The sequence below is a fragment of the Paraburkholderia oxyphila NBRC 105797 genome, assembly GCF_000685075.1.
Classification (GTDB): Bacteria; Pseudomonadota; Gammaproteobacteria; order Burkholderiales; family Burkholderiaceae; genus Paraburkholderia; species Paraburkholderia oxyphila.
The window spans coordinates 1-57,671 of sequence record NZ_BAYD01000040.1 but is presented as its reverse complement, the minus strand read 5'-3'; the positions used below and the strand labels follow the sequence as shown (position 1 = coordinate 57,671).

General features: G+C 61.1%; 45 protein-coding genes and 5 pseudogenes (1 of these 50 running past the window's edge). 30 read left to right on the top strand and 20 right to left on the bottom strand.

Features of this window, described 5'->3' with window-relative positions; translation table 11 throughout:
• Both BO1_RS23815 and BO1_RS23810 read left to right on the top strand, forming a co-directional pair.
• On the top strand, positions 1-669 hold the end of the coding sequence (locus BO1_RS23815; protein ID WP_028219700.1) for a sarcosine oxidase subunit alpha family protein. It extends 2,331 nt beyond the left edge of the window; 669 of the gene's 3,000 nt are visible here — the last part of the coding sequence; the start codon falls outside the window, past its left edge; the stop codon is at positions 667-669.
• Entirely contained in the window at positions 662-1,255 is a 594-nt protein-coding gene (locus BO1_RS23810; protein WP_028219699.1) for a sarcosine oxidase subunit gamma, read from the top strand. Before BO1_RS23815 ends, BO1_RS23810 begins: the two co-directional genes overlap by 8 nt.
• Before the next feature lie 165 nt (positions 1,256-1,420).
• Here BO1_RS23810 and BO1_RS23805 read toward each other — a convergent pair whose 3' ends face one another.
• Together BO1_RS23805 and BO1_RS23800 are read right to left on the bottom strand one after the other, a co-directional pair.
• On the bottom strand, positions 1,421-2,467 hold the full coding sequence (locus tag BO1_RS23805) for a porin (RefSeq protein ID WP_028219698.1): 1,047 nt from the start codon (positions 2,465-2,467) through the stop codon (positions 1,421-1,423).
• A 75-nt stretch (positions 2,468-2,542) separates the two neighbouring features.
• Entirely contained in the window at positions 2,543-3,670 is a 1,128-nt protein-coding gene (locus tag BO1_RS23800; RefSeq protein ID WP_028219697.1) for a branched-chain amino acid ABC transporter substrate-binding protein, read from the bottom strand.
• Positions 3,671-4,208: 538 nt separating this feature from the next.
• On the opposite strand from BO1_RS23800, the gene BO1_RS23795 reads away from it, so the two are divergent.
• Positions 4,209-4,844 (top strand): TetR/AcrR family transcriptional regulator, encoded by a 636-nt coding sequence (locus tag BO1_RS23795; protein ID WP_028219696.1) that lies wholly within the window; start codon positions 4,209-4,211, stop codon positions 4,842-4,844.
• A gap of 224 nt (positions 4,845-5,068) precedes the next feature.
• Here the strand turns inward: BO1_RS23795 and BO1_RS59385 are convergent, their stop codons facing one another.
• Together BO1_RS59385 and folD are read right to left on the bottom strand one after the other, a co-directional pair.
• Positions 5,069-5,305, bottom strand: a complete 237-nt coding sequence (locus tag BO1_RS59385; protein ID WP_156992371.1) for a hypothetical protein — start codon at positions 5,303-5,305, stop codon at positions 5,069-5,071.
• A gap of 342 nt (positions 5,306-5,647) precedes the next feature.
• Entirely contained in the window at positions 5,648-6,511 is an 864-nt protein-coding gene (gene folD / locus BO1_RS23785; protein WP_028219694.1) for a bifunctional methylenetetrahydrofolate dehydrogenase/methenyltetrahydrofolate cyclohydrolase FolD, read from the bottom strand.
• Between the two features lie 764 nt (positions 6,512-7,275).
• On the opposite strand from folD, the gene BO1_RS62070 reads away from it, so the two are divergent.
• Positions 7,276-7,698 (top strand): hypothetical protein, encoded by a 423-nt coding sequence (locus BO1_RS62070; protein WP_028219693.1) that lies wholly within the window; start codon positions 7,276-7,278, stop codon positions 7,696-7,698.
• Positions 7,699-8,116: 418 nt separating this feature from the next.
• On the opposite strand, the gene BO1_RS52435 is transcribed toward BO1_RS62070, so the two are convergent.
• Complete coding sequence (locus tag BO1_RS52435; protein ID WP_043286155.1) at positions 8,117-8,500, bottom strand: MarR family transcriptional regulator; 384 nt, start codon at positions 8,498-8,500, stop codon at positions 8,117-8,119.
• Between the two features lie 758 nt (positions 8,501-9,258).
• Here BO1_RS52435 and BO1_RS23770 point away from each other — a divergent pair.
• From BO1_RS23770 to BO1_RS23715, 12 genes are all read left to right on the top strand, one after another.
• Positions 9,259-9,972 (top strand): RraA family protein, encoded by a 714-nt coding sequence (locus tag BO1_RS23770; RefSeq protein ID WP_167338381.1) that lies wholly within the window; start codon positions 9,259-9,261, stop codon positions 9,970-9,972.
• Positions 9,973-9,991: 19 nt separating this feature from the next.
• Positions 9,992-10,840: a fumarylacetoacetate hydrolase family protein gene (locus tag BO1_RS23765; protein WP_028219691.1), complete on the top strand. Its 849-nt coding sequence runs from the start codon at positions 9,992-9,994 to the stop codon at positions 10,838-10,840.
• Between the two features lie 31 nt (positions 10,841-10,871).
• On the top strand, positions 10,872-11,846 hold the full coding sequence (locus tag BO1_RS23760; protein WP_084688147.1) for an aldo/keto reductase: 975 nt from the start codon (positions 10,872-10,874) through the stop codon (positions 11,844-11,846).
• Positions 11,843-13,534: a bifunctional 3-(3-hydroxy-phenyl)propionate/3-hydroxycinnamic acid hydroxylase gene (locus tag BO1_RS52430; protein WP_052409574.1), complete on the top strand. Its 1,692-nt coding sequence runs from the start codon at positions 11,843-11,845 to the stop codon at positions 13,532-13,534. The genes BO1_RS23760 and BO1_RS52430 overlap by 4 nt, the downstream gene beginning before the upstream one ends.
• Positions 13,535-13,536: 2 nt before the next feature.
• On the top strand, positions 13,537-14,433 hold the full coding sequence (locus tag BO1_RS23750) for a VOC family protein (protein WP_028219689.1): 897 nt from the start codon (positions 13,537-13,539) through the stop codon (positions 14,431-14,433).
• A 96-nt stretch (positions 14,434-14,529) separates the two neighbouring features.
• Entirely contained in the window at positions 14,530-15,801 is a 1,272-nt protein-coding gene (locus tag BO1_RS23745; protein WP_028219688.1) for an MFS transporter, read from the top strand.
• 145 nt (positions 15,802-15,946) lie between these two features.
• Positions 15,947-16,855, top strand: coding sequence for a TauD/TfdA dioxygenase family protein (locus BO1_RS23740; RefSeq protein ID WP_028219687.1), 909 nt, complete (start codon positions 15,947-15,949; stop codon positions 16,853-16,855).
• 81 nt (positions 16,856-16,936) lie between these two features.
• Positions 16,937-17,323 (top strand): VOC family protein, encoded by a 387-nt coding sequence (locus BO1_RS23735; RefSeq protein WP_028219686.1) that lies wholly within the window; start codon positions 16,937-16,939, stop codon positions 17,321-17,323.
• A 155-nt stretch (positions 17,324-17,478) separates the two neighbouring features.
• On the top strand, positions 17,479-18,408 hold the full coding sequence (locus BO1_RS23730; RefSeq protein WP_084688146.1) for a LysR family transcriptional regulator: 930 nt from the start codon (positions 17,479-17,481) through the stop codon (positions 18,406-18,408).
• Between the two features lie 249 nt (positions 18,409-18,657).
• Positions 18,658-19,878, top strand: a complete 1,221-nt coding sequence (locus BO1_RS52425; protein WP_084688145.1) for an alpha-hydroxy acid oxidase — start codon at positions 18,658-18,660, stop codon at positions 19,876-19,878.
• Between the two features lie 46 nt (positions 19,879-19,924).
• Entirely contained in the window at positions 19,925-20,743 is an 819-nt protein-coding gene (locus tag BO1_RS23720; protein WP_028219684.1) for an HpcH/HpaI aldolase family protein, read from the top strand.
• Positions 20,736-22,250, top strand: a complete 1,515-nt coding sequence (locus tag BO1_RS23715; protein ID WP_043286152.1) for an aldehyde dehydrogenase family protein — start codon at positions 20,736-20,738, stop codon at positions 22,248-22,250. The genes BO1_RS23720 and BO1_RS23715 overlap by 8 nt, the downstream gene beginning before the upstream one ends.
• Before the next feature lie 47 nt (positions 22,251-22,297).
• On the opposite strand, the pseudogene BO1_RS52420 reads toward BO1_RS23715, so the two are convergent.
• Positions 22,298-22,977 (bottom strand): annotated as a pseudogene (locus BO1_RS52420) (hypothetical protein).
• Between the two features lie 466 nt (positions 22,978-23,443).
• Here BO1_RS52420 and BO1_RS23705 point away from each other — a divergent pair.
• Positions 23,444-25,042, top strand: a complete 1,599-nt coding sequence (locus tag BO1_RS23705; RefSeq protein WP_084688144.1) for a carbohydrate porin — start codon at positions 23,444-23,446, stop codon at positions 25,040-25,042.
• Between the two features lie 161 nt (positions 25,043-25,203).
• Here the strand turns inward: BO1_RS23705 and BO1_RS52415 are convergent, their stop codons facing one another.
• The 6 genes and pseudogenes from BO1_RS52415 to BO1_RS23675 all read right to left on the bottom strand — a co-directional run bounded on the left by BO1_RS52415 (position 25,204) and on the right by BO1_RS23675 (position 34,386).
• Entirely contained in the window at positions 25,204-25,539 is a 336-nt protein-coding gene (locus BO1_RS52415) for a hypothetical protein (RefSeq protein ID WP_052409571.1), read from the bottom strand.
• Between the two features lie 682 nt (positions 25,540-26,221).
• The gene (locus BO1_RS23695) at positions 26,222-27,148 is read right to left on the bottom strand and encodes a 2-hydroxyacid dehydrogenase (protein WP_028219681.1); all 927 of its coding nucleotides are present in this window, start codon (positions 27,146-27,148) and stop codon (positions 26,222-26,224) included.
• A 33-nt stretch (positions 27,149-27,181) separates the two neighbouring features.
• Positions 27,182-27,808: pseudogene (locus tag BO1_RS52410) on the bottom strand (GNAT family N-acetyltransferase); the annotation flags it as partial.
• Positions 27,809-27,991: 183 nt separating this feature from the next.
• Positions 27,992-29,464: an NAD-dependent succinate-semialdehyde dehydrogenase gene (locus BO1_RS23685; protein ID WP_028219680.1), complete on the bottom strand. Its 1,473-nt coding sequence runs from the start codon at positions 29,462-29,464 to the stop codon at positions 27,992-27,994.
• 213 nt (positions 29,465-29,677) lie between these two features.
• The gene (locus BO1_RS52405) at positions 29,678-32,716 is read right to left on the bottom strand and encodes an FAD-binding and (Fe-S)-binding domain-containing protein (RefSeq protein WP_322788539.1); all 3,039 of its coding nucleotides are present in this window, start codon (positions 32,714-32,716) and stop codon (positions 29,678-29,680) included.
• A 104-nt stretch (positions 32,717-32,820) separates the two neighbouring features.
• Positions 32,821-34,386 carry a PucR family transcriptional regulator gene (locus BO1_RS23675; RefSeq protein WP_028219679.1) on the bottom strand — a complete coding sequence of 522 codons (1,566 nt, stop codon included), beginning with the start codon at positions 34,384-34,386 and terminating at the stop codon, positions 32,821-32,823.
• Positions 34,387-34,628: 242 nt separating this feature from the next.
• Here BO1_RS23675 and gabT point away from each other — a divergent pair, with 242 nt between their 5' ends.
• The 8 genes from gabT (at position 34,629) to BO1_RS23635 (ending at position 44,098) form a co-directional block, all read left to right on the top strand.
• A complete protein-coding gene (gene gabT, locus BO1_RS23670) occupies positions 34,629-35,927 on the top strand; it encodes a 4-aminobutyrate--2-oxoglutarate transaminase (RefSeq protein WP_028219678.1) in 1,299 nt (432 codons plus the stop codon).
• A 68-nt stretch (positions 35,928-35,995) separates the two neighbouring features.
• Positions 35,996-37,270 (top strand): NAD(P)/FAD-dependent oxidoreductase, encoded by a 1,275-nt coding sequence (locus tag BO1_RS23665; protein ID WP_028219677.1) that lies wholly within the window; start codon positions 35,996-35,998, stop codon positions 37,268-37,270.
• A gap of 54 nt (positions 37,271-37,324) precedes the next feature.
• Complete coding sequence (locus tag BO1_RS23660) at positions 37,325-38,941, top strand: ABC transporter substrate-binding protein (RefSeq protein WP_028219676.1); 1,617 nt, start codon at positions 37,325-37,327, stop codon at positions 38,939-38,941.
• A gap of 121 nt (positions 38,942-39,062) precedes the next feature.
• A complete protein-coding gene (locus BO1_RS23655; protein ID WP_028219675.1) occupies positions 39,063-40,019 on the top strand; it encodes an ABC transporter permease in 957 nt (318 codons plus the stop codon).
• Positions 40,016-40,966 (top strand): ABC transporter permease, encoded by a 951-nt coding sequence (locus tag BO1_RS23650; protein WP_028219674.1) that lies wholly within the window; start codon positions 40,016-40,018, stop codon positions 40,964-40,966. The genes BO1_RS23655 and BO1_RS23650 overlap by 4 nt, the downstream gene beginning before the upstream one ends.
• Positions 40,963-42,807, top strand: coding sequence for an ABC transporter ATP-binding protein (locus tag BO1_RS23645; RefSeq protein WP_028219673.1), 1,845 nt, complete (start codon positions 40,963-40,965; stop codon positions 42,805-42,807). The genes BO1_RS23650 and BO1_RS23645 overlap by 4 nt, the downstream gene beginning before the upstream one ends.
• Before the next feature lie 152 nt (positions 42,808-42,959).
• The gene (locus BO1_RS23640; RefSeq protein ID WP_028219672.1) at positions 42,960-43,658 is read left to right on the top strand and encodes an HAD-IA family hydrolase; all 699 of its coding nucleotides are present in this window, start codon (positions 42,960-42,962) and stop codon (positions 43,656-43,658) included.
• Positions 43,659-43,747: 89 nt separating this feature from the next.
• Positions 43,748-44,098 carry a cupin domain-containing protein gene (locus tag BO1_RS23635; protein WP_028219671.1) on the top strand — a complete coding sequence of 117 codons (351 nt, stop codon included), beginning with the start codon at positions 43,748-43,750 and terminating at the stop codon, positions 44,096-44,098.
• Between the two features lie 382 nt (positions 44,099-44,480).
• Here BO1_RS23635 and BO1_RS23630 read toward each other — a convergent pair whose 3' ends face one another.
• The 6 genes from BO1_RS23630 to BO1_RS57855 all read right to left on the bottom strand — a co-directional run bounded on the left by BO1_RS23630 (position 44,481) and on the right by BO1_RS57855 (position 51,421).
• Positions 44,481-45,566, bottom strand: coding sequence for a Gfo/Idh/MocA family protein (locus BO1_RS23630; protein WP_028219670.1), 1,086 nt, complete (start codon positions 45,564-45,566; stop codon positions 44,481-44,483).
• 22 nt (positions 45,567-45,588) lie between these two features.
• Positions 45,589-46,365, bottom strand: coding sequence for an SDR family NAD(P)-dependent oxidoreductase (locus BO1_RS23625; RefSeq protein ID WP_028219669.1), 777 nt, complete (start codon positions 46,363-46,365; stop codon positions 45,589-45,591).
• 391 nt (positions 46,366-46,756) lie between these two features.
• A complete protein-coding gene (locus BO1_RS52400; RefSeq protein ID WP_043286145.1) occupies positions 46,757-48,130 on the bottom strand; it encodes an MFS transporter in 1,374 nt (457 codons plus the stop codon).
• 134 nt (positions 48,131-48,264) lie between these two features.
• Positions 48,265-49,419 (bottom strand): porin, encoded by a 1,155-nt coding sequence (locus BO1_RS23615; protein ID WP_028219668.1) that lies wholly within the window; start codon positions 49,417-49,419, stop codon positions 48,265-48,267.
• A 334-nt stretch (positions 49,420-49,753) separates the two neighbouring features.
• On the bottom strand, positions 49,754-50,719 hold the full coding sequence (locus BO1_RS52395) for a LysR family transcriptional regulator (protein ID WP_043286142.1): 966 nt from the start codon (positions 50,717-50,719) through the stop codon (positions 49,754-49,756).
• Between the two features lie 372 nt (positions 50,720-51,091).
• A complete protein-coding gene (locus tag BO1_RS57855; protein WP_084688141.1) occupies positions 51,092-51,421 on the bottom strand; it encodes a DUF4148 domain-containing protein in 330 nt (109 codons plus the stop codon).
• 163 nt (positions 51,422-51,584) lie between these two features.
• Here BO1_RS57855 and BO1_RS52390 point away from each other — a divergent pair.
• Positions 51,585-51,888 (top strand): annotated as a pseudogene (locus tag BO1_RS52390) (DDE-type integrase/transposase/recombinase); the annotation flags it as partial.
• 44 nt (positions 51,889-51,932) lie between these two features.
• Here BO1_RS52390 and BO1_RS57850 read toward each other — a convergent pair.
• A pseudogene (locus BO1_RS57850) lies at positions 51,933-52,089 on the bottom strand (IS6 family transposase); the annotation flags it as partial.
• Positions 52,090-52,224: 135 nt separating this feature from the next.
• Positions 52,225-53,136, bottom strand: a complete 912-nt coding sequence (locus tag BO1_RS23600; RefSeq protein ID WP_028219666.1) for a LysR family transcriptional regulator — start codon at positions 53,134-53,136, stop codon at positions 52,225-52,227.
• 113 nt (positions 53,137-53,249) lie between these two features.
• Between BO1_RS23600 and BO1_RS23595 the strand changes: the two genes are divergently transcribed.
• The 4 genes and pseudogenes from BO1_RS23595 to BO1_RS61290 form a co-directional block, all read left to right on the top strand.
• The gene (locus BO1_RS23595; RefSeq protein ID WP_281179197.1) at positions 53,250-54,146 is read left to right on the top strand and encodes an NAD(P)-dependent oxidoreductase; all 897 of its coding nucleotides are present in this window, start codon (positions 53,250-53,252) and stop codon (positions 54,144-54,146) included.
• 18 nt (positions 54,147-54,164) lie between these two features.
• Positions 54,165-55,676, top strand: coding sequence for an aldehyde dehydrogenase family protein (locus BO1_RS23590; protein ID WP_028219664.1), 1,512 nt, complete (start codon positions 54,165-54,167; stop codon positions 55,674-55,676).
• Positions 55,677-55,836: 160 nt separating this feature from the next.
• Positions 55,837-57,180, top strand: a complete 1,344-nt coding sequence (locus BO1_RS23585; protein ID WP_028219663.1) for a DUF3100 domain-containing protein — start codon at positions 55,837-55,839, stop codon at positions 57,178-57,180.
• A gap of 44 nt (positions 57,181-57,224) precedes the next feature.
• Positions 57,225-57,407: pseudogene (locus BO1_RS61290) on the top strand (amidohydrolase); the annotation flags it as partial.
• Positions 57,408-57,671 lie beyond the last annotated feature (264 nt).

Below are 57,671 nucleotides of genomic sequence, written 5' to 3'. Positions count from 1 at the left end.
AAGTTCGAGTCCGATATTGACTTCTCGGCCGAGAGCTTCCCTCATATGCATTTCCGCGCGGGCAAGCTGGCGGACATCCCCGTGCGGATTCTGCGCGCGAGCTTCACGGGCGAGGTGACTTTCGAGGTGTCCATCGCCAGCCGCTATGGGAAGTCGCTGTGGGACAGCATCGCCGAAGCCGGCAAGCCGTTCGGCATCACGCCATACGGTATCGAAGCACTTGAAGTCATGCGTACCGAGAAGGGCTATCTTCACGTCGGCGCGGATACAGATGGCAATTCAAATCCTCTCGACATTGGGTGGTCGAAGATTATCGAGAAGAAGGCAGACGACTTCATCGGTCGTCGTTCGCTGCAGCGTCCTGCAGACAAAGGTAGTGGCCGCCTCGATTTCGTCGGGCTCGAGTCCGTTGACCCGAGCGTGCCGCTACCGGTAGGTGGGCACTTCGTTGACGAGGTGAACCCGAAGATTCCGGCGGCGTCGCAGGGCTACGTCACATCAGCCGTCATGAGCCCGATGCTCAACAAGGCAATCGGCCTGGGGATTTTGCGCAATGGCGCTTCTCGTCTGGGAGAGGTCGTCAACATCTATGCGAAGGGCAAAATGATGGCGGCGCGGGTTGTCCCGACGGCCCACTTTGACCCGAAGGGAGAGCGTCTTAATGGATAAGCTCATCGCACGTACAACTGTATCTCCGGGCTTCTTCAACGAGAGCGAGTTCCCGGTTCGCACGAACTCGCTGCGTTTGGAAGAGTTGCCGCTGTCGGGCATCATTCGGATTCAAGGCAAGAGCGAGGATGGCGCAATTCGTTTGGGCGTAGCCTCTGCAGTCGGCGTCCCACTACCGGGTCCGGAGCGGGTATCAGAAGGCGGCGATGTTCAGCTCGCGTGGGCCGGTCCGAACGAGTGCCTTTGCTTTTGTCCTCTGGCAAGCGAAGAGCGATATGCGACCTCACTTGTCAATGCGTTAGCCGGACAGTTTGCAACCGTCACTATCGTGTCTGACAGCCGCGTCGCAATCCAGGTTTCAGGCGCGGATGCAGCTGCGCTTCTTGCTTCTGGATGTGCAATTGACGTGCATCCTTCGAGCTTTGAGGTTGGCCACGTCGTTATCACTCGCTTTGCTGGCCTTCCTGCGATGATGATGCACCCCGAAAGCTCAGAGTACGTGCTTTACTTCGACGTGAGCGCCACCGAATACGTCGTCACGTGGTTGCTGAAAGCCGCGGAGGAGTTCGTGCACCAGACGAGCTGAGCCGCGCCTCGATAGCTTCTCATAAGGCCTGCGTCGGTATTGCAGGCTTTTTTATTGATGGCGAATGTGCCGCGCCCCAGTAAATCGCATCATTGAAGATTTGCCGATGCGAAAATGCCGCCTGATGCGTGGCATCGGACGGCAGTGATACTAAGCCTGTTTCAGTTAGAACTTATGGCGAATGGCTACCCGCACGGCCGTCTGCACGTCGGTGCTCGAAGGGGAGCCGTATGCGGCTTGAGCCTGAGCGCCGAACGCGTGGTCGTGCGCGAGGGTGCCGACGAGATAGACGTCAGTCCGCTTCGACAGGAAGTAGTCTGCGCTCAGAACTAGTTGGTTTGCGCTGCCCAGGTCGTTGTTACGATGCTGGTACTGAAAGCCGCCGGCCAGAGAGAGCGCCGGAACGATTGCGTAACTTAGCCCACCCTCGTACGTGGTCGCGCGGGGCTTTGTTCCGCTGGAGAGCTGCACGTCGGTGACGAGCGCGAAAATGCGCGCCTTACCGATGTTGTATGCGCCGCCACCCGCGTATTCCGTCGAGTTTGCCGAGGCCGTCGCGTTGTGAATGGACATATAAGCCAACGAGGCACTTAACGGACCCTGGTTGTAGTTCAGGACGAAGTTGGATGAGCTGTCTGTGCCCATCGAACCAGCCACGTTCCCGAACCCGTACATCGCGCCGAAGCTGAAGCCAGCGATAGTGGGAGAGAGGTACTTCACCGAATTGTTGACCTCGTCGCCCCAGACACGGTTGTCCAGCGTGTATCCGCCTGCAGCGTATGCGGGCAGACTCCACGCGAGCAGACCAGCGGGCGTATTTGCCCCGATTGCGTATGCAGGAAAGATGTCGCCGATGAAGTCGTACTGGCGACCAAGGGTCAGGGTGCCCCACGAGCTCGACAACCCGACGAAAGCCTGGCGGCCGAACATCAAGCCCCCTTGACCCAGCTGTCCCGTGCCAAGGTCATAGCCATTTTCCAGTACGAAGACGGCTTGCAGTCCGCCTCCCAAATCCTCTGCGCCTCTCATGCCCCACCGGTCACCCTGTGAAGACCCCGAAATGAACTGCACGCTAGCACCGTGGCCCGTCGAAGTGGCGACATTGTTCGTGTACGTGATGCCGGCATCCATCAGGCCGTAGAGAGTGACTGACGACTGGGCAAAGGCCGGTCCGCTGCAAAGCAGCAAGGCGGCGAGAAGTCTAATTTTCAATTCGAACTCCAAACTAAATGATGCGAAAAAGAACCCATTAAATGAGCGTCTATTATGCTTTTACTGCGGTGCGCATTATTTGAGCGTGACAGTGGTCATCGGTGAAAATTTTCCGCTCCTGGCCTCGTATAGAGTGACGCGTGCGGCACGGAGGTCACCCTTGTTGTCGAACGCGATTCGGCCAGTTACGCCCTCGAAGTCGACTTTCTTCATTGCTGGAAGGTAGTCCGCGGGTGCGGCGGAGTTGGCCAATATCATCGCGTTGATGAGAGCCCAGGTGGCGTCATAGGCATAGGGCGCATAGAGAACTACGGTGCCGTATTTCTTGTACTTCTGCTCGAACGCCTTGCCGTTCGGCATACTTTCAAGCGGCTGTCCCGATTCCGCCGAAACCGTGCCTTCGGCGGCAGCCGGCCCCGCGAGCTCGATGAACTTGTCCGTTTCAATGGCCGAACCGACGAGAGGAGCCTTCAAGGCGAGGCTGGTCATCTGCTTGCGAAGAGGGCCGGCCTGCGCATCGACGCCGCCGTAGAAGATGGCTTGCACGTCCATCGACTTGATGGCGGTGAGGATTCCGCGAAAGTCGATGGTCTTGTCGTTGACGAACTCACGGTCAACGACGTCGATGCCCGCTGCCTTGGCTTCCGTGTCGACGACGTCGGCGAGCCCTTGTCCGTAGGAAGTGCGGTCGTCCACGATGGCTATCCGCTTATAGCCTTTCTTCGCCATGTACTGGGCGACGACCTTGCCAACGGAGCTGTCGTCCCCGATTACACGAAACGCCGTGGCGAAACCTTGCCTGGTAAACATAGGGTTTGTTGCTGATGGGGACACCTGTGGAATGCCAGCGTTCGCATAGACCTTCGATGCCGGGAGCGTCGCGCCAGAGTTCAGGTGTCCGACGACACCGGCAACCTTTGCGTCGACGAACTGTTGGGCAACCGTGACTGCCGTTCTTGGGTCTGCGGCGTCGTCCTGAGAGTTCAATACGAAGGTGACCGGCCCGCCCTTAATTTTTATCCCGGCGGCATTGGCCTCGTCGATGGCCAGTCGCACACCGTTCTCGGCATCCTTCCCAACATGTGCAACTTGACCTGTCAGGGGGCCGGCGTAGCCGATGGTGACAGTCTGGTCCGCATAAGCGCTTGCCGAAGCGATGGCCAGACAGGTCAGCGTTAGAGCATTTCGTTTTCCCGCTTGCATGTGCTTAACCTCATTGGAGTTTTGGCTGCTCGACCCTCCACGCCCAAATGTACAGCGATTGGTGGGCTGGACGGCTCCTTCCTGTAGAACACACATCCGCAAATCTACTTCCCTTAGAATGTACAGGACTGTCCAAACAATAAGATTTTCAAAATGTTTGGGCAATGATTTTTCGGCATGACTGCGGTAGTGGTTTACACGTGTCGCCCCCTGGTTGGCCGCGATGGAGGGGGTTGCGATGCCGCGCGGAGGGTTGTCCAGGAAGCCTCTGGCACGGTTTCACAGCGCTGCGGTCGTGTAGGTGGCGCTTAATCTGTGCAGGCAAAGCCTGCCTGTGACCGTGCCTGTTGCGCCACAAACGCGGCGCCCACGAAGTGGGCATGTACCGTGGTAATGTTCATATATGTCTAGTTAACTGTCGGTGGTCTGCGTGCCAGTCAACATCTCAATGCGGGGAGGTGCGCCGGCTGGATATGTGACCGGCGCCGGGAGGGGGCATCAACAGTGCTATGCTTGCCAGCGAACGAACTCACAGTGAATGCTGATGCCGCAGGAAACAAATAGCGAGAAGGTGACCAGGAGGATGACGAAGGCCGCACGTCCGGTCGTCGACCGGGCGGTGTGGCTGGACGCTGCGCGTTCAATCCTGATTGAGCAGGGGATTGATGCGGTAAAGGTCGAGCCGCTAGCTTCGATGCTGGAGATTAGCCGGAGCAGCTTCTACTGGCATTTCAAAAACCGGCAGGAGCTGCTCGACGCGCTCCTGGAATACTGGACAGAAGTGAACGACCGGGTCCTCCGCTCGCTCGTTGAGCCACACGAATCGGACCCGAAGGGCCGCGAGCAGCTGGCCAGGGTACGGCTTCGGCAACTGGTCATCCTGTTCATTGATGAGCGCCAGTTTTCGTCGGAATTCGACATGGCAATCCGCGAATGGGCGAGAAAGGACGACAGCGTCGCGAAGCAGGTCGCTCGTATAGACCGGCAACGCATCGCGCATCTCCAGAAGATTTTCCAGGACATGGGCCACTCCAAGCCGGACAGCCTCATTCGGGCGAAAATTCTCTATTTCCACCAGCTCGGTTACTACCTCACCGGTATCAAGGAAAGCGAAGCAGTGCGCAAGCGTGTCGCGCCGCGCTATCTCGAGGTTCTTAGCGGCATCAAACTATGAGCGCATGAAAAAGAGCGGTCGTGAAGGGCACTACACGACGCTCATTGCTCTCATATTGTCGTAGATGCTCACGCCGGGATTCGCCTTGTGGGAGTGGCAGTTCAGGGCAATCGACTCCATGAGTCCCCGGAGCAGGAGGGGCAGCGTACGGTTGAACGTCCGGGCGCTTATGTTGTGCTGACGTATCACCGTACAGAGCTACATGTTTGCCCGGCGTGACAGTCTCACCTTCGGATTTTGCGGCTTTCACGCCGAATGGCAGGAATACCTGCGCCGGACCGGTGGTCCCGGACTTCAATTGTGGCCAGCATGAGAGGTGCGCGAAAGAGCGCGTCGAATGCTGACTCGACAAAACCCTCCATCGACGGATTTCCCGCTTCGAGCAGCGCGTCGCGCATTACGTTGTAGTCGACGACAGTTGACAGTTCATCGCCACTGGACACCGAGTCGGTGTATGACACGAAGATTTCAACGTCCACGCGTAACGACCCCGCCACGGCCAAAGCTTCCGAGCATCGCCAGTTATGCAGAAAGAGCCGTCGGCACCGCAAGGCGAGCTCGTCATCTGCGACTTGCTTTCCCTGTGTCCGCATCGCAACCCACAATTGGTGACTCAATACGTGTCATACCCTGGTCCAACCTGTCTCTGGTAGCCTGTCAGCAGAACGGAAAAGGGTCGCGCTGGACTGGTCAGCGCGACACAAAGGTCGCTCATTTTTTGAACGACGAATGAGCGCGAAGTGACGGGAAAATAGGGGGTGAAGGACCTCGGAGGCGGCACTCATCGATCGCGGCGAGCATCGCTACACTCCAGCGTGGGCTGCGCGCTCTGCCGATTCCAACGTATTCACGAGGAGCAGAGTAATCGTCATTGGTCCGACGCCGCCCGGCACTGGCGTGACGTAACCAGCAACATTTCGCACGGACTCGAAATCGACGTCGCCGCACAACGTACCTTCGTCTGTCTTGTTCATACCGACATCGATGACCGCTGCGCCGGGCTTGACCATATCACCCGTCACGAGATTGCGCTTGCCGACCGCCGCCACGACGATGTCCGCGGCCTTCGTGTGGTGGGCCAGGTCCGGAGTCTTGCTATGGCAGACTGTGACCGTTGCTCCAGCTTCCAGCAGCAGCAGCGCCATCGGTTTGCCGACGATGTTCGAGCGCCCAATCACTACGGCGTGCTTGCCCGAAACGGGGATGTCGTAGGCTTCGAGCAGCTTCATGACGCCATACGGCGTGCACGGCCGAAACTGGGGGCGACCAGTCATCAAGGCGCCAGCATTAGCAACGTGGAACCCGTCGACATCCTTCTCGGCTGCAACGGCCTCGATGACTTTGTGACTGTCGATGTGGCGGGGCAGCGGCAGTTGAACGAGGATGCCATGAATCTTGGGGTCTTCGTTCAGCTGACGAATACGCTTGAGGAGGTCACCTTCCGTGACCGTAGCCGGTAAACGGTCCAGAGCCGAGAATAACCCGTGCTGCTCACACGCTTTGACCTTGTTGCGTACGTAGACGGCACTGGCCGCGTCATCGCCAACAAGAATAACAGCAAGCCCTGGTGTGACGCCCTTTGCAGTCAAGGCGGCAGCACGCGTAGCAACTTCCTCTCGGAGTCGCTTCGATACGGCTATGCCATCAATAATCTTCGCTTCAGTCATGTCCAATCCTCACACTTAAACGCGTGGATGCGTTAGCGCACTTCGTGCCTGCATAATGGACACTTCTGTACATTAGGTCAAGAGAAACAAAAAATTGCTCGATGACCGTTCCTCCGGGGCATAGCAGTCGGCGAAGCCTCAGTTGGGAGCGTACTTTTTTGTGCAATTTCTGGTGCTTGCGACATCGGGAGCCCCATGCGACAAGACTTTGCTGACCAGCGGGCGAAGCAGAACGCGAGAAATTCAAGGAGCTGATCTATAAGGATTTTTTCGGCGAACCGCCAGAAATCGCACAAAAGGTACGAATACCCCGATTCAGGCGGCCAGCGTGACGGCGGGGAAACGCCAACCCGAAATACTCTGACGCGACAATACTTTCACGGGTCAGGGTGGGTACACCCATTAGATTGATCACGGAGGTCCCGCATGCCCAAATACACCTACCGGGTCTCACCGCGCACCGCTGAACCCGGCGGTGGCTATCAACCTTCGCTTTTACCTGGATGGCGAGGAGATGGGCCCGTCGATGCGTGGGGTGCGTTTCCGCGCGAGCAGGCCCATGCTGATGCCCTCGCCGAGGGCTGGGCATTACACGCAGGGGCAGCCTATGAACGGCACCGTGAAGGTCGCGCGCAAAGGGCTCCGCCGGTCGGCCGTGGCAAGGGGGCAGTGGCCCCACGGCCCGGCGGGAAGCCGGGCCCAATGCACGACAGACCTGGATCGCGGTGTGCGCCCGTGCCAGCCTTCGTGCATGGTAACTACATATGGGAGCCGGTGACCTTGACCTGCTCGCGCTGGCTGACGCGCTGCATTTCAGCGATGAGGCAGCGGGTGCCGCGCCAGGTGGCATCGGAAAAGATAAACCCTTCGGCAGGATTCGGCCTGACCTCGTCGACTCGCAACGCGGCGATTTTTCGCGCACACCGGGCCCAGGTCACCTCGATGCGCTTGATGCGTCGTCGCGCGAGTGGGCCTGGCACGCTACCACTTACTCACAACAGGACCGCCTGCTGCAAGAGTTCCAGCGCTTTCAATTCGTCCAGGCGACCCGTGCGTGCTTTACCTGGCAGCGTCCTGAGCAAGGCATCCGCTATCGGTTCGATACCGTCAAGATTGTCCAGGCTGGTCACGGAAGCAAAGGGGAGCGGTACCGGGTTTCGCTGCGGTATTGCGGAGGTGGGAAATGACTCCAGGGTTGCCGGCGGGGCTGGCGGGGCCTCACCATGACTTTCTTCAAGTGAGCGACCGGCAAGGTCGTCGGGAAGATCACTAACCGGATCTTGAGAGTTGACGACGATCGTGTCTTTCTCTCCCGCGACATCTGCCGACACAGTTGAGGGGCTTTCCTGACCGCCCAGGGCGCGGGTCCGCCCTCATTTAGTGCGGGAAGACTGCACACCGGGTTCGGGGGGGGCGACGATCACCGTTTCCTACCCCTATTCGCCGAGATTGTGCTGCCGCATATGGCGGACGAATACATGGGTGCACTGGTTCGCAACTGCGCCTGAAGCTTGAGTTCCGATAGGAGGCTGATGCATCTCGCCGATGCGGGCCGCGTTGGTATTGCACGAGCGCGCCGCCACATAGGCTGGGCAAGCCCGGCGTTCACTCCTGACCGAAGCGCGATGCCATCGCGACGCGGAAGTCGCGCAGCAGGGCCATCAGATGCTCCGTACGCGCCTGCCCGAACAGGTCGACGATCTGTTCGTTGATGGCGATGATGTCGGGCGCGATTCGTTCGATCAGCGCGTGGCCTTCGGGCGTCAGATAGATCGGCGCGAAGCGCTGATTCTTCTGCTGTTCGCGCCTGGCCACCAGCCTTCGCAGGGTCAAGTCACGCACGATGCGCGTCAGGCTGGCAGGCAACAGCGACGTGGCGAAAGCAATTTCCGTGAGGTCCATCTCCGAGCGCGCGCCGACCGTGCGCAGCACCCGCCATTGCTGTTCGGTAAGATCCGCATCGCGTAACAATGGCCGCAGCGGCGTCATGAGCGACTCCCGCGCGCGTGCCAACAATAAGGCCAAAGTTTCGTCGATGGGCTGGAGCGTGTGCGGCGACTCTCCGCTGGCGCCATTCGCGCGCGACGTGGCAGGCTGCGCTCTCTGATCGGGTGGCAAGACTCTTGTCATCTCTGGCGGATAAAGTTACGGCCGCTCGTGCCGGAATGCTGGCCTCGCGCCGCCGGACCGTTGCTTTGGCAAGCGACCCGCACCGCAGGCGATGCGGCCGAACAAAGGGCCGCTCGCCGGCGCGTAGCTTCGAGACTCGGCAGGCGAGGCGGTCGCTGGCATGCTGCGCGGCGCGATGCACCGTGCGTGTCCCATGATAGCCAAACCTGAGTGCGATGTCATCGGCACGCACCGCGCCGGCCAGGTTCGTCAGTGCCTGATCTCGCCGCGAAACAATCTATTCAGTAATCGAGAAGCGGCAGTTGGACCTAGCATAGCTGCGCCGTGCGCAAAAGCGCCGCCGCTCACCCAAGAGCCCTACGCGATGTGCTCATCGCGATCGCGGGTTGCGGCGCCACGTAAGGCAGCTCTCACGGGTTGCCGCTTGCGGCCATCGGGCGTGGAGCATTCGCGGGCGCCCCGCAAGCAAAGAGTCATCCGAAGGAAGTGACTGCGATCGCTCCGATAGGTCGTTCGGGCATGCTCGCGGTTTAGCAAAAACCCCTAGATGCCACCTAGACTTAATATGTTAAGTTAGGCGTGTTGGCGTAACGCATATGTGCGATGAAGGAGGAGATGTGACGGACCTATCTGAAAGGGAATTCGACGACTTGGTCAAGCAATTGCAAGGCGTATCGGTCGGAACTATTTCGTTATGCTTGATAAAAAACGGGTATAAGCACTGCCAGATCGAAGGAATTCGACCGGTGACGGCTGCGTGCCGATTCGTCGGCCGCGCGCGGACCTTGGCGACCTTGCCTTATCGAGAGGACAAAGTGGCTGATACCCAGAGCGAGCGCCGTTCACGCAACGCTCATCGGGAAATTGTCGACGGCGCCGGCCCGAATGACGTCATCGTGGTCGCGGCACGCGGTGTACTGCATGCCGCCGTGATTGGAGATCTGCTGATCGAGTGCGCCAAGGTGAACGGTGCGGTGGCCTTCGTGACCGACGGAGCGGTTCGAGACACGCGCAATTATCCGTCGGACTTTCCGGTGCACGCAGGCGCGACGCATACGATGACGTTTCGCAACGTGCATGCGGCGGCCGAGATCAATGTTCCGGTCGCCTGCGGCGAGGTGCTGGTCGAACCCGGCGATCTCGTGGTGGGAGACGAGGACGGCGTCGTGATCATTCCGTGGAAGATTGCCCGAGAAGTTGTCAAAGTCAGCCGCGAACAGGAAGCGCTCGACGAATTTCTGAAGGCGAAGATCAGCAGCGGTGCTTCGCTCGACGACGTGGCTCCCCCGACCGAGGCCGTCATGGCCGAGTATCGAACGACTGCACGCTGATCTCGAGGGCTGAACCGATATGAAGCTTGCCACTTTTTCATGCGACGGCGCCATCGGCGTTGGCGTCGTTGACGATGCGCGGCAAACGATCCAGCGTGTCCACGGCGCGGCATCCATGCTCGAACTGGCGCAACTGCCGGTTTCCGAGATTCTTGAGCGGCTAGAGGAGCCGCGCCGCCGACTGGACGAAGTCCGTCTCCTGGCGCCGTTCCTGCAGCCTCGCCGCAATATCTTTTGCATCGGCTGGAACTACCTGGCCCATTTCGAGGAAGGGAAGGACACGCGGCCGCCGGTCGAACTGCCCGAGCGCCCCTCCATCTTCACCAAGGCGACGACCACGGTGTGTGGTCCATACGACGACGTCCCGCTGCACGCGGGCACGACCGAGCGGCTGGATTGGGAGGCGGAACTGGCCGTCGTGATCGGTCGTGGCGGGGCGGATATCGCCGAGCAGGACGCGCTCGAACACGTATTCGCCTATGCCGTGGCCAACGACATTTCCGCGCGAGACGTGCAGCGTGCGCACGGCGGACAATGGTTCAAGGGCAAGAGCCTCGACGGAACCTGTCCGCTCGGCCCCTGGCTGACCACCTCGGACGAGGTCGATCCAGCCGCGCTCAACGTCACTTGCCGCTTGAATGGCCAGACCATGCAGCATGCCCACACGCGCCAGATGATCTTCCCGGTCGCGAGGATCGTCGCGGAGCTCTCGCGCGGCATGACGCTCCTGAGCGGCGACGTCATTCTCACCGGCACCCCCGAGGGGATCGGTGGTTCGCGCGTGCCGCCGGTCTTCCTCCAGGCGGGCGACGTGCTCGAGACGGAAGTCAGCGGATTGGGCAAATTGCGCAATCGCATCGTTCCGTAAGTTCCAAATACAGAGATCAGTGAGCAACATCATGAGATTTCGTAACATTCCAGGGCTCTCCCTGGCAACGTCCGAACTATCCATCGGGTCGTGGAAGACCTTCGAGGCGATGGAATTCGACGATATCGTCGCCGTCATTGACGCGTGTTTCGATGCGGGGATCAACTTCATCGACGATTGCAGATATGGCCGGGCGCCCGGCGTGCCGGGCGGCATCCCGACGACGGAAGTCATCGTCGGCCGGGCGCTGCGCGCGATTGGCCGGCACCGGAACGAATACGCAATTGCGGACAAGCTCTGGTGGGACCAGTATCCACGCCTCTCGCTGCGCGAGCAGCTTTTGAAGGCGCTGCATAGGCTGGATCAGGAGTACGTCGATCTCCTCTACGTCGACCGACCGGACCGCCTGGCGACGGCTCATCCGGAGATCACGTTCGATTACGAGGCCCTGGTCGTGTCGATCGCCGAGGAAATGGCGGCGCTCAAGCAGGAAGGCTTGATCAAGGCATATGGATTCGCGAATTCCAAACCCGAAGCTATCCAGCGCATCTTCTCCATCGTCGAGACCCATAGGCTACTCGCTCCCGCAGTGGCGCAGATCCGTTATAGCCTGGTTGAGCCGGAAGCCGCGACCAGTCTGGAATTGGGGAACTTGCATCATTCGCGCGGCTTGATGCTGACGGCAACCACGACGATGGCCGGCGGAATCCTGAGCGGCAAATACTTGCAGCCCCAGGCACGCGAAGCCGGCCGGCTGAGCGACAAGCAAGCCGCGTTGGATGAACGCTCGATGAGCATCGCGCGAAACCTCGCTGATTTGGCGCGTCGCAACCGGCTTCCCGCCACCGCGCTGGCCATGAGTTTTCCGCTGCAGAATCCGTCGGTCGCCTCGGTCGTCTTCGGCGCGCGTACGGTCGACCAGGTCAAGGAGAACTTGCGTGCGCTCGAGGTAGAGTCGTTCGGCATCGATGCTGAGATTCGCGCATTGGCGGGCGCAAATCAATGACCCCGCTCGATCTGGACTGCGATGTCGCGGTGGTCGGGTACGGTCCGGTAGGCGCTACCGCCGCCAACCTGCTCGCCCGCCTCGGATTGAAGGTCGTGGTGATTGAGCGCGAGCCCGAGATCTACGACAAGCCCCGCGCCATAGGCGGAGACCACGAATTCTTCCGCGTGATGCAGTGGTGCGGCATCGGCGATCAGTTTGCGGCGCATACGGCGGACTATCGCGGCACCGATTATCTGGGCGTCGACGGGGAAGTCATCCGCAGCTTCGTGCCCCCGCAGCGCCCCTATCCGTTGGGCTGGCCACCCTCGTTCCTGTTCGTGCAGCCCGAACTGGAACGCATGCTGCGCGAGGCGGCGGCCCGGCGCAACAACGTGACGGTCATGCTGGGCTATGGCTGGAAAGGGCTCGAAAGGATCGCCGCGGGATGCCAGGTGATCGCGGAACACACGACGTCCCGCGAGTCCCTTGTGGTGCGCGCTAAGTACGTGCTTGCCTGCGATGGCGCGAGCAGCCCGATCCGCACGCACCTGAATATCCCGCTCGACGATCTTCGGTTCGACGAGACGTGGGCGGTGATCGACGCGTGGTTGCTGGATCCGGTAGCGGTACCCGAGCGAAATATTCAGTACTGCTGGCCTAAGCGACCGGCTTCCTACATCGTCGGACCGGGAGCACTGCGGCGCTGGGAATTGAAACTGCTGCCAGGCGAGGATCGCGATTCGTTCGATTTCGCCGCGCTCGTCGACGCCTTGAGCAGCTATGTCGATCCGGGTGCCGTCGATCTATGGCGTACGGCGGTCTATCGCTTCCACGCGCTGGTCGCCGAACGCTGGCGCCACGGGAATGTCTTCCTGGTTGGCGATTCGGCGCATCAAACCCCGCCGTTTCTCGGCCAGGGACTGTGCTCGGGCATTCGCGACGTCGCGAATCTCGCCTGGAAGCTGGCGATGGTGATCCAGGGCACGGCCGATGAATCGCTGCTGGACAGTTACGAGCGCGAACGCGAGCCGCAAACCAGAAGGCTGGTCGAGTTGGCGAAAGAGGCCGGGAGAGTGATCGGTGAACTCGACGAACAAGCCGCACGTTTGCGCGATGCGCGCTTGCGCGCGATGCGGACCGATGCAGCGCAGTCCACGCAGCGCCATGTCTCGATTCCCGGTATTCGCGAGGGGATCCTGGATCGTGGTAACGCCGACGTCGACGCATCGTTGGCCACCGCCGGGGAGCTTTGCGTACAGCCCCTTCTGCGCGCGGCGGACGGTCGGCTCGCGCTGTTCGACGAAGTCGTCGATCTGCGCTTCGTGATCGCCGTCGTTTCGGACGAGGCCAGTTCGTGGCTGGACGAGGTGGACCGTTCGTTCTGGGCCGAGATCGGCGGAGCTTTCCTGAAGATAGCGGAGCACGGCGCGGCCGACGACGGGGCGATCGATGTGCTGCACGAGACGGAGGGGATGTTCCGCGGTTTCGCGCAGGCCCGCGGGTATGCGGCTGTCGTGATCCGTCCGGATCGATATATCTACGGTGCGGCCCGGACCCGGACGGAGCTGAAGCGCATGCTGCAAACGCTGCGCGTTCAACTCCGGGGCGCAAGCGATACCCAAGGGTGTCGAGCGGAAGAAGAACGGATTTCAATTTCGATGCCATCCGGGACATCGTCAGCCGTGGAATCGGCGCTTAGGAGATAGATATGGCTCTGCATGGTATTTCGAGGATTATTCTGGGCGTCCCGAATGTCGAAACCACCGGTGAGTACTACGAAGCTTTCGGCCTTGCGCCGCTCGGCGAGCACCGCTTCGGAACTGTAGAGGGTGGGCATCAGCTCACGCTCGTCGAGACGCCCAAGCGGCAGCTCAAGGAGATATGCATTGGCGCGGACGCGGCGGAAGATCTGCTGGCGATAGGGGAGCGTCTGGTGCGTCTGGATGCGCCGCTGCGACTTGAGTCTGATGCCTTGCATACAGCCGAGCCGGTATCGGGAACGGCGATCAGTGTGCGGATCGCGCCGCGTATTGAGCAACGCGCGGCGGCGGCTCCACGCCTCAATCTTCCCGGGCGCTACGCGCGGCCCAACGAGCGGATCGACGCGTTCTACCGGACCGGTCCGGTCAAACCGCGAAAGCTTGGCCACGTGGTGCTCGGATCGTCCAACGCCAAGGTCACGCGCGCCTTCTTTATAGACGGGTTGGGATTCAAGGCGTCCGACACGGTCAACGGCGTGGGAACGTTCATGCGCTGTTCCACTGAGCATCACAACGTGTTCCTGCTCGAGTCGAACGTCGATTTCATGCATCACACGGGCTGGCAGGTCGAGGATGTCGACGAAGTCGGACGCGGCGCGACTCATATGATCAAGCGAAACGGCGAAACCCACGTCTGGGGGCTCGGCCGGCATTACATCGGTTCGAATTTCTTCTGGTACCTGCAGGACCCCGCCGGAAATTTTGTCGAATATTACGCGGACATGGACCATATCGAAGAGCATTTCGGATGGGTAGAAGGTATTCAGAAGACCGGGCTCGGATGGGGGCTCAAACCACCGCACACCTTCACGAACCCGATGGATCTGGCCGGATTCGAAGGGTGATCTGAGCAGCGCGCCACAATCGAGCAGCGATCGGCGCGCGTGGCGTGTTCGGCCGGTGCCGCGCCAGATTGCATTGAAGACGAGAGGAGACTTGATATGCAGAATCAACAGAATCCCCTGACCAAGTGGGTCGTGCTGATAGGGTCTGCCATCGCCCTGATGGTTTCGTACTCCCCGGCGATTCAGCAGCCGTGGGGGATCTACATGAAGCCGATCGCGGCCAGTTTCGGCTGGGACCGCACGATGGTCACTCTGGGATATTCGATTGTTCCGCTGGTGGCGGCGCCGCTGGCATTCGTCGTCGGCCTGATCATCGACCGGGTGGGGAACCGCGGGGTCATTCTGGTCCAGGCGATGGCCATTCCTACGCTCCTGATGGCATTTAGCACGTTGCAACCCGTGATGTGGCAGTTTCTGCTCGTCACGTGTTTCGGCGGCGTCGTGAATAGCCTGTCGACGCCTGCGTCGCTCACGTCGATTCTGCTGCAATGGTTCGACAAGCGCTTGGGAATGGCGCTGGGACTGTCGATGGCGGCGCTGGGCATCGGTACCGCGCTCCTGCCGCCGCTGATCTCGCATTGGATCGCGCTGTGGGGATGGCGGGAGGCCTTCCGGGTCGAGGCGCTGATTCTAGGCACGATCGGGATTCTGAACGCGCTGCTGCTGGTTTGGGACAACAAGGCAGTCGTGGCCGCAAAAAAGCGCCACAAGAATCACGTAGCGGTGCTCGCCGGATTCTCGCTGCGTGACGCGGTGGCGCATCCTGTGTTCTGGCGGGTGGTCGTGTGCTTCTTCCTGATGGGGATGATTTTCGCGGGCGTGTCGGTTCACTTCGTGCCGATCATGATCGATCAAGGCATGTCGCCGCAACGCGCGGCGATGTTCTTCGGCCTGATGGGCATAGCGCAGATTTCGGGGCGCCTGCTTTGCGCGGCCGTGCTCGATCGCGTGAAGATCATTCGCTTCTCCACCTCGATCTACATGTTCACGACCGCGGCCCTGGCGCTGCTGCAGCTTTCGATACCCGGACGCGAGTTTCTGGTGCCGATCTTCCTCGGGCTGGCCGCCGGCGTCGAGGTCGATGTAATGGGGCTGATTGTGCGGCGCTGGTTCGGCATGCGTTCCGCCGCGCGAATTTATGCACTTGGCTTCATCGGCTTCATGCTCGGCGCGTCTTCTGGCCCGCTCGTGATGGCCTTCTTCTACGACCGGATGGGCTCCTACCAGATCCCGATGCTGATCTTCACACTCGGCACGGTCGTGGTGGCGTGGCTCTTCGCCGGAATTGGCCGGTATCCGCAAATGAGGGAAGAGCGCGGCGCGGTCGACGAAGTGCCATACGTCGCCGGGCACGGCGCTACGTCCTGAGCGTGGGACGGATCTCGCATCTACCGATGGAATGCAGAGCCAGGATACCGCGCGAGTGTTCGGCCGAGATATTCGTAGAGATGTACCGGCTGCCGCGAAAGCCTGGCCGGACACATAGTGATATCTATTAAGTAGGAGTCTTAAAATGAAAATCGTACCCTCGGGTCTGGTGTTGGGTGCCGTTATCGAGGAAGTCGATCTGGCCCAACAGGTCGACCCAGTGAATTTCGCGAAGATCGTTCGCGCGTTGAGCGAACACGGCGTGCTGCGTTTTCCCCGGCAGACACTGACGCCGATTCAACTCAAGCAGTTCAGCCAGCGATTCGGAAGCCTGCAGGCGTCGCCCACCGGGAAGGACTGCGAGGCTGGCCTTCCCGAGGTGACGATTCTCTCGAACATCGTGGAGAACGGAAAGTCGCTGGGCGCGCCAGACGCGGGGCAGGATTGGCATACCGACATGTCCTACAACAGCGTAGTCGGCTACACGAACGTGCTCTATGGGATCGAGATCCCGCGGCGAAACGGCGAGGCGCTCGGCGCCACCTTGTTCGCGAACATGAAATTGGCCTACGACGATCTTCCGGAGCGCTACAAGCAATCCTTGTCGACGGCCGTCGCCGTGCACGATTTCAACAAATTCTGGGAGGCGACGCGCGCCCGCCCGGGCAGCAAGCGCGGACCGATGACCGCGGAGATGCGGGCGTTGCTGCCGCCGTCCCGGCATCCCGTCTTCCTGGATCACCCCGTGACGGGAGACAGGATTCTCTACGCAAATCCTGGCTATACGGTCGCGATCGAAGGGATGAGCGAGGTTCAGAGCCAGGAGACGCTGAATTTCCTCTTTGCGCACCAATTGCAGGAGAAGTATCAGTACGTGCATCGTTGGGAGGTCGGCGACGTATTGATGTGGGATCACATCGGAACCCTGCACATGGCGAATCCCGACTACACGGCGTCCGAACGACGCTTGATCAAACGCTGCCAGGTGATGGCCGATCGGGTGTTCGATCCCGCGTTCGTGCAGTGCGTTCTCGCACCCCTGGCACAGGCATAGCACCTACTGCCCACGGCCGCCACGGCGTTCACCACGCCGTGTGCGCGATGGATTTCGATTCGAGAGGACGGGAGGTTACGCGTGAGGCTGGCGCATACGATGCTGAAAGTGGAAAGCCTGGAGGAGTCGCTTTCCTTCTACGTCAACATCCTCGGCATGAGGCTGGTGCGGCGGCACGATTATCCGCAAGGGCGTTTCTCGCTCGCGCTGCTCGAGGACGGCGCGTGTGGTTCCACTGCCAGGCTCGAACTCATGCACGTCTGGGATGACGCGCAGGTTCGCCCCGGGGAAACGCTGGGGCACATCGGGTTCGAGGTGGAGAATGTCTTCGAGGCCTGTCAGGCTGTCGAGGCACGGGGGGGCACGATCACGCGTCGCGCCGCGCGGATGCCGTTCGGAAAGCGCGTGTTCGCTACCGTCGCGGCGCCCGGCGGATACGGTGTCGCGCTGATTCAGCGAGCCGAGTAGCACGGTTCGGCAGGCCAGGAACCTCGCGCAAAGCGAGCGAAGGTGTCGCGGCGCGAGAGTCGGTCTCGGCTCGCGCCGATTGGCCGTGCGTCCGCATTGCCGACCGGACGCCAGTCTCGCGACCGGCCAGTTCTCTCACCTAGCAAGTCACGACGATGGACAAACTGGATTGCTTACGGACTTTCCTCGAGGTGGTGAAGCATGGGAACTTCACCTTTGCCGCCGAGCACCTCGGCATATCGAAGGCGAGTGCCTCGAACCAGGTGGCTGCGCTCGAGCAGACCTTCGGCGTGACCCTGGTCGCACGTACCACCAAGCAGATCGCCCTCACGCAAGCGGGCGAACAGGTATTCAGCCAGGCCGCGCAACTGTTGGCCGATTACGGTGAGATGCTCGATTCCGTCGGCCGTCTCGAGGAGGACGTCAAGGGCATCTTGCGCATCGGCGTACCGCCGTCGTTCGGCGCCCGGTACCTGACGCCGATGCTCCTCGAGTTCGCCGCGCAATATCCGTTGATCGAGATCAAGGTGTTCGCGTGCAATACGGTCGATCAGTTCACCGCACAGGGTCTCGACGTCGCCATCATCGTCGCGCAGTCGCTTCCCGATTCGAGCCACAAAGCATTTCTGCTGGCCGAGTCGCCGCAGGTTCTGGTCGCCTCCCAAGCCTATCTCGAACGCTGTGGGCCGATCGAAACGCCGGCGGACCTGAAGCGTTGCAATTGCCTGGTGAACCTGCTCAACTCCCCCGGTTCGATATGGCGCTTCAACGGTCCACTCGGTTCGGAGTCGGTGCATGTGCGCGGAACCTTGAGCGCCACTTTCGGCGAGGTGATTAAGCAGGCGGCTTTGCTCGGGCACGGCATCGCCATGCATCCCTACTATATGTTCGCGGGTGAAGTCGAGCGTGGTCAGCTGTGCAGGATACTGCCCGAATACGAGCCGCATAGCACGTCGATTCACGTTTTGTATTCGAACCGCGATTTGGTGCCCGCGAGAACCACCCGTTTGCTCGATTTTTTGCGCGCCTGGGCCAAGCAGCCGAAAGTCTGGGACAGTCCTGTGCCGAATGCGGGCCGGAAGTAGCCGGGCTTCGTCTGCCGCAGGGGCATCTCGCCGGCACCCGGCCGGGACGCCGCGGGCGGGCTGGAGCATGCCCGCGATCGTCTTGCAGCCAGCGACGTCGTCCGCGAAATGCGAACAGTTCGTTTAGCAAATTGCGCGTTTGAGGCTGGATAGAATGGATTCATTGCAGTTGCCGATGATGCATACATTTCGGTACGGAGCATCGTCGGTGCGACGGACGTTTCGACTATACCCACATGAGCACAGAAGATGAATCTCGAGCGTAGGGCAGATTCTGCCTTTTCCATAGAAGATCTGCGCATGATGGCTATGCGACGCCTTCCTCGGCTGGTCTTCGATTTCTTTGACGGGGGCGCCGAGGACGAGGTCACCTTGCGCGCCAATCGCGCGGCGTTCGAGCAGACTAGGATTGCGCCTCGCATACTGGTCGACGTCGCGACGGTCGAGACGCGCACGAACATTCTCGGCGTGCCGGCAGCCCTCCCGATAGTCGTCGGGCCGACCGGCGGGGTCGATCTCGGCCGGCGCGGCGGCGACGTCTGCATCGCCAAGGCGGCGGCGGACAGCGGCATTCCCTACACGCTGTCCACTCGATCGAGCGCGTCGATCGAGGAGATCGCGGATGCGGCGCCGGGCCGTCATTGGTTCCAGGCCTATATTCTTCAAAATCAGGCGTTCCTGGCGAAGATGATCGATCGGGCGCGTGCGGCCGATTACGAGGCGCTGGTGATCACCGTGGATCTCGCCGTGGGCGGTAAGCGCGAACGCGATCTGCGCAACGGATTCAGCGCGCCGTTCAGGCCCACACGCGCAGGTCTGTTGGATCTCGTCTCGCACCCACGCTGGTCGATTGACATGCTGATCCGCGGCACGCCGCCCGCGGGCAACCTGCACGGCCTGGACGGCGATGCGGCACCCCGGTCGACCCTGGCGTCGGCAGCGGGACGCGACTACGACCCGTCGTTCGATTGGGCGCGGCTGGCGGCGCTGCGCGATGTGTGGCCGAGAAAGCTCGTCGTCAAGGGCGTGTTGCGGCCGGACGATGCCGAGCGCTTGAGCAGCCTGGGGTGCGATGCCGTCGTGGTATCGAACCACGGTGGGCGTCAGCTGGACACCTCGATGGCGACCTTCGATGCGCTGCCTGCGGTGGCCGCCGCCGCGGGAAAGATGGAAGTGATGCTCGACGGCGGAGTCAGGCGCGGCGTCGACATCCTCAAGGCACGCGCCCTTGGCGCGAACGCCGTGCTGCTCGGGCGCGCCACGCTGTATGGCGCCATTGCCGCCGGAGCCCCGGGCGCACGCAGGGCGCTCGATATTCTCGAGGACGAGTTGCGCAGAGCCATGCAGTTATGTGGCGCGCCGGATTTCGCCCGTATCGATGCAAGCGTGCTGGCTGACTCGTCGCGTCTCCAGCGTGCGCGCGCGGGGCTGAGCGTCGGGATGCGCATGAACAATTTCGCTGCGGTCTGATGCGTACTGCGTCAACGGCAACCTGATGGACGATGCGAGGAACGAGATGAATCTGGTGGAGCTGACACGCAACCGTGTCAAGGAGAAGTTGTCCGCGGGCAGAACGGTCCTGTCCATGACCGTGACTTACGGCCGTGGATCGGAAATAGCCCGCGTCGCGCAAGCGGCGGGCTTCGATACGCTGTATGTGGACCTCGAGCATTCGACCATGGATCTGCGCGATGCCGGGCAGATATGTCTAGCGGCGCAGGCGTGCGGCGTGACGCCGTTGATGCGCGTGGCCGACTGGCGCGGCGCGGATATCGGGCGCGCACTGGATGCCGGGGCGATGGGGATCATCGCGCCACACGTGGAAACTGCGGAGGATGCCCGCGAGATCGTGCGGCGCGCGCGGTACTTTCCGGCCGGCGAGCGTTCCGCGTCGCCCCAATTGCCTTTGCTCGGCTATCGCCAGTTTCCCGCCGAAGCCGTGTGCCAGGCACTGAACGACGCGACGATGGTGGCGGTCATGCTCGAATCGCGTCGAGGGCTGGACAACATCGCGGCTATCGCCGAAGTGGACGGTGTCGACATGGTCTTCGTCGGCACGTACGACCTGTCGATGGACATGGGGTTGCCCGGGGAGGTGTGCCATCCCCGCGTCCGGGCCGCGCTGCAGCACGTCGTCGATACCTGCCGCCGCGCGGGAAAGCACGTCGGCATTGGCGGATTGTCGGGGCAACCCGAAGAAGTGGGTCGATGGTTGGCAACGGGTGCACGATTCATTTCTTGCGGGACCGATCTCGGGTTCCTGATCAAGGGCAGCGCGATGGCGGCTCAGCGTATCGACGCGATTGCTTCCAGAGGAGAGCACGGCCATGAGTGAACACAACGCATCCGCATTGATCCCGGTGTTGCCGCGCGTCGGCGAATTCCTGGCGCGACGGCATCTGCTGTGGATCGACGGCGAACACGTCGAATCGAAGTTCGATCGGCGCCGCAACGTATTCGATCCCTCGACGGGAAAAGTCATTTCGAGCGTGACGGACGCCGGCCCCGAGGACGTGGATCGCGCGGTGGCCGCCGCGAATCGGGCCTTTCCCGGCTGGGCGCGCTGCCGTCCGGCCGAACGCGAGCGGCTTTTGCTCAAGCTTGCCGACATGCTCGAGGCCGATGGCGAGGCGTTGGCTCAGTTGGAAACCCTCAATCAAGGAAAGTCGATCCACGCCGCTCGGGCCATCGAGGTGCGCGGCTCGGTCGAATACATACGCTATATGGCCGGATGGGCCACGAAGATCGAAGGCACATCGTCGGATCTGTCGATCCCGATTCCCGAAGGGGCACGCAATCTCGGGGTGACCTTGCGCGAGCCGGTCGGCGTCGTGGGCGCGATCGTGCCATGGAATTTCCCTCTCGCGATCGCGGTCTGGAAACTGGCTTCCGCGCTGGCGTGCGGCTGTACCCTCGTGCTCAAGCCCTCGGAGGACACTCCGCTGACCGCACTCTACCTGGCCGAGCTGACGCGGGCCGCCGGCTTTCCGCCAGGCGTGGTCAACGTGGTGACGGGAACAGGCATCGATGTCGGTGCGGTGCTGGCCGGCCACGCAGGCATCGACAAGCTCACGTTTACCGGATCCACTGCGGTCGGCCAGGAACTCGGTCGCATAGCGCTGACCAACATGACGCGATTCACGCTGGAACTCGGCGGCAAGAATCCGATGATCGTCATGAACGACGTCGATCCCGAGCGGATCCTGCCCGGCCTCATGGGCGGATGCTTTTTCAACCAGGGCCAGGTTTGTGCCGCTGCTTCGCGTCTATACATTCATCGGGAAATCTTCGACAAGACGCTCGAACAACTGGCAGCCACGATACAGGCGTTGTCGCTCGGCCCGGGATTGGATCCTGCGGCGGGCCTGCAGCCGCTCACTTCCGAGCGCCATCGCGCGCGCGTGGCGGATGCAGTCGCGGCATGCCGCGCCGAGGGCGCCAAGGTCGTGACGGGCGGCAACGTGCCGGAGCGCGACGGGTACTACTACGCTCCGACGCTGCTGATCGATCAAGCGCCAACGAGCCGGGCCATGCAGCAGGAAATCTTCGGCCCGGTAATCACCGCCGTTCCGGTCGATTCCCTCGACGAGGCCATCGAGATGGCGAACTGTAGCCGGTATGGCCTGGCCGCCAGCATCTGGACGAACGATTTGAATAGCGCGCTGCGTGCCGCACGCCTCGTGGAGGCGGGTACGGTCTGGATCAACAGCCATATTCCATTGGATCCGAGCCTGCCGTTCGGTGGAACCAAACAGTCGGGATATGGCCGGGAACATGGACGCGGCGCCATCGAGCAGTACACCGAAGTCAAATCGCTGATCATCCCCGTGTTCGACCGCTAGTCCGTTGAACCGGATGAATTGCACCGGATACGTCGAGTTGGATCGGCTTACTTCCATTTCAACGAGGCAGCCTGCTGGCTCCATTGGCGGATGAAACGCATGAGCTATTGTCGAGGTCTCTGGTGGTGGTGAATACCCCGCGCGTGATGATGTCGGGCTGGATGCGGGCAATCCAGTTCTCGACCTGGTTCGACCATGACAAATACGTGGGGGAATAATGTATCGAGACGTTCGTATGGCCTTTGCGATCAAACGCCTGAATGGCCGTTTTCTTGTCCACGCAGAACAACGCCGCATGCAACGGCGGGTTCAGGTACAGCCCGATCACATCGGTAGCCTTGGCCTCAAAGTCGGGATCGTTCGGCACCATGTGCGTATTGAGACGATGTGGCCGAACTTCGTGCTTGCGCCAGATACGTTGAAGCATCATGGAGGGCATGCCCAACTGCGCCGCCAACTTGCGGCTGCACCAATGCGTCGAGACGTCAGCCGGCTTGCGCCGCAGCGTGTAGTCGAGCACTCTCGCCTCAAGACGCGCCTGGTCAAGGCGCGGCGCACTACCTGGGTACCTGCCATACGGGCTGGCCATACGTTCACTGGCGAAGCGGGTTTGCGATGGGGTGACGAAACGCAAATCGCATCGCAATTCGTTCATGGCCGTCCCGCGCGAGGCCCCTTCGTCAAGCAGCAGGGTCAGCCGCGCTCGCCTTACCTGGTCAACGGCCATCGTTGCGCTGCGCGGTGCGAATTCCTTGGTTCAATGAACTAGTTGGTCCGTGGGGGGCGTGACTAGCGGAAGAGCGGAATACATGCATATCGATTAGTTAAGCTTAATAAACAGATATTGACCGGTGAATCACGTTCGGCGCTCGAACCAATCAGCCCGCGGCGCCATGCTCGAGGTTGAGGCGCGAGATGGTGGGCATACTGCGCGGGCATTTCCCGCAGCGATCCGGCTACGTCGTTGTATGCCACAGCCAGGTGCCGCCTGCGCCGATGGAGTCGAAGGCTAATCTGTACGGCAACCATTACGGGTTTGGGCAACTTCGTGCCGAAGCCTGCGAGTTGCCGACGGATTGTGCGACCGCCCAGGTAGGCGGCGAGATTCGCGTTTCCGCACGAGTTACGCGAAACACTGCACATCTACGTCGAGAGATGGTAGACGGGTTTGATAAAAAATTAGGAGACGATAAATGTCATCGAGCGGGTGGGAGTTCTTTCAAGGCAATAAAGCGGTGCTGCGGTCGCTCTCGGCGATCGTATCGGCGGTGATGTTCACGAGTGGCGCGACGGCCTTGGCCCAAACCACACCGACTGCAGCGACGGCTGAGCCGGTGGATACTTCGGCCGCGGGAACTACCACTACGCCGACGAAAGGGGACGGGGTGCCGGATTCCCGCGCACAGCGTGTAGCGAGCGGGGAACGCGGATTTGACGCTGCCCAGGAAAGCGGTCCGGTCAAACTGGTGTCGACGGATCGTCCGGCGATGCAGCAAGGTGTGCCAAAGACTGACCAGCTTGCCGTGCCCCATGCCGACGACGCGCAGCCGTCCGCACCCGAAGGTGTGCGCCAGGGGCCGCTGTCGGGCATAGGGCAGATGCTGAACGACTGGGGTTTCACGCCAACATTGAATCTGGTGCAGATGTACCTCACTAATCCGAGCGTGGGACAGGAAACCGGCAACCACGAGGCGCTGACGTTCATTGCCGCCGGCGGCGATTTCGACATGCAGAAGATCGCAGGTTTCCCCGGCGCCACACTCCATTTTCAGGAGTTGTTCGTACCGTTCCGGGTCAACCTCGACTGGGGGACGCAGGTGGGCGACGTGCTGGCCAACGTGGGTCCGTACGTGCCCAAGGTTGCACATCTTGCGTTGCTGACCTGGGAGCAGAAGGCTTTTCACGACAGACTCGACGTCGAATTCGGCAAGACCAATTCTGGCTTGTATTTCGCCACGCCCGTCTGCAACCAGGGCTTCGGCTGTCAGAGTCTGATTCTGCAGCATAACGCCGGCATGAACCCGCCGATCTACGTGAATTGGGGCGGCCGCGTGCGCTACAACCTGACGCCGGCGTGGTCGATTCAGGGCGGCGTGTGGCGTTCAAATCCGGCGTTCCCGTTCACCAACGGTTGGGAGTGGACTGACAGCGTGCCAGACAGCAACGTCTATCTCGCGGACCTCGCGTACCGTACGACGTACCGCACAGATCCTTGGCCCAAAACGTACGAACTCATGTTCTACCACAACACGAGTACCCAGATCGATCCGCTTACGCTCGGCACGCATAAAGGCACCTCGGGGATCTATTTCGGTGGCCGGCAGGTGGTGTATCGCCCGGATGGCGGCAAGGCTGGCGCGTCCGATCCGACTGCCGTATCGCTGTTTGCGACTGCGACGGGAAGCTTCGATTCTCACTCCAGCACCGGGCTCGAGATGACCGGAAGCGCCGGCGTGATCGTCGAAGCGCCGCTGCGCAGTAGACCGCACGACAGCGTATCGCTGTCGTTTAACTGGGCCACGTTGACACCGCACGAGCAGGTGTATTTGAAGGAGCAGAACCTGGCGGCCGGTGGCACGGGCTATACCGTAGGACGGACCCAATACGGCCTGAGGTTAGATGCCAACATCGCGCTTACCCGAAGTGTTCTCTTGAGTCCATACGTCATGCGCACCTGGAATACGAACACTTGGGGCAACCCGGCGTATGCGGGAACGCCGAAGAACGGCTATACCGTGGGGGTGTTGGCGATTGTCTTCTTCGACAAAATGCTCGGACTGACCGATCACTGATTCCGGGCGGCTGCATGCGACCGCGCTGGCAGGGGCTTTCCCGGGCGCGAGCTATTTTGGGGACTGTCACTGGAAAAGGAAGCTTTACGCGGATAACGCGAAGATGTGCGTGGCAGCACAGAGTCCGGAACTCCAGTGAGGTCCTGCCCCGGTGGTCTTCTTCACACCCAACGTAGGCTTCCCGCCTCGACGATCACCTGGACCAGCACTTCCAGTTGTCCCTCTGTCTCGTCCTGCGCGATGTCGAATAGCCCAAAAGCGCCGATACCTCGTAGAGTCGCAAATACGAAGCCGGCAAACTGTTGCGGGTTCGCGTGGTTCGCTTCAATCTCCGGGAAACAGGTAATAAAGCGTGCAAGAAATACGAGGTCTGAGTTTGCTCGGTTCGCGTCAATGCGAGCAATCAGTTCAGGTGTTGCCTTCAAACCGAAGGTTTGATTCGATCGCTCAGATAGTTTGGCCTGTTTATTCTGCCGCCGATCACGATACTCGCTCATCTTCGAGCCCCAGCAAAAGAGACGGCGCACGATCTGCCGGTTAACCTACACGTAGTGGGTGGATACGCAATTTCCGCGATGGTTATGCTGCATTTACATGGAGTGCTCAAGCATCAGATATTTAATGTTGTAAATTCGCTTGAGCCAATGGTTCCACGCGGTACTGGATAGAAATTGCCTGGTGACTGATGTCGTTTTGAGGATAGTCCGGTCCTCAATAATCGCGCAGCTTTCGGTGTCGATTATTCCCGCGGATATATCTGGGAAATTGCCACCCGTGCCGGCGTGGCAGACCTGCTTACAAGACGACGTAGCTAATCAATGCATTCTGATACTGATCAGGACAAAGCGGACGTTGATGGAGGCCGTGGTGCTTCACGGCTATGCTCGTCATGGCCGATCGCCGCCGTGGATTCACCCGGTAATGATCAACGGCTACGAAGCCGTGGTGGATTCGATCCGGTCACTGGTATCTACCGAGGCAAGTTCCGCGATCTCAACGGGCAGGCGGACTTTTGTGCAACCGACGCGGCTCGGATTCTGGTTGAAGGCAGGCGGTACGCTGGCGAACTATCTCGGGAGTTGCACCAGACACATTGCACCGAGGGAAAGCGCAACTGGTCGAGTTTAACCAGATGTTCTGCATAAGCGATTAGTACTACTTCATGCTTGAACTTGGACGCTAATACCCCCGAGTACGATCGATTTGCCCAAGCATGGTCAGCCCCGCACGATGGCGGCGCAAATTCTCCAGCACAACGTCGACGGCCGTTTCGGGGCGCGTGACGCTCGCGATATGCGGGGTGACGCGTACCCGCGGGTGACTCCAGAGCGGATGTCCTGCGGGCAACGGCTCGGGGTCGGTCACATCGAGAATGGCATGTTCAACTTGACCGCTATCGAGCGCGGTAAGCAGGTCTTCCTGCACAAGATGAGGGCCGCGCCCTGTCTGGATCAAGGAGGCCCCGTGCGGTAGATTCGCGAACAGCCTTGCATTCAGAATGCCACGCGTGGCGGGCGTCAGGGGCAACAGACAGATCAGGATGTCAGTGCGCGCCACAAAGGCATCGAGCGCATTGGCGCCCGCGTAACACTGGACGCCGGATATTTGCCGTGGCGACCGGCTCCAGCCCGCGCACTCGAAGCCGAAAAGCCGCAGTCGCTCCAGCACGGCGACGCCGAGCACGCCCAGACCAAGCACCCCGACCCGCCGCGACGCCGCAGCGCGCACTGGTGCTTCGCGCCAGATCTGTTGTTGTTGTTGATTCGCATAGACGAACAGATCGCGATGCAGCGTCAGTACTGCTTGGGTTACATATTCGACCATCCCTTCGACGATGCCCGGTTCGATCATCCGGACCACCGGCACGTGCTCCGGCACGCCGGACAGGTCGAACTGGTCGACCCCTGCACCGATCGAAAACACGACTTCGAGATTCGGCAGCGTGCGGGCCGGGTCTTCCGGCGGTTGCCAGGCGGCCAGGTAACGGATCTCGGCCGGATCGCCGACGTCGGGCCAGATGCGAAACGGTACATCGGGCGCTTTCTGCGCAAAGAGCGCTGCCCACTGGGCGCCGCGTGTGGGATCAGCCTTGTAGAGAAAAGTCATGGCGTGTCAGCAAAGTGCCTCGTTGACTATATGGGGCGCGATGACCGGGCCGATTGTGCGTCCGCTGCCAAAACGGCGGAACAGCGAGAAGCCGATCAATTCACCACCGCGATCGAGCGCGATGCCGTCGGCGTTTCTGACCAGATCGGGCAGGATCTTGCTCCGGTCGAGCCCGCTCGCGCGCCGCGCAAGTTCCACGAGCCGCGTCATGTCGCTGGCGCAGAGTGGCCGCAATCGTTCCCCGCTCGGCAGCGCAATGAGGGGCGGCTGGAATGCGGCGCCTTGATGCTGGTCGATCTTGCCGGCCACGCGGAAGCCCAGCTTTTCGTGGAGGGAACGCCCGGTGTCTGTCGCATGCACGAAGGTAACCCGCGAACCGAGAGCTTCGAGCGCGAGCTTTGTCAGCTTCCTGCCCAGGCCACGCCGGCGGTATGCCGGCGAGACGGTGACCATCCCCAGGGACGCGAATGTCGCGCCATGTGTCCAGCACAGCGCGGCGCCGATCACGGCGCTGCCGTCGAGCGCGACGAACCCTGTGCCTGCTCGCGCCATGAAGCGCCAGTCCTCCGCGCGAAGCGGCCACTTGTGTCTGGCCGTGAGAGCTTGCGCAGACGAGACGTCGTTGTCAGTGAAGTGTCTGTAGGTGATGGGCACGGACAAGCCTTTCCTTCGGATATGTAGAGCGTATTGGGCCGCGAGGCTGCACTGACGGCGAGACTGGAACGCGCGTCTGTCTTGTCGCGTTCCAGCTCTGACGGCTGCGAGTTGTTGCACGAGATGCAGGAGTACGGTCATTCCTGGGTGGGCCACAGCATGGCCCCGCACGACCCTTGTTCAGCCAGTTCAGTCGAGACCGCCCTGGCAGAGATACTTGATCGACAGGTAATCGTCGAGACCGTACTTCGAGCCTTCCCGCCCGTAGCCCGATTCCTTGACGCCGCCGAACGGCGCCGCTTCGCTGGCAACTGCCCCTTCGTTGACGCCGATTACGCCGGCTTCCAGCTGGCGTCCCACTCGCTCGATGCGGCGGATATCCCGGGTGTAGAAATACGCGGCCAGGCCAAAGGGTGTGTCGTTTGCGAAACGAATGGCTTCGGCTTCGTCTTCGAAGCGGAAAAGCGGGGCGACGGGCCCGAACGTCTCTTCGCTGCAAACCAGCATGCCATCTTTCGCTCCCGCCAGAACGGTCGGCGCGTAGTAGTTCGCGCCAAGTTCCGTCAGGCGCTTGCCGCCAACCAGAACGCTGGCGCCATGGCTCACGGCGTCGTCGACGTGAAGGGCAATCTTGTCGATCGCACGGGCATTGATCATCGGCCCGATTTGCGCGTCGGGATCCGTTGCTGGCGCGACCTTCAGCGCAGCAACCCGCTTGCTCAGCAGATCGGCGAAGCGGCCATAGACGCCCGCCTGCACGTAAATGCGGTTGGGGCACACACAGGTTTGCCCGCCATTGCGGAATTTCGCCGCCATCACGCCAGTCACCGCGGCGTCCAGATCGGCGTCGTCGAAGACGATGAACGGTGCGTTGCCGCCGAGTTCGAGCGACAGCTTTTTGAGGGTGCCGGCGGATTCGCGTGCGAGATGCTTGCCTACCGCGGTCGAGCCGGTGAAAGTGATCTTGCGGATACGCTCGTCTGAAAGCCAGTCCGCTACCGCCTCGATTCCATACTCGCGTGACGCTGACAGCATGTTCAGCACACCGTCCGGCACGCCAGCTTCCTGTGCCAGAGCAGCGAGCGCAAGCGCGGTGAGCGGTGTGTCTTCAGCGGGTTTTGCCACGACCGTGCAACCGGCCGCGAGAGCGGGTGCGATCTTGCGCGCAATCATGGCAAGAGGAAAGTTCCATGGTGTGATGGCTGCGACGATGCCCACCGGCTCCTTGATTGCGCTCATGCGCTTGCCGCGTTGCTGCTGTGGAATCAGATCACCGTAAATGCGGGTGGCTTCGTCCGCGAACCACGCGACATAGGATGCGCCGTAGGCTACCTCGCCGCGGCTTTCGGCCATCGGCTTGCCTTGCTCCATCGACATCAGCTTCGCGAGGTCTTCCGAAGTTGCGACGATCAATGCGTGCCAGCGGCGCAGGATCTCCGCGCGCTCCCTGGGCAAGCGATCGCGCCAGTCCTTGAACGCCTTGGCAGCTGCATCGGCAGCGGCACGTGCGTCTGCCGCAGTGCTGTTCGCCACCTCGACGATCGTCTCGCCAGTTGCCGGATTCGTCACCGGGAAGCGTGCCGCGCCCGCGGCGTCGACCCACTTGCCGCCGATGAGGTTTTGGCTGCGCATCAGATCGCCGCGTGTGAGTTTGAGAGACATGGGAAGTTCTCCATCGGTTTTCACAAGAGCCGGCTCGATGCGGCTTTTGCGCAGCGATCCGGTCGGATTCTTCGTTGGTATGTACGTCACAGCGCTGCCCGCATGGCGAGCTTTCCGACTACTTCGTCGAACATCTTCTCGACGCGCTCGAACCTCAGATACGGCCGCTGCCCGACAAGGCAGGCGCGCCGACGCTCGCGAGGATCACGTCATTCACGCTTCCCCCTGCTGTTCGGTGGCCGTCGCCAGTGGCTGCTCGTGTGGCAGGTCATGGCGGCCGCGGCGGTCGAGCCATTGGGCAAGATGGATCGCGGTTCGGCCAGTCGTATTGCGAATTTGCGACCGGCAACTGAAGCCATCGCTGACAATCACCGCCCCATCCGGCAACTTGTTGAGCACAGGGACGAGTTCCGACTCGGCCACCGTCTTCGCGACGTCGGCCGTACGTGTGTGATAGCCGTATGCGCCGGCCATTCCACAGCAGCCGGTAGGCAGGACGCCGCGGTCCCCGGTCGTATGCCTGAGCAACGCTGCTTCGGCCTGCATGCCACCGCAGGCTTTTTGGTGGCAGTGGCCATGCACGTGCACCGATTCGTCGAGTCGCGGCAACGCGACGCCCCTCTCCTGCAGAAGTTCAGCCAGCGTCTTGACCGATCGCGCCAATGCCGACGCGCGGGCATCCTGCGGAAATAGCGCGCGAAGCTCGTCACGAAACACGGACAGGCAACTGGGTTCAAGGACGACGACGGGTGTTTGCGCGTCGATCACGTCGCTCATGGCCGTCATGATCCTCTGCAGATTGTCGCGGGCGTGGTCGAGCATGCCCGCGTCGTAGAACGGTCGGCCGCAGCAGATCTGCCGGCTCAAAAGCTGGACGACAAATCCGTGCGTGCGCAATACCCGGACTGCGGCTTCCAGTACAGCAGGGGAAAAGCCGTTGTTGAATGTATCTGTCCACAGGAACACGCGAGCGTTCGCGGCTTGACGGCTGGTGTGGTCCGATGCCAGCAATTGCCTGGCAGTCGCGCTGTTCCGGAAGCTTTGCCTCGCAATCGACGGAAATGGCACACCGTCGGCAAGGCCGGCATACTTCACCAGCTTGCGCAGGGTACGATTGCGCATCAGGCGATTGAGCGCGCCGCTCATATGTGTCGCCGCCGGCAGCCACGTGCCAATGCGTCCGATCATCGCGTCCATCAGCGGGCGGCGCCGGGTCTTGAAGTGCTCGTACAGGAAATGGCTCTTGTATGTCGCAATATCGACATGGGTCGGACAGTCGCTGCGGCAGCCCTTGCAGGCGAGGCAGTGGTCGAGTGAATCCTTGACCGCTTCGCTTTGCCAGCCGTCCTCGATGACCTCGCCTTTGAGCAATTCGAAGAGCAGCCGTGCGCGCCCACGCGTGGAGTATTGCTCTTCATGGGTGGCGCGAAAGCTCGGGCACATGGTTCCGCCTTCAAGCGAGCGGCACTTGCCCATGCCGATGCAGCGTTCGGTCGCGCGCGCGAAACTGTCCGCGCCGCTCAGGTTGCCAAAGCTGAAATGGCTGGCGGTTTCGACCCGCCGGTAGGTTGGGCCAAGACGGAGGTTCTCGTCGACCGGCATCGCATCGATCAGCTTGCCGGGATTCATGCGGCCTTGCGGATCCCAGATCGCCTTGAATGCGCGAAACGCGTCCATCAGCTCGGGTGAGTACATCAGGGACAGCAATTCGCCTTTGGCCTGTCCATCGCCATGCTCGCCGGACAGCGAGCCTTCGTATTTGATGACCAGTTGCGCGGCTTCGACGAGAAACTCGCGCCACCTTTGAATGCCTCGCGCGTCACGCAGATCGAAGGTGATACGCGAGTGGATGCAGCCGTCGCCGAAGTGGCCATACAGGTTCGTCGTGTAGCCATAGTGCTCGACCAGCGCCGAGAATTCACGCAGATAGGCGCCGAGGAGGCGTGGCTCGACGGCGGCATCCTCCCAGCCGACCACCGGATCCGGCTTTGACGGATCGTCACCGATTGAAGTCGCCGAAGCGCCGGTTTCGCGCACCGACCACAGGCGCTTCATGAGGCCGGATTCGGTCACGACACGCGCTGCAGGCTGGCCAGGCAGGAACGGTGCGAGCGCTGCCGCGCGTTCCGCCAGCGCCGCGCATTCCGCTTCGCTCGACGCACCGAATTCGACCATCAGCCAGGCGTTGCCCTGAGGCAATTCAGCGATATCAGCTAGCGCGAGCCCGCGCTCTCTCAAGCCCCCGACGATGCCTGTGTCGAGCCCTTCCATCGCGATCGGGCCGAGGGGGAGCAACTGCGGAACGCAGTCCGCGGCGTCAAAGATCGTCGGAAAGCCGAATACGACCAGGTTACGATATGACGGATTGGTCACGAGCGCGGTTTTGGCTCGCAGCACCGAGACACAGGTGCCCTCCGAGCCGACCAGCGCGCGGGCAATGTTAAAGCCGTTTTCGGGCAACAACTGGTCCAGGCTGTAGCCGGATACGCGACGTTTCAAGCTGGGGAACCCCGCGCGGATTGCATCGCCATATTGCTCGACCAGCTTCAGCAGGGCGGTGACGATCTCGGCACGGCGGCCGCCGGCGGCCAGATGCTCCGCCAGGGCTTCATTGTCGGTGGGGCCAACCCAGAAGCGTGCCCCGTCGTAGGTCAGAATTTCAAGTGCTTCGATGTTTTCGGCGGTCTTGCCCGCCATCACCGAATGGGCGCCGCATGAATTATTGCCTACCATCCCGCCGATCGTGCAGCGGCTATGGGTAGCCGGGTCGGGCCCGAACGTGAGTCCGTGAACGGCTGCGGCGTCCTTCAACTGATCGCAGATCACGCCAGGCTGTACGGTCGCCACGCGCCCGGCAACGTCGATCGCTTCAATGCCGGTGAGATACCTGGACGCCTCGATCACGACCGCCACATTGACGGACTGGCCGCACATCGATGTGCCCGCGCCGCGCGTCAACACGGGTACGCCGGCATCATGGCAAGCGCGCATGATCTCGACGACGTCGTCGATCGTGCGTGGCACGACGACGCCAAGGGGCACCTGACGGTAATTCGACGCTTCCGATGCGTAGGCTGCCCGCGAGCCCGCGTCGAACTTCACCTCGGCACGCGTGGCGCTTTTGATGCGGTGTTCAAGCGCGAGCAGGACGTTAAGATCGTACCGGGGTGGGGCGCCACGAGTTTTCATTGATTCACGCTCAAATCGTTGACGCGAGGCGTTGAGTTGAGTCGCCTCCGCGTTGCCTTCCAAACCGCACTCGCCATGATCGCCGGCGTGTGAGTACGACAGTTGGTAAGCGGATTTAAGCGTGAAGAAAAGTCGCGGTCATCCTATGAAACGTAGGAATAAGCAAGTCATTCTTCGCGAAGCTGGTAGAGTGCCATTGCCACCTGTACCTGAAAGCGCACCTTGGGGTCCTCGAGCGACACGTTCAGGATGCTCTCGATCCGCTCCAGCCGGTATCGCAGCGTACTGATGTGAATGCCGAGTGCCCTGGCGGTGCTGGCAAGCTGGAAACCCTCCTCAGTCAGGGTATGGAGCGTCTCCAGCATGGATTCGCCGCGGCGCTTTTCGGTCAGGGGCCCGATCAATCTGTCGATCAGCATGTCGCGCGCGTTGGCATCGCCGAGCAGGGCGCGAGGAAACAGGATCTCGTCGAATTGATGCAGACGGCCCGGGCGCAACGTCGGCAGCAGGGCATCGACGTCCTGCGCCCCGATCGCCATGCCCTGTACGCCGGTATGCACACGGCTGACAGCCATTGCAGCGCCGCGATCGGATATCGCTTCCCAGATGCTCTCCGGCCCGATGTCCGCGGGCAAGATCAGTTTGATCTGGTTGAGCCAGAGGACCATGAGCTCAGGCTGTTTCCTCAAACGCAACTGGCGCTTCAGAAGCTCGACCCAGCGCTCGCGCCGCTGCAGCCCTTCGGGCGTGAGCGGAATAGGTTCGTCAAGCAGGATCAGGCATACGCGATAGGGTTTGGAGTCGCTCCAGCCGTAGACCCGGGCACGTTCGAGCGCGTTCGCCGAAGCCGAAAACTCTCCGTCGAGCAGGCCCGCGACGAGCGCATAGCCAAGCCGGTCTTCCTGCTCCGTGAGCTGCCTCTGATGCATCATGTGCAGCGCTGCAACCACACTCGCGTGTTCGATCGCCCGTGCGTCCAGTTCCTGCGCTTCGCAGCCGGCCAGATCAAGCCAGATCAGTGCGACGATGGCATCGTGAAGACGCACGGGCAGGCTCAGGCAGTGGCTGCCGTGCTCGGTGTCGAACTTGACGACGGACGGACGTTGCGCGTTCCTGGGGTCCACAGATATCCCGGGGCTTTCCACGGCCCGCACGAATTGGGCCTCACGCTGCGCCAGGACCTCCGGGGAATCGGATCCGCCTAACACGTGTCCCATCGGGTCAGTAAAGGTGACAGCCCGGCCGAGCAGACCTGTCATGGCACGCGCGATATCGGACAGGCTCGTGGCCGAGACGGCGGCGTTCGTCAACGCCCGGTGAAGCTGTTCGGAGCGCTCGATAATGTCGCCCTGGAAATTGATGATCTTCGCGAGGATTTCGTGCGTGACCTCGCTGAACGGTACCTCCCAGGGAAGCTCGAGCAGGGGCAGACCGACCTGGTCCGCTTCCTCCAGTGCCTCAGGAGGAAAGTGGTCGCGGAAATGAGGTACCGCCAGCACGACGCCAACCAGTCCGACCGCGCTCAACTTTCTGACCAGATCTCTTGATGCCGCCGCGCTGGTCGGCCAGTTATAGCCCGTTGTGAGCAACAATTCGCCTGCCTTGACCCAGTTCGCGATGTCCGGATGGTCGACCATATGAACCCACGTTATCTCGCGCTCCAGACAGCCGTTGCCGGCTACGACGCTGGCTTCACGAAGAATGGTTTCGCGGATCGCCGTGTCGAGTTTCATGGGGGCTCCGTAGCTTCGTTGCCGTAGGGGGACATGCCGATCGCCCGCGTCGCGCCCGTTCGTTGGCACGGCCGGCGGCGCATCCGGTCGGTTCCGCATGGAACCGGAGGGAGTTTTCGCCTGTGGGCGAAACAGTGCAACGATAGAAAATATGAAAAAGCGGGTCGATTTTCCTACTCTTTGTAGATACCGGTCAATTTATTGTGTTCCTACGATGAGTTCATTCTTCGAGGGTGAACTTCATGGCGAAAAATCAGGATTTCGGTGACGACGTGGCCGCCACGCGCGGCGATTACGTGGCACGCGGTGTAGTGACAGCCCATCCGATTTCGGCACGGCGTGCCGCGGGTGCTTACTTATGGGATGCGGTGGGACGCAAATATCTGGACTTCGTGGGGGGGATCGGCGTGCTGAACGTCGGTCACAATCATCCGGCCGTGGTTTCTGCAGTGCAGCAACAGCTCGAGTCGTTTTCGCATGTCTGCTTCCAGGTCGTGGGCTACGACCCGTATGTGCGGCTTGCAGCACGCCTTTCCGAACTGGTTGCGCCTGGAGCGGGCTATAAGTCGGTGTTCCTCACGACCGGCGCCGAAGCGGTCGAGAACGCGATCAAGATTGCGCGTGGCTTCACCAACCGGCCCGGCGTGATTGCGTTCCGCGGCGGCTTTCATGGCCGCACGCTGCTCGGCATGACGCTCACCGGCATGAGCGCCCCGTACAAGCAGAACTTTGGGCCGTTCGCGCCGGACGTCTATCACGCCCCCTATCCGAACGCCTATCGCGGCGTGAGTACGGAAGATGCGCTGGCCGCGCTGCAGACCGTCTTCGATACGCAGATTGCCGCGGAACGTGTGGCCGCGATCATCATTGAACCGGTGCAGGGCGATGGCGGATTTCTTGCTGCGCCGCCGGAGTTCATGCAGGGATTGCGCGCGCTCACCCAGCAACACGGTATCGTGTTGATTGCCGACGAGATTCAGACCGGCTTTGGCCGTACCGGAAAAATGTTCGGCTTTGAGCACGCCGGCATCCAGCCGGATCTCGTGACTGTCGCCAAGAGTCTGGCCGGCGGCTTGCCGCTCTCGGGCGTGGTCGGCCGGGCCGACATCATGGATGCACCGCAACCGGGCGGCCTTGGCGGCACGTACGGCGGTAATCCGCTGGCGTGCGCAGCGGCGAATGCGGTGCTCGATATTTTCGAACAGGAAAATTTGCTCGAGCGCAGCCGGAAAATCGGCGCGCAACTGCGCCATGGTCTCGAATCGTTGCGCGAAACATACGACGAGATTGGCGAGATTCGTCAGGTCGGCGCCATGTGCGCGGTCGAGTTCGTGACGGATCGTGCGACGAAAGCCCCCGCAGCCGCGCTCGTGCAACGGGTGCTGGATGCCGCGCGCGAAGAGGGTTTGCTGCTGATCAAGTGCGGTGTCGAGCGCAACGTCGTGCGTTTTCTGGGCCCACTGACCGTTTCAGACCAGGACGTGGCCGAAGCCCTCCAGATGTTCGGGCGGGCGTTGAAAGCCACGATGCAGGTGAACTGACGAATGTCTCCAGTCGGTATGTACCTATTGCACTTGAACCTCGTGCGGCGCACCTGAGGAGACTGCGGATGAAACTCGACTCCTACTGGCTCGACACCGCCCCGCCGCTGCAGGCCGTTGCCGATGCGCCGGTGCAGGGCCGGGTCGACGTGGCCGTGATCGGTGGCGGATTCACTGGCCTGTCCGCGGCGCTTGCTCTTGCGCGGCGCGGCGCCTCGGTGGCCGTGCTGGACGCGGGACGTATCGGTGGCGGCGCGTCGGGGCGCAACGGCGGCCAGGTGAACACGGGTGTCGCGCAGGATTTCGCGTCCCTCGTCGCGCAGGTCGGCGTAGAGCGGGCCCGGGCCTGTTACCTGGCGTATGCGTCGGCCGTCGATACGGTCGAGCGGTTGATCCGCGAGGAGGGTATCGACTGCGACTATCTTCCCTCGGGCAAGCTGAAGCTCGCTTCAAAACCGCGTCACTTCGAATATCTGGCGAAGACGGCCGAGATCATCTATCGCGAAGTCGATCAGGACATCGAATTGATCGGCAGAGACCGCATTCGCGACGAAGTGCAGTCGGACAGCTTTCATGGTGGCCTGTTGCAACGCCACGGTGGCCAGATGCACATGGGACGTTTCGCCGTCGGCCTTGCAAACGCCGCCGTGCGCCATGGCGCGACGCTCCATGAGCACGCGCCCGTGTCGGCGATTTCAAGGAATGGTGGCGGATACCGGATCGTCTCGGAGCGCGGTGAGCTTGATGCAAAGCAGGTCTTCGTCGCGACGGGTCCGTCGCGGCACGGCCCCTTTGGCTGGTACCGCAGGCGTCTTGCGCCGGTGGGTTCGTTTATCGTCGTCACGGAGCCGCTTGCACCGGCGACGCTGGCGCGACTGCTGCCGAACCGGCGCGCGTATACGACCACGCGCCTGATGCACAACTACTTCCGGATCACGCCGGATTCTCGCCTGCTGTTCGGTGGCCGCGCGCGCTTTTCCGCATCGGAGCAACCCTCCGATGCCAGGAGCGGGCGGATCCTGCAACGGGGGCTCGCGGCGATGTTTCCGGAATTGGCGACGGCTCGCATTGACTATTGCTGGGGCGGTCTCGTCGACATGACGGTCGATCGTCTGCCGCGTGCGGGCCAGCATGACGGCATCTACTTCTCGATGGGCTACAGCGGACACGGCACGCAAATGTCAACCCACATGGGCCAGGTGATGGCGAATGTCATCGAGGGCAGAGGGGACGCGAACCCGTGGCGCGATTTGCCCTGGCCGGCAATTCCGGGTCACACCGGCAAGCCATGGTTCCTGCCCATCGTGGGCACGTATTACCGCATCAAAGACATTTTCTATTAAACAAGCCGGATCAAAAGCACCTGGTGACTACAAAGACAGTCGCGGAGAGAGTCAATGAGCAAGGAACATTCGCAATACGGTTTAAAGCAGCCCGACGCCGGTCTCGCGGGCTTGACGGCGAAGGGGGCGTCGCGTCGCGACGTGCTGCGCGCATTGACGGCCGCAGGCATCATGTCGCTGACCGGCGGCAGCCTGCTTGCCGCGAGCCGCCCGGCGCGCGCGCAAGGCACGCCGAGGCAGGGCGGCAAGGTTCGCGTGGCGACGCAATCCGCATCGACCGCGGATACACTCGATCCGGCCAGAGGTGCGCTCGGTACCGACTACGTACGCTGCTATTTCTTCTACAACGGCCTGACCGAACTCGATTCGCATCTGGGCGCGCAGATGTCGCTAGCTGAATCGCTCGATTCGAAAGATGCGATCGTCTGGGTCGCGAAGCTGCGCAAGGGCGTGCAGTTTCACGATGGCAAGCCGTTGGCACCGGCCGACGTGGTGTATTCACTCATGCGCCACAAGGACCCCGCCACTGCGTCGAAGGTGATGGCGGTCGCCGAGCAGTTCAAGGAAGTGAAGGCCACCGGGCCGAACGAAGTGACGATTACCTTGACGGGTGCAAACGCGGATTTGCCCGTCATTCTCGCCGATTCGCATTTCCTGATTGTCAAGGACGGCACCCGGAATTTCTCGACGGCAGTGGGCACGGGCCCCTTCAAGCTCAAGACGTTTGCGCCGGGCGTGAACACGGTAGGCGTCAGGAACGAGCACTACTGGAAGCCGGGCTTGCCGCATCTCGACGAGGTCGAACTGATTGGCATCAGCGACGAGTCCGCGCGCGTGAACGCGCTGCTTGCCGGCGACGTGCAACTGATCACTGCAGTCAGCCCCCGCTCGAGCGCACGCATCAAGAGTACGCCGGGATATACGGTGCTCGAGACGAAGACGGGGCAGTACACGGACCTGATCATGCGCGACGAGGGTGGAATTACCGGTAATCAGGATTTTCGTATGGGCATGAAGTACCTGCAGAATCGCGAGCAGTTGAAGAGTGCGATATTCCAGGGCTACGGCGCGATCGGCAACGACCAACCCATCGATCCGACCAGCCGGTATTACTTCGCGGGTTTGCCGCAACGCGCCTTCGACCCGGATAAGGCGAAGTTTCATTTCCGCAAGGCAAATCTGGGCAACACGCCGCTCCAGGTGTTTGCCTCGCCAGCGGCCGCCGGATCGGTCGACATGGCCATCCTGCTTCAGCAGGCCGCGCAACAGGCGGGCGTGAACCTGCAGGTGAGCCGTGTGCCAGCGGATGGGTACTGGTCGAACCACTGGATGAAGCATCCGCTCGGCTATGGTGCGGTGAATGCCCGGCCGAGTCCTGATGTGTTGTTCACGCAATTCTTCAAGTCCGACGCGCCGTGGAACGAGGCGAACTGGAAGAGCGCGCAGTTCGACCAGATGCTGCTCGCCGCGCGTGGAGAGCGTGACGAGGCCAAGCGCAAGAAGATATACGGCGACATGCAAGTGCTGGTGAACGAGAGCGGTGGTATTGGCATTCCGATGTTCCTGAGCGTCCTCGATGCCCATACGACAAAGCTGCAGGGCCTTGGCTCGATTCCACTGGCCGGGCTGATGGGTTTCATGTTCGCAGAGCATGTGTGGTTGACGGCTTGAAGGACGTTACGCGGTAGCAACGCATTGTGGTCGCGCTGCCGGGCAACGCCCGCAGCGCCGACGACAGACGCAACCAAGCCGCGTCGATGGATACGAATTCTCGTGAAGGACATGAAATTCGATGAACGCACATGCACAAAGACTCATCGCCACGAGGCTCGGTCTGGCCTTGCTGACCTTGCTGCTGGTGTCGGCGGCTGTGTTTGGCATGACGGGCCTGTTGCCGGGCGATGCGGCCCAGCAGGCACTCGGTCAGGCCGCCACGCCCGAAGCCGTGGCGGCGTTGCGACATCAGTTCGGGCTTGATCAGCCTGCGCTACTGCGTTACGCCCACTGGCTGCTACATGTCGTGACTGGCGACTTTGGGACGTCGTTGTCAAACAGCATGCCGGTCAGCCAGCTCATCGCGTCGCGCTTGCCCAACTCGCTGATGCTGGCTGGGTTGACGACGCTGGTGTCGGTACCTGTCGCACTGCTGATTGGCATCCTGTCGGCGATGTTTCGCGGGTCGCTGCTTGATCGCGCGCTGAACGTCGTGACGCTTTCGACCGTCGCGGTTCCCGAGTTCCTGATCGCGACGATTGGCGTGCTGATTTTCGCGGTCAAACTGCGCTGGCTGCCCGCGCTGTCGTATCTCTCCGAGGTCACTTCGTTCGACGGCTTGCTGCGCATTTACGCCCTGCCCGTCATGACGCTGTGCTGCGTGATCGTGGCGCAGATGGCGCGCATGACGCGCGCCGCAGTGCTCGATCAGCTCAATTCTCCGTATGTCGAGATGGCAGTGCTCAAGGGCACCTCGCCTGTGTGGATCGTCTTGCGCCACATCTTGCCGAACACGATTGGACCGATCGCCAATGCGGTGGCGCTGAGTCTGTCCTACCTGTTTGGCGGCGTGGTGATCGTCGAGTCCATTTTCAACTATCCGGGCCTCGCGAGCCTGATGGTCGATGCCGTCACGAATCGCGATATGCCACTCGTGCAAGGGTGTGTGATGGTGTTCTGTGCGGCCTATCTGGTGCTCGTGCTCATTGCGGACCTGTGTCAAATCGTATCCAACCCGAGGCTGCGCCAACGATGAACCGTCCAGTCAACCCCCGGATTTCCGATGCCGGCACGGAGCTCTACGACATGCCCCGCGATGATCTGCTCGACGAGCCTTGCCCGCCCGACCTGGCTACACCACGGCAAGGGCCTTTCAGGCGGGTCGTGCGACGCCTGTCGGTGCTCGGCTTCGCGGGCCTTGTGATCGTCGTTTTCTGGCTCGTGGTGGCGTTCATCGGACCGCTCGTCGCGCCGTACAAGGGCGGCACGCTCACGTCGACCGAGATCTTCGGCGGCTTTAGCGCCGCAAACCCGCTCGGTACCGACTACCTTGGCCGCGACATGCTGAGCCGCATTCTCTACGGCACGCGCTACACGGTGGGCCTTGCGCTGGCCGCCGCGGTGGCGGCGAGCCTCATCGGAACCTTCTGCGGTCTGCTTGCGGCCGTGTCTGGCCGCTGGGTCGACGAAATCATGAGCCGCCTGTTCGATGCGCTCATTTCGATTCCGAGCAAGGTGCTCGCCCTGGTCGTGATCGCCGCATTCGGATCGTCGATTCCGGTACTGACAGCTGTGGCCGCGCTGGCGTATATCCCGGGGGCATTCCGCATTTCCCGTTCGCTTGCGGTGAATCTGATGACGCTTGAGTACGTGCAGGTCGCGAAAGCGCGCGGCGAAGGGCTCTTCTATATCGCCCGCAAAGAACTGTTGCCCAACATGATGCATCCGATGCTCGCCGATTTCGGGCTGCGCTTTGTGTTTATCGTGTTGCTGTTAAGCGGTCTGAGCTTTCTTGGACTTGGCGTGCAGCCGCCGAGCGCTGACTGGGGCTCACTCGTGCGCGAGAACATCGGTGGTCTCTCCGAAGGCGCACCCGCGGTGCTGATGCCCGCTGTGGCGATCGCCACATTGACCATTGGAATGAATCTGCTGATTGACAGTGTGCGCCGCCGTGGCGGGCGCGGACAGGGAGGTGCGCGATGAGTGCCGGCAACATGATCGAGGTCCGCGGATTGCGGGTTGTGGCGGGCGCGGCACCCGATCCGGTCATCGAGATCGTCAAGGGAGTGGACTTCTCGGTCAAAAAGGGCGAGGTGCTTGCCCTGATCGGCGAATCAGGCTCGGGCAAGACCACGATCGCGCTGTCATTGCTGGGCTACGCCCGCGCGGGCTGCACGATCAGCGGCGGTACCGTGCGGATTGGCGACGTCGATGTACTCTCGCTCGACCAGAAGGGGCGCCGCGCGCTGCGCGCGCGTACCGTCGCTTATGTGGCGCAAAGCGCTGCTGCGGGATTCAACCCTGCGCGCACGATCATGGATCAGGTGATCGAGCCGGCCCTGACGCATCGCGTGATGACGGGCGAAGCGGCGCGCGCGAAAGCAATCGAGCTGTTTCGCGCGCTGGCGTTGCCTGCGCCGGAAGCCATCGGTGCCCGATACCCGCATCAGGTGTCAGGTGGGCAGTTGCAACGCCTGATGGCTGCAATGGCGCTCATTACTGACCCCGCGGTGGTCGTGTTTGACGAACCGACGACGGCGCTTGACGTGACGACGCAGATCGAAGTGCTCGCCGCATTCAAGAAGGTCGTGCGCGAACTGGGCACGACCGCCGTGTATGTGTCGCACGATCTGGCCGTGGTCGCGCAGATGGCCGACCGCATCGTCGTGCTCAACGGCGGTGTCGTGAAGGAGAACGGCGCGGTCGCGCAGGTCCTCGAAGCCCCAGCCAACGCCTATACGCGGCAATTGCTTGATGCGTCGCGCCACGCGGAGCCCCCGCCGCACGCGCTGCAGCCCGAGCCCACCGCGATGCCGCCACTGCTCGAGATTCGTGGCCTGTCGGCCGGCTATGGACGCATTGACCGCTCCGGCGCGCCCGCAGTGCGTATTCTCGACGACGTCAGCCTGTCGATTCGGCGAGGCAAGACCCTGGGCGTGATCGGCGAGTCCGGATCCGGCAAGACTACGCTCGCCCGAGTCATTGCCGGACTGGTCGAGCGGGCAAGCGGCGAAGTGCTGTTCAACGGGACACCGTTACCGGCGCGGCTCTCGCAGCGTACGCAGGAGCAGTATCGGCAAATCCAGATCGTGTTCCAGAACGCGGATACTGCGATGAACCCGAGCCATACGATTGCCGAGATCCTCGGCCGTCCGCTCGACTTTTATCACTGTATACGTGGTGCGGCGGCGACCAGGCGGACACTGGAGTTGCTCGATCTGGTAAGGCTGCCCGCATCGGTTGCGAGGCGAACTCCGGCTGGTCTGTCGGGTGGCCAGAAGCAGCGTGTCAATCTTGCGCGTGCACTTGCCGCCAATCCGGCGTTGATCCTGTGTGACGAGGTGACGTCGGCGCTCGATACGGTCGTCGGTGCGGCGATTCTCGATTTGCTGGCCGAGTTGCGGTGCGAACTTGGCGTGTCGTACATGTTCATCAGCCACGACATTGCGACCGTGAAGGCGATCTGTGATGACGTGATTGTGCTGTACTCCGGCAGACGTGTCGAGGCAGGGCAGCGGGAGGTTCTGAAGGCACCGCCCCATCACCCGTATACGGGGCTGCTCGTCAACTCCGTGCCTGAACTCAAGCCGGGATGGCTCGACGCACGCCGTAACGTCGTCGGCGCGGCGCTGCCGCCACTTCGACCGGATATTCCACACAACGGCGAGCTATGCAGCTTCCGGGCGCGCTGTCCGGTCCGCATAGACGGTATGTGCAACGCAACCGCGCCGTCGCTCAAGAAGCTCCCGTCGGGTGCGGAAATCCTCTGTCATCACCCGGCCGTCGAATTGGGCCGTCTGCAAGCGCGGGAGCGCATGATATGAATGGCTGGAAAGTTGCCAGATTGTCCGCAACGAAGGTACAGGCGCGGCTCGCCCAGGATTGTCGCGGTGTCCCGTTCATGCATTCCGCGCTGCTGGCGCTCACGTCCAGACAGCGTTGTATTCCTTCTTTCTATCCTGTTGGAGAAGTCTCCATGAGTCTCAAAGATTTCAAGGTTCTCACGTTTGACGTCGTCGGCACGCTGATCGACTTCGAGAAGGGCATGCTCAATTATCTGCATGCGGTTGCTTCAGACGTCAGGATCTCCGACGAGGATTTCCTCGCTGCCTACCGTCAGGCGCGCAAGAGCGAAGACACCACGTGGTACCCCGATGACCTCGTGCGCTGCTGGCACGCCATTGCGCCCGGGCTGCGTTTGCCGGATAGCGACACGATCGCGGAGGGGTTTCGGGATTCCGTGGCCCAATGGCCCGCGTTTCCAGACTCGATTGAGGCGCTCAAACGGCTGCGCAAGCATTTCAAGCTGGTGACCATGACGAATGCCCAATCCTGGGCCCTCAAGCATTTTGCCACGACGCTCGAACACCCATTCGATATGGAGTTGAGCTGCGACGACGCCATGTGCGAGAAGCCCGATGCGCGCTACTTTGCCTACGCGCGCGGTCGTTTCGAGGGCCAGTGGGGCTACAAACAGGCCGACAATCTGCATGTTGCGCAGAGTCAGTATCACGATATCGGCATTTCGAAGCAGTTGGGCATCACCACATGCTGGATCGAGCGTCGGCATGCGCAGAAGGGATCGGGTGGAACGATCGAGTCGGCGATCACAACACCGGACTACCATTTTCATACACTGGCTGAACTGGCCGAGGCGGTCGAAGCTGGCCGCTAGCCCTTGTATGCCGATCATCGCGCGGGGCAGGTCCCGCGCGCCATCATTCGATGGGCGGAGCCGTCGCAAGCCCTCTATAGGAACACCGTATGTCGATTATTGTCCTGTCGCAATCCGCTTCGATCAGTGGCCTCGAGAACGCCGGCGCCGTCGCGCGTCCGCTGACCGTGCCTGCCTGTCAGACCTCCTGCATGGAAGTGCCCATGGAGGGCGCGGGAGAAAACCTTACCGGCCTGTGGGAATGCACACCCGGACGCTTCGAGCGCCAGCTGGCCAATGCCGAAGTCATGCACATTCTTTCGGGCGCTTGTACCTTTACGCCCACGAACGGCGCGCCGCAGGAGATTCGTGCGGGAGATACGCTTTTCTTCCCTGCCAATACTGTTGGCGTCTGGGACATTCGACAGACGCTACGGAAGGTGTATGTGGTGATGTCTTGATAGACACCGTTTTGCAGCGCGGGCACAGTCGGGCTGAGGCTTGCCTGCGTTGCCACATATCCACCTGAATTGTGAGGGGTTCGGTTCCCTTTATTTTTTGTATCTCAGTGGATCCGGGCTTTGAACAGGTAAATCCGAACTCTATAGAAATGCTTCGATAAGCGCCGCGGATGGCTGTTCTCGGACACTGCCGACGGAGCAAACGCGAGCGCCGACTTGTACTCCCTCGTCGAGTCGGCAAGGCGAATCGCATTGGCACACATATCCACTCGCGCTTCAGGACTTCGCACGGTTGGACGTGTGTGCCGTGACCAGCCGCCTTCAGCATATTTTCATACGTTAAAATAGCTGACCGACGAAATCGCGAGGATTGGTATCAAGTTTACTGCAGGTCAGACGAGGGCAGCGTGATCTCACGCTTTTCCCGGATCGACTGATATCCGGCAGTGCTGATTTCCTGCACAAGGACATTGAGATCGAGGCTGCACAAAGGGTCTACGTGACTCTCACCGCGGACCACGCTCACAAAGTGCTCGGCTCCATCCTTGAAGCGGACGGGCACAGCGCTGCAATCAATGCGCTTTCCCTTGGGAAACTCTGCGTTCACCAGCACGACATAGCCCTTGCTACTGGTTCGTAGTACTCCTTTAGTTCCGTAGACGATAAGACCCCGATTGGTTGGATCCACCTCTTCCTCTAGACCTTCGTCCCATTGCGTCCAGCTTCCCTCTGCCTGGCCGAGCGCACCGTCCCACTTCATCGTGACGATAGCGTTGTCCTCCATCTCGGTGGGGATCTGTTCCTTCACAAAGTGGCCGGCCATTGCGGAGACGCTCCTGGGTCGCCCGAAGATGTGACAGAGGTAGCTGATGCCGTAGTAGCAGTAGTTGATCAAGATACCGCCACCGTTCTTCTCCATGTCCCAGAGCCAGTCCGTGAAGTGTCGCGATACGCCGGGAGCCTTTTCAGTGCCGGCATTGGCATTGCGCCACTTGGCCCAGAATGGGCGACCAATAGCCCCCTCGTTGACGAGATCGAAGCCCTTGCGCAGAGGAGCCTTCCAGATCGACAGCGAATTGACCACCAGGTTGACGCCGGTCTCCCGCACGATCTGTTGCAGCTCCCGCGCATCTTCCATCGTGGTACACAGCGGTTTGTCCATCAGGATATGAAGACCCTTTCGAGCAGCTGCGCGGACCGGGCCTACCTTGGCGTTGCTCGGTAGGCCGATCAGCACCGCGTCGAGACATTCCTTTTCCAGCATCTCTTCATAGTCGGTATAGATACGCTCAATACCAAGTTCAGTGCGCAGTCGTGTTTGCAGTTCCGGGTGGTGCTCGGTGGCGGCGACAAGTGTGGCGCCTGGGTGGTCACGAAACTCGTGGAAGACCCCCTTTCCCCATACAGGCCAGAAGTGGTCGTGCACCGCGCCGATGATGGCGATGCGAAGTTTTTTGCTGTCGCTCATGCCCTGTCTCCTTTGATGCATGTCATTCCGAATCTGACGCGTACCGGCTCGCGGGCGCCAGTTGAAAACCACCTGCTACGAAGAGCGTCTCGCCGGTGACGAAGCCTGCCTCCTCAGACGCGAAATACGCGACCGCACCCGCGATGTCCTCCCGGGTGGCCAGGCGCTGGATTGGCGTACGGGAGATTGCGAGCCGGTTGCTGGCGAGTTGCTGCTCGGGAGATCGATTCAGAATGTCAAGACCTGGGGTCACCTTGATCGATCCTGGGGCCACGGCATTCGCGGTGATATTCCAATCCCCCAGTTCGCGGGCCCACGCCACCGTTAGGGCGTCGAGACCGGCCTTGCTGGCCGCGTATGCCGGCATGCCGCCGGAAAGCTTGTTGCGCGACGTGATCGCAATCAGACGGCCGTAGCGCTGTTTTTTCATCGCTGGAATGACTGCGCGGGTCACGAGAAAGGGGCCTTTCAGATTGACCCGGACGATGCGATCAAAGGTTTCTTCATCCATGGATGCATGGTCATCCTTGACAAGGACACCGGCATTGTTAACGAGTATGTCAATGCGGCCCACGCGATCGAGAATGCGGTCGACTGCGGATTCGACCGAAGGGGCAGAGGTTACGTCCATCTGGACGCCAAAAGTGTCGCCGCCAATGTCATTCGCCGCATCATCACAGGCGCTGGCGTTAATATCGGCAAGAACGATTTGATATCCGTCCTTTTGCAGTCTTGCTCCGATACCTCGGCCCAATGCGCCTGCGCCACCGGTGACCAGTGCCACTCGTCTCAAATCCATTGTCGTCTCCTGAATATGTTGATCACTTGCTGTGAATGATGCCGAACCACGGCTAACTGCATAAGGCTAAAGTATTCATACAACCTGTGAAACCGCGGATCAGATCCTTGGGGAAAGCCATCAACGCGGAATGGTCTCGTTCGGTTATGAACTACGAATCGGGTCTCCGGATGGCGAGTATTTTGGATCGCGCTTTTATATTGCGTACAAGCGGCATGTAGATAACAGCAGGCCAGCCGCTGGAGCGCTCACCGCAACCATGCGTATGCCGGCATGTGCCCGAAAGTGAGTCATTCGTCTGCCTGTTGCCGCCCGGCGTCGTGTCCAGCCTGATCGACGAATGTGGAAACGAACCACTTAGCGCCGGTGCGTTCTCAGACAGTAAGTTAATTTAACAACCTGTCGGTGATGCAACCGCGTCTCTCACGTCGGACGATCGACGGAGCATGCACGAGAGCACAAACCCGCAGCACGATGCGAGCAGTGCAGGACAGGCAGCCAGGAGCAACAGGTCGCGGGTCGGCCAGCCGAGAGCCATCAGTACTCCACCGACAGACGGCCCCAGGATGGCACCGGTCCGGCCGATGCCCAGAGCCCAACCAACTCCTGTCGAACGCAGGCTGGGAGGGTAGGCAAACGCGCTGACCGCATTCGCACCGGTCTGGGTACCAATCACAAAGAAGCCTGCCAGAAACGCAACAGTCGTAAAGTATTGAACTGAACTGCCTGCGAAGGCCAGCAGCACCAGGGCCAGCGCTCCCACGCCGAAGCCAGTGCCGACCATGCTGAAGGTGTCGAACCTGCGCACCAACGCCGCGAGCGAGAACGTACCCAGCACGCTGCCCACCTGCATGACTGCGGCGGCTCGCACGGCTGCCGACAGTTCTATCCCGGAGGTGTGTGCGATAGTCGGTAGCCACGACACCATGAAATATAACGACAGGATGTTGGCGAAGAACATTACCCAGAGGGCAATCGTGCGCGGCGTTCGGCCCTCGGCGAATAGCCGTCCCACGGGGAAGCCTGCAGCCTTCTCTGCGAGGCTGATTTGCGCGCGTGGGTCAACCGATATGTTTGGCGCTATGCCTTGAATCGCTTTGGCGAGCTGGTCCCCATAACCGCGTCTTGCCAAATCAAAAATGGAATGGGGTAGAAGGGCAGCAATTGCAATTGCAATCAGGAGGGGTGTCACGCCGCCCAGCAGGAAGACGGAGCGCCATCCAAACATGGGAATCATGAAAGAGGCAAGTAGACCACCACCGGCTGCACCGATGGCGTAACCGGATGTGGTGATCATCGCCGCCGGAACCTTGTAGCGACCAGGGCAAAATTCAGCCACATACGTCACAGTAAGCGGTGTCAAGCCGCCGAGCCCGAGACCGGATACAAATCGCCAGGCCATCAGGCTCTCGATTCCGGATGCGGTGGTGGTCCCAAGTGAGCAGATCGCGAAGATAAGCAGGCAGGCGCAAAGCACCTGCTTGCGGCCGAGCCGGTCTCCCAGCGAGCCGAAAATAAACGCGCCGAGCGTAGTGCCGACCAGACCGCTCGAGAAGACTGGTCCGAGCAGGGCGCGATTGACGCCCAGCGCCCGCGTCAGAACTGGAGCGACGTAAGTGATAACCTGTATGTCGAAGCCGTCCACCAGCATTGCAATCAGGCAAAGTGCGAGTACCCGCCATGCTGTACCGCTCATTGATCCGCGGTCGATGACGTCCGTTACATCAACCGATCCTAGGCGGATGGATCGTAGTGGCCGTTCCATGAAAGCTGTCTCCTGCCAGGGACACGATACTTCCGCTGCGAGCCTTTGTCAGCGCAAGCGTCGTCGCGTCCTGGTTAAACAATACCGCGGTGTGCGCTGGCCCGGCCGCTGGCCGGACCATGGACAAGCGGGGCTCAGAAGGTATGACGCAAGCCGATGCGTGCGGCAACTTCGTTGGGCGACGACGAGCTGGCCTGACCGAGCAGGTCTGGCCCGGCGGGGTGCCCTGTGGAATCGATCCCGCTCGCGTGTGCAGCAACGGCAACGGCATAGACGTATGTTCGCTTGGAAAGAAGGTATGAGACGCCCATATTGCCCTGCCAGTAGTGTGCAAGATCACCTTTGGTATAGTCGGCGCCAATGCCGAGCAGTAGCGCGGGCGTTACCTGGTACGTGTAGCTCAACTCGGCATTGCGCAGAAAATGATTGCCGGCGTACGGCGTGGATGCGGTCTTGATCACGTCTCCGTATCGTGTACTCGTCAAGACCGTGGTGATCATCGAGTTACCGAAGGTATAGGCAAGTGTTCCGCCGGCGACCTGGTAGTTTGCAGCGGACGCGTAACCTGAGTAGACCGTATTTGTGAGCGGATTTGTGAAAGCCTTTCCAGGCTGCGCATTCGCGCTCGCATACCAGAGCGACGTTGCCGGGTCGTTGATGTTCGAGTAAACCCCGGCATAAGACAAACCGCCAAAGTCGCCCTTGAAGCCGAACTCATATGCCCGACCAGTCGAAAATGACCCCGGTACGCCGCCTGGGGAGAAAAGCGCGCTGACTGTCACGCCCGCGATTTTTGGCGATTCATAACGGATGACGTTGTTGAGCTGATACGTGCCGTAGACGTTGTCCGTGTCGCCCGCGTGGGCGGCAAGTCCACCGCCAAACGTAATGCTGGCCGCCTGTGGATTGAGATAAAGCGGAAGCAGTTCGTACTGGCGCCCGAGCTGGATCGAGCCGTACTTGTTGTCCGATAGCCCAACGATGGCATAGCGCCCAAAGAGCGCGCCGTTCTGCCCAAGTTTGCCAGTATTGGTATCGAAGCCACTCTCCAGACGAAAGTAGGCCTGCGTGCCGCCGCCCAGGTCTTCAGTTCCAAGCATGCCCCACTTGGAGCTTCCGCGCCCGCCGCTCGACGCTGCGAACAGCGGGTGGCCTCCAGCGTTAGAAACATATAGCAGGCTGTCGTCCAGCACGCCATACAGTATGACGGATGACGCGAAAGCGCTATGGCTGGCAAGCATCCCTGCCGCGATTCCTGCAGCGGCAGCCGTGCGACTGAATCGTTGCATTACTGTCTCCAATAATTTTATTTCCCGATGCTGTTACGCATCTATCTGGAGGCCCGTTTTGCGTGCCCGGATTGCATGATGCCGATATGAAAGCCAGTGCAACAGCCATGCAAGCTCATAGCACCTGTGAATTTTAGGCACAGGTACTGGCGCCGTGTGACCAGTCCGAGCATGGCAGCGCAACGTAGGGATTTGGGATGAGGGATGCGTTCGACCGGCGAAAGTCGTTACGTGCAGCGTTCCGGGAAAGAAGGGGAAAGGGGAATACCTCGTCCGCTTCGAGGTGAAGGGGCCAATTTGTCTGATTCAAGTAGGCCCTGATGGGTAGGTTGGGTCAACGAGTGATCCGGTGCTCCGCGCCGGCTTCGCTTACCCCCCAGTCCGCGGCCTGCGCGAGCCGCTCCTCCAGAAATTTGACGAAGACTTTCACGCGCAGGTTTAGATTGCGTCGGCTCTGGAACACGGCGAACACTGGCTCGCGGTCTTCGGGAAGCCAATCGGCAAGGACCGTGCGTAGCGTCCCGGCTCGCAGGTCCGGCGCAATGTGGAATGCAGCCAGGCGCGCGATGCCCATTCCCTGACACGCGAGAACCCGCAGGAAATTATCGGAATTGCTGGCGACACTTCCACCAAGTTCGAAGCGCGTGATCGTAGATGTGCGCATTCCGTGCTCGTTTGGCGTGCACATCGGCCAGACGCTGCGATAAGTCTGCGGCAGAAAATTCAGACAGTTATGGCCGGCCAGATCACCGGGAGTCTGCGGAACTCCTGCACGCCGCAGATATCCAGGCGATGCGCAAAGAAGCCACCGTGTCGTAGCGATACGCCTCGCAACAAGCGACGGGTTAGTCACCGGCCCTACCTGCAGGGAAAGGTCGATATCCGCCGCGATCAGGTCCACTGCGTCACTGTGGAGTATGAATTCGAGCCGCAACTGTGGATGTTTCTCCAGAAATTCTGGCAGGAGGGACGCCAGCTGCTGCTGCGCGAAGTTGAGCGTCGTGTGCACACGCAGCAGGCCGCTTATGGGAGCATCCGTATGCAGCAGCGAAGCTTCCGCTTCGGTGATTGCCTCGAGAGCGCGAATGGCGGCCTGGTGAAAATTTCTTCCGTCCTGTGTCAAAGCGAGGGTGCGGGACGTCCGATGGAGCAACCGGACGCCAAGCCGGTTCTCCATGCGGTCAATGAGCTTGCTCACGGCCGAAGGAGTACAGTCGAGCTTGCGCGAAGCAGCTGAAAAGCTGCCGCAATCGACCACACAGACGAAGGTCTCAAACTCGCGAAACCGATCCGCACTCATTGCGCTCAATGTCCCGATTGTGCCACGGATTCATAGGTGGTAGGAGTTTACACGGCTTTCCCAGTGAATTCCAGGCCAGCATGATGGCACGACTATCCAACATCCATGACGACGTGCGCCATTCAGCGAATGGCTCTCACGCCTCCCCCAACCACAGGCCCGTTGCCCGGTTCATGGTTGGCAGGAACAAAAATCAGTGTTTTATCGGAGCGCGCCTTCCCGCCAATTACAGAGGTGCTTTCTTTCGCTAAAGCTTCTTGAAGGCGCCTCTATTCGCGAGTTTTCACACGCAATGATGTCGATTGCCAGCAGCTGGCACAGAAGGACACTGGCGTGTTCCATATGGATGCGATGGTTACGCGTTAGCCACCGTCACCGCTGCGTCGTGTTCCTCGGTGGAGCTTCGGATGAAATCGTGTCGTTGCCTGAAAGCACGCAATCGTGGCGAAATTTTGCTTGCAGTTTGTGTTCCGCAGATTGAAGGTCTAGTGGATATTCGTTGTCGTCGCCGGTCGCCGGGTTGTAACCGACTGACTCGAGTTCGCTTATTTCGTTCTCGAGTTGCTTATGGCTCGGGGGCTGTGCGGAGCGAACGAAGGGGTAGTCACGGCATTGCTGCGACGTAAGTTTGGACGACGCAAATGCGGGACAGGCGAGAATGGATAGGAGAGCACAAATGGCGGCACGTTGAGGAGCTTTCATGATCGGTGTTCCAGATTGTCATTGACGCAAGGCTACACCGCGCATTCACAATATACCGGCGCATCAGGATGAAGTCTTTTTCATCTGGCGGCTTTGGCCAATTTTTCCCGGGCCCTTTCGGTAGAGAACATCCAGTTGATGCGAGCGCCGCTGGCGTTGCGCAGGCGAGCCCGAGACAATTACCGTGGACAAGAGCGGCGCGAATCTGGCTGCGCTTGAAGCGCTCAATACCGATCGTTCAACGCCGATCAAGGTCCGGCAAAACAAATACCTGAACAACGTCGTTGAGCAGGATCACCGTGCGATCAAACGCATCATCAAGCCGATGATGGGGTTCAAGGATTTTCGCTGTGCGCGCATCATGCCTGTCCGGCATAGAGATCGCGCACATGATCCGCAAGGGGCAGATGTGTGACGATGGCGTCGCCTCGGCTGCAGCCGAACAATTCTATTCTCTCGTGATTTAAGCAATCCTCTTTATCTACGGCGCCTGATCGTCCCATCGTCCTTAACGCGACACAGCCAACACCTCGTCCAGATGCCACGTGCTGCCGGTCTTGCGGCGCGCTGCCCTTGCTCGCCGGGCGAAGGCGGCTCCAAATTTGTCGCATCGTTTCGTACGTCACCACGACGCCCCGCTCAAGCAACAACTCCTCGATGTCACGCATTTCTTGCCGCCGTTCTCGTTGCGCAATTCTTTCACCACTGATGCTCTGCGGTGCGCGCGGTCCGGGCTCCGTCACCGCGGTCCGCTCACAGGAAAGGAACTCTGAGTACGGTGTCGCGCCATCCTCTACAGCACATTACCGAAACGCAGTCATCTGCGCAGACATCATCTGCAGCATCTTGTTTGCCGCCACTGACAACTTGCGCCCCACCCGTGTCACCAGATGCGCCTCGGCGTTCTCCAGAATGGGGTGTTCGATCGGAATGGCCGTCAGCTCGCCGGCCTCAAGCTCGGTTGCGACGGCAAACGCGGGCAATACCACGATGCCCAGTTCCGACTTCGCGAACTGTTTCATGATATTAATGGAGTTGGTCGTGACCAACGGGTCGAGGCTGATCCGCTCGGAAAATTCCACGGCCTGGAGCATTTGCCTTGTCCCGTAGGTGGGATGAGGCGCCGCCAAAGGATAGGAAGCCAGTTCCTGCACGCTCAGGCGCTTCCTGTTGATCGTGCGCGCCATCTGCATGCCGACGATGGCCATCATCGGTTGCCGGCGCGATGCCCGTGAAACGATGCGCGCCTCGTTCGGCGGGTTGTAGACGAGACCGATTTCACCCTCATCCTCTGAAATTCGCCTCACGACATCGTTCGTGCTTCCCAGGTCGAGATTGACCTTGATGTTGGGGTACTGCCTGCAAAACTGCTGCATGGGCCCCGACAACATATCGGAAACGAATCCCTCGCCCAGCACGACGTTCACGTGGCCGGTGCGCAAGCCCCTCAATTCCTGTAGCCGCGAGAGCAGGTCGTCCCGATGCGCGCGCTGCTCCCGAAAGTACTCGATGACGTACTCGCCCGCTTCGGTCGGGGTCACGCCTCGCGCGTGCCGCTCAATCAGGGCCGCATCGAGTTCCTCTTCGAGCAGGCTGATCTGCCGGCTGACCGCCGATGGTGCGACGTTCAACCAGTCTGCGGCTGCCCGGATGGTGCCGGACCGTACTGCCTCAAAAAAGTAGGCGATACGGCTCTCCGTGAGGGTGTTGCTCATGTCGAGTGTTCGAATAATTAGAACAGAGACGATATTGGCACTTATTGTTTGATTACGTCAAGAAGCCGAACATCACAGACATCGGAGGCCAGCTATGCCGTCCGAATACCCATTTGGCTGAACTTCAGAGGAGCGCATCGATGAAAACGGTAGGCGTCATCGGACTGGGAAACATGGGCCGCGGCATGGCTTTGTCGGCAAAACGCGGGGGTTTCACGGTGCTCGGGTTCGACGCCAACCAGGAGAGCGTGCGAGCGCTCGGCGAGGAAGGAGTGCTGCCCTGCGCGTCGATTGCGGAAATCGCAAGCCAGGTTGAGGTGCTCATTCTCTCGTTGCCGACTTCCGCGATTGTCGAGCAGGTCGTGTTCGGCGAGGGCGGCGTGCTGGCGAGCGCGAAGCCGGACCTGATCGTGATCGACACCACCACCGCGGACCCGAATAGCACGCGCAAGGTGGCGGCGGCGCTCAAGGAAGCGGGCGTCCGCTTCATCGACGGGCCGGTGAGCGGTGGCCCGAAGGGCGCCGCGACCGCGACGATGACGATGGTGCTGGGCGGCGCCGACGAAGACGTCGCCGCCGTGCAACCGCTGCTGAGCGCCATCAGCGCCAGGCAGGTCCATGTCGGGCCGCCGGGCGCGGGCCACGTCACGAAGCTCATCAACAACCTGCTCACGGGCGTCCACCTGCTCGTGACGAGCGAGGCGGTGCGTGCGGCCGAGGCGGTGGGCGTCGACAAGGAACGCCTGATCGAGGCGTTGAGCGGCGGCTCCGGTAAGAACAGCGCGACGCTGACCAACTACCCGACCTGGATCCTGAACGGCAAGTTCGACTCGGGCTTCACGATGAAGCTGATGCGCAAGGACATGCGCCTCGCGATGGCGCTGCTGGAGAGCCAGGGTGTGTCCGCGCCCGTCGCGAAAGAAGCGGGGCGGCTATGGGCCAACAGCGAAACATCGATCGCCGATGCCGAGGACTTCAACCGCATCGTCGAATTCGTCGAAAAGCACTGAATGAAACAGGAAGCAAAAATGGCACAGCAAATTGCAGATACCCTGCTTGAGGCATTCAAGCACTTCTTCCCGAACGCGAGCACGGTCGGCTCCTATGTGAATGGCGAACTGGTCGCCGGCAACGGCGAGCTTATCCAGCTCTACGACGCCGCGACGGGCGAGAAAAGCCTCGCATACAAGGATGGGGGCGCTGAAGTCGTGGCGCTGGCCGCGTCCGCGGCAACGGCTGCACAAAAGGAGTGGTGGGCGCTGACCCACGCCGCGCGCGGCCGTGTGATGTTCGAAGTCGCACGCGAACTAAGGAAGCACGCGGAGCCGCTGGCCCGCCTGGAGTCGCTGGGTTCGGGCAAGCCGATTCGCGACTGCCGCGGCGAAGTCGCGAAGGTCGCCGAGATGTTCGAATACTACGGTGGCTGGGCCGACAAGTTTTACGGCGAAGTCATTCCGGTTCCGACCTCGCATCTCAACTACACGCGTCGCGAGCCCGCCGGTGCGGTCCTGCAGATCACGCCGTGGAACGCGCCGGTCTTCACGTGCGGCTGGCAGCTCGCGCCCGCCATCTCGATGGGCAACGCGGTTCTGCTCAAGCCGTCCGAACTCACGCCGTTCAGCTCGCTCGTGGTCGGCATGCTGGCCGAGAAAGCGGGTGTGCCGAAGGGCCTCATCAACGTGCTTGCGGGCTATGGTCAGACCGTAGCGCAAGCGGCGATCGCCAACAAGGCCATCAAGAAGGTCGTGTTCGTCGGCTCGCCGGCAACCGGCGCGCGCATTGCGGAAGCGGCTGCGAAGCGTGTTTTGCCCTGTGTGCTCGAACTCGGCGGCAAGTCGGCGAACATCGTGTTCGAAGATGCCGACCTCAAGCGCGCGGCGCTCACGGCTCAGGCCGCGATTTTCGCGGGCGCTGGCCAAAGCTGTGTGGCGGGTTCGCGTCTGCTGGTGCAGCGTTCCGTTTATGACGAGTTCGTCGCGATGGTGTCGAACGGCGCCAAGAAGATCAAGGTCGGTATGCCGACCGATGACGCGACGGAAGTCGGACCCATCTGCAATCGTACACAGTACGAACATGTCATGAAGATGATCGCAAGCGGCGTTGAAGCGGGCGCAACGCTCGCGGCCGGCTCGACGGAACGCTCCGACGCGGGCTACTTCGTCTCGCCGACGGTGCTCGCGAACGTGGACAACTCCATGGACGTCGCTCGCACCGAAATTTTTGGGCCCGTGGTCGTTGCGATTCCGTTCGACACGGAAGAGGAAGCCATCCAGATCGCCAACGACACGGAGTTCGGTCTTGCCGGCGCGGTGTGGACGAAGGATGTGGCGCGCGCGCATCGGGTGGCCGGCCAGATCAACGCGGGCACGTTCTGGGTGAACGGCTACAAGACCATCAACGTGGCCTCGCCGTTCGGCGGTTACGGCATGAGTGGCTATGGCCGCTCGAGCGGCGTCGAAGCGCTCTACGAATACACGCAGACGAAGAGCGTCTGGGTGGAAACGGCGAAGGATCCGGCAACCGCGTTTGGATATCTCTGACCGGCAGCCCCTCCGGGCAGAGCACAGCGCCTGGAGTGGCAACTATTGAGCGAGATAAAAACAAATAGCCCGAGTGAGCCGAGGCCTCGCCGGAAACTGAAGCGCGGGTAACACCGCATATGAGGCCTCGCGTTCGCCTGGAACCACGGAGGAGATAGGCATGGAACATACGATGATGACGGAAGGCACGGGAAGCCACGGCTTCAGGGGCGCGAAGCTTCTGGTCTATGCGGCCGCGATCCTGCTTGTCGCGGAATTCATTGGGTCATTCACGTTTAGTGTCGGCCCCGGCAAAGTCGTTTTGCTGCCGATGATCTGGGCGCTGCTGATGGGCGGCGCGCTCGGTCTGCTGTCCGAGCGCTGGACGAGCGGCCTGCGTCTCGACATCAAGACGCAACTGCTCGCCGCTGCGGTCTTGCAGCCAGCGCTGCTGCTCTTCGTTTCGAAACTGGGGTTGATGGTCGGAAGCGCGTTGCCGAAGCTTGCCGCGTCGGGATGGGCTCTGGCCTTTCAGGAACTGGGCCATTTTGTCGGGACCATTCTCCTCGGGCTTCCGCTGGCATTGCTTCTCGGCATTAAACGCGAAGCCATTGGCGCGACGTTTTCGGTTGGCCGCGAACCGAGCCTTGCCATCATCGGCGAAAAGTACGGGATGGACTCTGCCGAAGGGCGGGGCGTTCTTGCCGAGTACCTGACCGGCACGGTATTCGGCGCGGTATTCATTGCGATCTTTGCCGGCTTCATTGCGAGCCTGCACATCTTTCACCCGCTTGCGCTCGCCATGGGTTCGGGCGTGGGATCGGGCAGCATGATGGCGGCGGCGTCCGGCGCGATCGCGGCGCAGCAGACGCCGGAAATGGCGAAAGACGTCATGACCTTCGCGGCGGCGAGCAATCTCATCACGACGACCGTCGGCACGTACTTCACACTGTTCATTTCGCTGCCGATGGCGCTGTTCGGCTACCGCGTGCTCGAGCCGCTCATCGGCCGCACGACCCGGGCGTCGAGCGCATCGAACGCGGCGGTTGATTCGCGCCCGAAGCTCGGAGACGTTCAGACCGAAGCGCCGGTTCTCGGCTTTACGGGCAAGGTCGCTGCATGGGTGCTGACCGCCGTGCTTTCGCTGGTCTGCGACTGGATCACGCACGGCACGACGCCGCTGCAAGGCTTGCCTGGCTTGTGCTTCATGGTGCTTGCCGCGGTCCTTGGCGATCTGCTTGCCACGGCGACTGGCAGAAAAATTCCCGCTGTCTGCTGGGTATCGATCGTCGCGATGTTCATGACCTCTCCGCTTTGCCCGTGGGCTGCGCAGATTGCGGCGCTGAGCGCGAAGAACGATTTCCTCGGCGTGACAACCCCCATGTTGACGTTCGCGGGCCTCTCCATTGCCAAGGACATCCCGGCATTCCGCAGGCTCGGCTGGCGTATCGTGCTGGTCTCGTTCGTCGCGAACGCTGGTACGTTCCTCGGCGCCGCGCTCGTCGCCCAGATCTTTCACGTTTGATTTTCGAAAGGCCCCGCGTTCCGCGCGGGGCCGACTCATTCACCATGGAACTTATTGCTGAAATTGAGGCGCATGCGTCCGAAATACAGGCTATTCGCCGGGATATTCATGCGCATCCGGAGGTCGGATACGACGTGTTCCGAACGTCGGATCTCGTGGCCAGTCTCCTCGAAAAGTGGGGCATGGGTGTCACGCGTCACGTCGGCAAAACGGGTGTGGTAGGAACCGCTGGCCTGGTCGCCCAATGGCTGCGTCGAGAATTTACCGGACTTGCCTCCCCACACTCCCGCGCACGGGAAGTCCCGAAAATTCCAGAGGCCCGAAGCGCGTCACGCCCCTTGAGTTACCAGTCGATGCCGCTTCTGCGGTTCCGCATGTTTGCTTCATCGCGATCGCAGTCTCGTTCGCTGCCTCGCCACTGCCACTCAGCAACGGTCGGCGACGGGGTTCGAGTGTCTAAAGTCCAGCTGTATTAATTAAACATAATAAGG

Coding starts and splice junctions, on each gene's coding strand:
- BO1_RS23810 (WP_028219699.1), top strand. CDS start 662: ATGGATAAGCTCATCGCACGTACAACTGTATCTCCGGGCTTCTTCAAC.
- BO1_RS23800 (WP_028219697.1), bottom strand. CDS start 3,670: ATGCAAGCGGGAAAACGAAATGCTCTAACGCTGACCTGTCTGGCCATC.
- BO1_RS23795 (WP_028219696.1), top strand. CDS start 4,209: ATGCTGATGCCGCAGGAAACAAATAGCGAGAAGGTGACCAGGAGGATG.
- folD (WP_028219694.1), bottom strand. CDS start 6,511: ATGACTGAAGCGAAGATTATTGATGGCATAGCCGTATCGAAGCGACTC.
- BO1_RS62070 (WP_028219693.1), top strand. CDS start 7,276: ATGGGAGCCGGTGACCTTGACCTGCTCGCGCTGGCTGACGCGCTGCAT.
- BO1_RS52435 (WP_043286155.1), bottom strand. CDS start 8,500: ATGACGCCGCTGCGGCCATTGTTACGCGATGCGGATCTTACCGAACAG.
- BO1_RS23765 (WP_028219691.1), top strand. CDS start 9,992: ATGAAGCTTGCCACTTTTTCATGCGACGGCGCCATCGGCGTTGGCGTC.
- BO1_RS23760 (WP_084688147.1), top strand. CDS start 10,872: ATGAGATTTCGTAACATTCCAGGGCTCTCCCTGGCAACGTCCGAACTA.
- BO1_RS52430 (WP_052409574.1), top strand. CDS start 11,843: ATGACCCCGCTCGATCTGGACTGCGATGTCGCGGTGGTCGGGTACGGT.
- BO1_RS23750 (WP_028219689.1), top strand. CDS start 13,537: ATGGCTCTGCATGGTATTTCGAGGATTATTCTGGGCGTCCCGAATGTC.
- BO1_RS23745 (WP_028219688.1), top strand. CDS start 14,530: ATGCAGAATCAACAGAATCCCCTGACCAAGTGGGTCGTGCTGATAGGG.
- BO1_RS23740 (WP_028219687.1), top strand. CDS start 15,947: ATGAAAATCGTACCCTCGGGTCTGGTGTTGGGTGCCGTTATCGAGGAA.
- BO1_RS23730 (WP_084688146.1), top strand. CDS start 17,479: ATGGACAAACTGGATTGCTTACGGACTTTCCTCGAGGTGGTGAAGCAT.
- BO1_RS52425 (WP_084688145.1), top strand. CDS start 18,658: ATGAATCTCGAGCGTAGGGCAGATTCTGCCTTTTCCATAGAAGATCTG.
- BO1_RS23720 (WP_028219684.1), top strand. CDS start 19,925: ATGAATCTGGTGGAGCTGACACGCAACCGTGTCAAGGAGAAGTTGTCC.
- BO1_RS23715 (WP_043286152.1), top strand. CDS start 20,736: ATGAGTGAACACAACGCATCCGCATTGATCCCGGTGTTGCCGCGCGTC.
- BO1_RS23705 (WP_084688144.1), top strand. CDS start 23,444: ATGTCATCGAGCGGGTGGGAGTTCTTTCAAGGCAATAAAGCGGTGCTG.
- BO1_RS52415 (WP_052409571.1), bottom strand. CDS start 25,539: ATGAGCGAGTATCGTGATCGGCGGCAGAATAAACAGGCCAAACTATCT.
- BO1_RS23695 (WP_028219681.1), bottom strand. CDS start 27,148: ATGACTTTTCTCTACAAGGCTGATCCCACACGCGGCGCCCAGTGGGCA.
- BO1_RS23685 (WP_028219680.1), bottom strand. CDS start 29,464: ATGTCTCTCAAACTCACACGCGGCGATCTGATGCGCAGCCAAAACCTC.
- BO1_RS23675 (WP_028219679.1), bottom strand. CDS start 34,386: ATGAAACTCGACACGGCGATCCGCGAAACCATTCTTCGTGAAGCCAGC.
- gabT (WP_028219678.1), top strand. CDS start 34,629: ATGGCGAAAAATCAGGATTTCGGTGACGACGTGGCCGCCACGCGCGGC.
- BO1_RS23665 (WP_028219677.1), top strand. CDS start 35,996: ATGAAACTCGACTCCTACTGGCTCGACACCGCCCCGCCGCTGCAGGCC.
- BO1_RS23660 (WP_028219676.1), top strand. CDS start 37,325: ATGAGCAAGGAACATTCGCAATACGGTTTAAAGCAGCCCGACGCCGGT.
- BO1_RS23655 (WP_028219675.1), top strand. CDS start 39,063: ATGAACGCACATGCACAAAGACTCATCGCCACGAGGCTCGGTCTGGCC.
- BO1_RS23650 (WP_028219674.1), top strand. CDS start 40,016: ATGAACCGTCCAGTCAACCCCCGGATTTCCGATGCCGGCACGGAGCTC.
- BO1_RS23645 (WP_028219673.1), top strand. CDS start 40,963: ATGAGTGCCGGCAACATGATCGAGGTCCGCGGATTGCGGGTTGTGGCG.
- BO1_RS23640 (WP_028219672.1), top strand. CDS start 42,960: ATGAGTCTCAAAGATTTCAAGGTTCTCACGTTTGACGTCGTCGGCACG.
- BO1_RS23635 (WP_028219671.1), top strand. CDS start 43,748: ATGTCGATTATTGTCCTGTCGCAATCCGCTTCGATCAGTGGCCTCGAG.
- BO1_RS23630 (WP_028219670.1), bottom strand. CDS start 45,566: ATGAGCGACAGCAAAAAACTTCGCATCGCCATCATCGGCGCGGTGCAC.
- BO1_RS23625 (WP_028219669.1), bottom strand. CDS start 46,365: ATGGATTTGAGACGAGTGGCACTGGTCACCGGTGGCGCAGGCGCATTG.
- BO1_RS52400 (WP_043286145.1), bottom strand. CDS start 48,130: ATGGAACGGCCACTACGATCCATCCGCCTAGGATCGGTTGATGTAACG.
- BO1_RS23615 (WP_028219668.1), bottom strand. CDS start 49,419: ATGCAACGATTCAGTCGCACGGCTGCCGCTGCAGGAATCGCGGCAGGG.
- BO1_RS52395 (WP_043286142.1), bottom strand. CDS start 50,719: ATGAGTGCGGATCGGTTTCGCGAGTTTGAGACCTTCGTCTGTGTGGTC.
- BO1_RS57855 (WP_084688141.1), bottom strand. CDS start 51,421: ATGAAAGCTCCTCAACGTGCCGCCATTTGTGCTCTCCTATCCATTCTC.
- BO1_RS23600 (WP_028219666.1), bottom strand. CDS start 53,136: ATGAGCAACACCCTCACGGAGAGCCGTATCGCCTACTTTTTTGAGGCA.
- BO1_RS23590 (WP_028219664.1), top strand. CDS start 54,165: ATGGCACAGCAAATTGCAGATACCCTGCTTGAGGCATTCAAGCACTTC.
- BO1_RS23585 (WP_028219663.1), top strand. CDS start 55,837: ATGGAACATACGATGATGACGGAAGGCACGGGAAGCCACGGCTTCAGG.